The 57,430-nt window shown below is 72.6% G+C and carries 46 protein-coding genes and 2 pseudogenes (2 of these 48 only partly in view); 33 read left to right on the forward strand and 15 right to left on the reverse strand.

What is annotated here, in order from left to right:
* The 5 genes from ACFYY6_RS09150 to ACFYY6_RS09170 all read right to left on the reverse strand — a co-directional run.
* Window positions 1-3,113 carry the 5' portion of an efflux RND transporter permease subunit gene (locus ACFYY6_RS09150; RefSeq protein ID WP_389192340.1) on the reverse strand. 31 nt of this gene lie to the left of the window's left edge, so the window shows 3,113 of its 3,144 coding nt (coding positions 1-3,113); it begins with the start codon at window positions 3,111-3,113; its stop codon lies off the left edge, out of view.
* Between the two features lie 250 nt (window positions 3,114-3,363).
* Window positions 3,364-4,062, reverse strand: coding sequence for a response regulator transcription factor (locus ACFYY6_RS09155; protein WP_351523807.1), 699 nt, complete (start codon window positions 4,060-4,062; stop codon window positions 3,364-3,366).
* Window positions 4,059-5,408 carry a sensor histidine kinase gene (locus tag ACFYY6_RS09160; protein WP_351523809.1) on the reverse strand — a complete coding sequence of 450 codons (1,350 nt, stop codon included), beginning with the start codon at window positions 5,406-5,408 and terminating at the stop codon, window positions 4,059-4,061. Before ACFYY6_RS09160 ends, ACFYY6_RS09155 begins: the two co-directional genes overlap by 4 nt.
* 250 nt (window positions 5,409-5,658) lie before the next feature.
* Window positions 5,659-5,937: a hypothetical protein gene (locus ACFYY6_RS09165; RefSeq protein ID WP_351523811.1), complete on the reverse strand. Its 279-nt coding sequence runs from the start codon at window positions 5,935-5,937 to the stop codon at window positions 5,659-5,661.
* Window positions 5,938-5,946: 9 nt separating this feature from the next.
* On the reverse strand, window positions 5,947-6,729 hold the full coding sequence (locus ACFYY6_RS09170; protein WP_073782216.1) for a PspA/IM30 family protein: 783 nt from the start codon (window positions 6,727-6,729) through the stop codon (window positions 5,947-5,949).
* 317 nt (window positions 6,730-7,046) lie between these two features.
* Here ACFYY6_RS09170 and ACFYY6_RS09175 point away from each other — a divergent pair, with 317 nt between their 5' ends.
* From ACFYY6_RS09175 to ACFYY6_RS09185, 3 genes are all read left to right on the forward strand, one after another.
* Window positions 7,047-7,646 (forward strand): DUF3043 domain-containing protein, encoded by a 600-nt coding sequence (locus ACFYY6_RS09175; protein WP_351523813.1) that lies wholly within the window; start codon window positions 7,047-7,049, stop codon window positions 7,644-7,646.
* A 113-nt stretch (window positions 7,647-7,759) separates the two neighbouring features.
* Window positions 7,760-8,494, forward strand: a complete 735-nt coding sequence (locus ACFYY6_RS09180) for a methyltransferase domain-containing protein (protein WP_351523831.1) — start codon at window positions 7,760-7,762, stop codon at window positions 8,492-8,494.
* Window positions 8,495-8,785: 291 nt separating this feature from the next.
* On the forward strand, window positions 8,786-9,886 hold the full coding sequence (locus ACFYY6_RS09185) for a trypsin-like peptidase domain-containing protein (protein WP_351523814.1): 1,101 nt from the start codon (window positions 8,786-8,788) through the stop codon (window positions 9,884-9,886).
* 573 nt (window positions 9,887-10,459) lie between these two features.
* Here ACFYY6_RS09185 and ACFYY6_RS09190 read toward each other — a convergent pair.
* Window positions 10,460-10,678 (reverse strand): hypothetical protein, encoded by a 219-nt coding sequence (locus ACFYY6_RS09190; protein WP_351523816.1) that lies wholly within the window; start codon window positions 10,676-10,678, stop codon window positions 10,460-10,462.
* Window positions 10,679-11,054: 376 nt separating this feature from the next.
* Here ACFYY6_RS09190 and ACFYY6_RS09195 point away from each other — a divergent pair, with 376 nt between their 5' ends.
* The 5 genes from ACFYY6_RS09195 to ACFYY6_RS09215 all read left to right on the forward strand — a co-directional run bounded on the left by ACFYY6_RS09195 (window position 11,055) and on the right by ACFYY6_RS09215 (window position 17,233).
* Window positions 11,055-12,257 (forward strand): bifunctional adenosylcobinamide kinase/adenosylcobinamide-phosphate guanylyltransferase, encoded by a 1,203-nt coding sequence (locus tag ACFYY6_RS09195; protein WP_386608717.1) that lies wholly within the window; start codon window positions 11,055-11,057, stop codon window positions 12,255-12,257.
* Window positions 12,258-12,392: 135 nt separating this feature from the next.
* On the forward strand, window positions 12,393-13,247 hold the full coding sequence (locus ACFYY6_RS09200) for a class I SAM-dependent methyltransferase (RefSeq protein WP_351523819.1): 855 nt from the start codon (window positions 12,393-12,395) through the stop codon (window positions 13,245-13,247).
* Window positions 13,248-13,412: 165 nt separating this feature from the next.
* Entirely contained in the window at window positions 13,413-14,576 is a 1,164-nt protein-coding gene (gene cobT / locus ACFYY6_RS09205; protein WP_389192344.1) for a nicotinate-nucleotide--dimethylbenzimidazole phosphoribosyltransferase, read from the forward strand.
* A gap of 114 nt (window positions 14,577-14,690) precedes the next feature.
* Complete coding sequence (locus ACFYY6_RS09210) at window positions 14,691-16,493, forward strand: phosphatidylglycerol lysyltransferase domain-containing protein (RefSeq protein WP_351523821.1); 1,803 nt, start codon at window positions 14,691-14,693, stop codon at window positions 16,491-16,493.
* Entirely contained in the window at window positions 16,490-17,233 is a 744-nt protein-coding gene (locus ACFYY6_RS09215; RefSeq protein WP_389192347.1) for a hypothetical protein, read from the forward strand. The genes ACFYY6_RS09210 and ACFYY6_RS09215 overlap by 4 nt, the downstream gene beginning before the upstream one ends.
* On the opposite strand, the pseudogene ACFYY6_RS09220 reads toward ACFYY6_RS09215, so the two are convergent.
* Window positions 17,173-17,522 (reverse strand): annotated as a pseudogene (locus ACFYY6_RS09220) (hypothetical protein). The gene ACFYY6_RS09215 and the pseudogene ACFYY6_RS09220 sit on opposite strands and share 61 nt — an antisense overlap.
* A 221-nt stretch (window positions 17,523-17,743) precedes the next feature.
* On the opposite strand from ACFYY6_RS09220, the gene ACFYY6_RS09225 reads away from it, so the two are divergent.
* Complete coding sequence (locus tag ACFYY6_RS09225; RefSeq protein WP_389192559.1) at window positions 17,744-18,526, forward strand: adenosylcobinamide-GDP ribazoletransferase; 783 nt, start codon at window positions 17,744-17,746, stop codon at window positions 18,524-18,526.
* A 95-nt stretch (window positions 18,527-18,621) separates the two neighbouring features.
* Here ACFYY6_RS09225 and ACFYY6_RS09230 read toward each other — a convergent pair whose 3' ends face one another.
* Window positions 18,622-19,512 carry an endo alpha-1,4 polygalactosaminidase gene (locus ACFYY6_RS09230; protein ID WP_351523824.1) on the reverse strand — a complete coding sequence of 297 codons (891 nt, stop codon included), beginning with the start codon at window positions 19,510-19,512 and terminating at the stop codon, window positions 18,622-18,624.
* A 296-nt stretch (window positions 19,513-19,808) separates the two neighbouring features.
* Between ACFYY6_RS09230 and ACFYY6_RS09235 the strand changes: the two genes are divergently transcribed.
* The 7 genes from ACFYY6_RS09235 to ACFYY6_RS09265 all read left to right on the forward strand — a co-directional run bounded on the left by ACFYY6_RS09235 (window position 19,809) and on the right by ACFYY6_RS09265 (window position 30,725).
* Window positions 19,809-21,365 carry a leucyl aminopeptidase gene (locus tag ACFYY6_RS09235; RefSeq protein WP_389192350.1) on the forward strand — a complete coding sequence of 519 codons (1,557 nt, stop codon included), beginning with the start codon at window positions 19,809-19,811 and terminating at the stop codon, window positions 21,363-21,365.
* A 338-nt stretch (window positions 21,366-21,703) separates the two neighbouring features.
* Window positions 21,704-23,092 carry a dihydrolipoyl dehydrogenase gene (lpdA, locus tag ACFYY6_RS09240; protein WP_351523827.1) on the forward strand — a complete coding sequence of 463 codons (1,389 nt, stop codon included), beginning with the start codon at window positions 21,704-21,706 and terminating at the stop codon, window positions 23,090-23,092.
* A gap of 61 nt (window positions 23,093-23,153) precedes the next feature.
* Window positions 23,154-24,971 (forward strand): 2-oxoglutarate dehydrogenase, E2 component, dihydrolipoamide succinyltransferase, encoded by a 1,818-nt coding sequence (gene sucB / locus ACFYY6_RS09245; RefSeq protein WP_389192353.1) that lies wholly within the window; start codon window positions 23,154-23,156, stop codon window positions 24,969-24,971.
* Window positions 24,972-25,282: 311 nt separating this feature from the next.
* On the forward strand, window positions 25,283-25,906 hold the full coding sequence (locus ACFYY6_RS09250) for a GntR family transcriptional regulator (protein ID WP_073782202.1): 624 nt from the start codon (window positions 25,283-25,285) through the stop codon (window positions 25,904-25,906).
* 374 nt (window positions 25,907-26,280) lie between these two features.
* A complete protein-coding gene (gene aceE, locus ACFYY6_RS09255; protein WP_351525998.1) occupies window positions 26,281-28,947 on the forward strand; it encodes a pyruvate dehydrogenase (acetyl-transferring), homodimeric type in 2,667 nt (888 codons plus the stop codon).
* Between the two features lie 223 nt (window positions 28,948-29,170).
* A complete protein-coding gene (locus tag ACFYY6_RS09260; RefSeq protein WP_351525324.1) occupies window positions 29,171-30,142 on the forward strand; it encodes a WYL domain-containing protein in 972 nt (323 codons plus the stop codon).
* 61 nt (window positions 30,143-30,203) lie between these two features.
* Window positions 30,204-30,725, forward strand: a complete 522-nt coding sequence (locus ACFYY6_RS09265) for a DUF4240 domain-containing protein (RefSeq protein ID WP_351525325.1) — start codon at window positions 30,204-30,206, stop codon at window positions 30,723-30,725.
* Window positions 30,726-31,077: 352 nt separating this feature from the next.
* Here the strand turns inward: ACFYY6_RS09265 and ACFYY6_RS09270 are convergent, their stop codons facing one another.
* A complete protein-coding gene (locus ACFYY6_RS09270) occupies window positions 31,078-31,605 on the reverse strand; it encodes a GNAT family N-acetyltransferase (RefSeq protein ID WP_351525316.1) in 528 nt (175 codons plus the stop codon).
* 213 nt (window positions 31,606-31,818) lie between these two features.
* Here ACFYY6_RS09270 and ACFYY6_RS09275 point away from each other — a divergent pair, with 213 nt between their 5' ends.
* Complete coding sequence (locus ACFYY6_RS09275; RefSeq protein WP_351525317.1) at window positions 31,819-32,718, forward strand: TIGR01777 family oxidoreductase; 900 nt, start codon at window positions 31,819-31,821, stop codon at window positions 32,716-32,718.
* Between the two features lie 407 nt (window positions 32,719-33,125).
* Window positions 33,126-34,448 (forward strand): NAD(P)/FAD-dependent oxidoreductase, encoded by a 1,323-nt coding sequence (locus tag ACFYY6_RS09280; RefSeq protein ID WP_351623677.1) that lies wholly within the window; start codon window positions 33,126-33,128, stop codon window positions 34,446-34,448.
* Window positions 34,449-34,565: 117 nt separating this feature from the next.
* On the opposite strand, the gene ACFYY6_RS09285 is transcribed toward ACFYY6_RS09280, so the two are convergent.
* Window positions 34,566-36,206 (reverse strand): regulator, encoded by a 1,641-nt coding sequence (locus tag ACFYY6_RS09285; RefSeq protein WP_351525319.1) that lies wholly within the window; start codon window positions 36,204-36,206, stop codon window positions 34,566-34,568.
* A gap of 272 nt (window positions 36,207-36,478) precedes the next feature.
* On the opposite strand from ACFYY6_RS09285, the gene lipB reads away from it, so the two are divergent.
* From lipB to ACFYY6_RS09305, 4 genes are all read left to right on the forward strand, one after another.
* The gene (gene lipB / locus ACFYY6_RS09290) at window positions 36,479-37,291 is read left to right on the forward strand and encodes a lipoyl(octanoyl) transferase LipB (protein WP_351525320.1); all 813 of its coding nucleotides are present in this window, start codon (window positions 36,479-36,481) and stop codon (window positions 37,289-37,291) included.
* A 247-nt stretch (window positions 37,292-37,538) separates the two neighbouring features.
* Window positions 37,539-38,504: a lipoyl synthase gene (gene lipA / locus ACFYY6_RS09295; RefSeq protein WP_389192356.1), complete on the forward strand. Its 966-nt coding sequence runs from the start codon at window positions 37,539-37,541 to the stop codon at window positions 38,502-38,504.
* 430 nt (window positions 38,505-38,934) lie between these two features.
* Window positions 38,935-39,150, forward strand: a complete 216-nt coding sequence (locus ACFYY6_RS09300) for a hypothetical protein (RefSeq protein ID WP_351525322.1) — start codon at window positions 38,935-38,937, stop codon at window positions 39,148-39,150.
* A gap of 19 nt (window positions 39,151-39,169) precedes the next feature.
* Window positions 39,170-39,880 (forward strand): DUF4191 domain-containing protein, encoded by a 711-nt coding sequence (locus ACFYY6_RS09305; protein WP_351525323.1) that lies wholly within the window; start codon window positions 39,170-39,172, stop codon window positions 39,878-39,880.
* A gap of 137 nt (window positions 39,881-40,017) precedes the next feature.
* Here ACFYY6_RS09305 and ACFYY6_RS09310 read toward each other — a convergent pair whose 3' ends face one another.
* On the reverse strand, window positions 40,018-40,485 hold the full coding sequence (locus ACFYY6_RS09310; RefSeq protein WP_389192360.1) for an RDD family protein: 468 nt from the start codon (window positions 40,483-40,485) through the stop codon (window positions 40,018-40,020).
* Between the two features lie 258 nt (window positions 40,486-40,743).
* On the opposite strand from ACFYY6_RS09310, the gene glnA reads away from it, so the two are divergent.
* From glnA to ACFYY6_RS09325, 3 genes and pseudogenes are all read left to right on the forward strand, one after another.
* Complete coding sequence (gene glnA / locus ACFYY6_RS09315; RefSeq protein ID WP_351526129.1) at window positions 40,744-42,153, forward strand: type I glutamate--ammonia ligase; 1,410 nt, start codon at window positions 40,744-40,746, stop codon at window positions 42,151-42,153.
* 470 nt (window positions 42,154-42,623) lie between these two features.
* Window positions 42,624-43,283, forward strand: a pseudogene (locus ACFYY6_RS09320) (Tn3 family transposase); the annotation flags it as partial.
* Between the two features lie 264 nt (window positions 43,284-43,547).
* Window positions 43,548-44,114 (forward strand): dihydrofolate reductase family protein, encoded by a 567-nt coding sequence (locus tag ACFYY6_RS09325; protein WP_351628548.1) that lies wholly within the window; start codon window positions 43,548-43,550, stop codon window positions 44,112-44,114.
* Between the two features lie 330 nt (window positions 44,115-44,444).
* Here ACFYY6_RS09325 and ACFYY6_RS09330 read toward each other — a convergent pair whose 3' ends face one another.
* A complete protein-coding gene (locus ACFYY6_RS09330) occupies window positions 44,445-44,714 on the reverse strand; it encodes a hypothetical protein (protein WP_351524374.1) in 270 nt (89 codons plus the stop codon).
* A gap of 119 nt (window positions 44,715-44,833) precedes the next feature.
* On the opposite strand from ACFYY6_RS09330, the gene ACFYY6_RS09335 reads away from it, so the two are divergent.
* On the forward strand, window positions 44,834-45,193 hold the full coding sequence (locus ACFYY6_RS09335; protein ID WP_351524373.1) for an arsenate reductase family protein: 360 nt from the start codon (window positions 44,834-44,836) through the stop codon (window positions 45,191-45,193).
* Between the two features lie 193 nt (window positions 45,194-45,386).
* On the opposite strand, the gene ACFYY6_RS09340 is transcribed toward ACFYY6_RS09335, so the two are convergent.
* Entirely contained in the window at window positions 45,387-46,301 is a 915-nt protein-coding gene (locus tag ACFYY6_RS09340; protein WP_351628553.1) for a Gfo/Idh/MocA family oxidoreductase, read from the reverse strand.
* Window positions 46,302-46,548: 247 nt separating this feature from the next.
* Here ACFYY6_RS09340 and ACFYY6_RS09345 point away from each other — a divergent pair, with 247 nt between their 5' ends.
* The 7 genes from ACFYY6_RS09345 (at window position 46,549) to ACFYY6_RS09375 (ending at window position 54,632) form a co-directional block, all read left to right on the forward strand.
* Window positions 46,549-48,225 (forward strand): hypothetical protein, encoded by a 1,677-nt coding sequence (locus tag ACFYY6_RS09345; RefSeq protein ID WP_389192364.1) that lies wholly within the window; start codon window positions 46,549-46,551, stop codon window positions 48,223-48,225.
* A complete protein-coding gene (locus ACFYY6_RS09350; RefSeq protein ID WP_351524370.1) occupies window positions 48,222-49,379 on the forward strand; it encodes a hypothetical protein in 1,158 nt (385 codons plus the stop codon). Before ACFYY6_RS09345 ends, ACFYY6_RS09350 begins: the two co-directional genes overlap by 4 nt.
* A 248-nt stretch (window positions 49,380-49,627) precedes the next feature.
* A complete protein-coding gene (gene glnII / locus ACFYY6_RS09355; RefSeq protein ID WP_351524369.1) occupies window positions 49,628-50,662 on the forward strand; it encodes a glutamine synthetase in 1,035 nt (344 codons plus the stop codon).
* A 220-nt stretch (window positions 50,663-50,882) separates the two neighbouring features.
* The gene (locus tag ACFYY6_RS09360; protein WP_351524368.1) at window positions 50,883-51,794 is read left to right on the forward strand and encodes a DUF6891 domain-containing protein; all 912 of its coding nucleotides are present in this window, start codon (window positions 50,883-50,885) and stop codon (window positions 51,792-51,794) included.
* A 345-nt stretch (window positions 51,795-52,139) separates the two neighbouring features.
* The gene (locus ACFYY6_RS09365; protein ID WP_351524367.1) at window positions 52,140-52,748 is read left to right on the forward strand and encodes a winged helix-turn-helix domain-containing protein; all 609 of its coding nucleotides are present in this window, start codon (window positions 52,140-52,142) and stop codon (window positions 52,746-52,748) included.
* 134 nt (window positions 52,749-52,882) lie between these two features.
* The gene (locus ACFYY6_RS09370) at window positions 52,883-53,701 is read left to right on the forward strand and encodes a hypothetical protein (protein WP_389192367.1); all 819 of its coding nucleotides are present in this window, start codon (window positions 52,883-52,885) and stop codon (window positions 53,699-53,701) included.
* Between the two features lie 166 nt (window positions 53,702-53,867).
* Window positions 53,868-54,632 (forward strand): TetR/AcrR family transcriptional regulator, encoded by a 765-nt coding sequence (locus tag ACFYY6_RS09375; RefSeq protein ID WP_386608705.1) that lies wholly within the window; start codon window positions 53,868-53,870, stop codon window positions 54,630-54,632.
* 108 nt (window positions 54,633-54,740) lie between these two features.
* Here ACFYY6_RS09375 and ACFYY6_RS09380 read toward each other — a convergent pair whose 3' ends face one another.
* Both ACFYY6_RS09380 and pulA read right to left on the reverse strand, forming a co-directional pair.
* A complete protein-coding gene (locus ACFYY6_RS09380; RefSeq protein WP_351524364.1) occupies window positions 54,741-56,777 on the reverse strand; it encodes a regulator in 2,037 nt (678 codons plus the stop codon).
* A gap of 189 nt (window positions 56,778-56,966) precedes the next feature.
* Window positions 56,967-57,430, reverse strand: the end of a protein-coding gene (gene pulA / locus ACFYY6_RS09385; RefSeq protein ID WP_389192370.1) for a pullulanase-type alpha-1,6-glucosidase. 4,849 nt of this gene lie beyond the right edge of the window; 464 of the gene's 5,313 nt are visible here — the last part of the coding sequence; the start codon falls outside the window, past its right edge — the gene reads right to left on this strand; it ends in the stop codon at window positions 56,967-56,969.

Consider the following 57,430-nt stretch of genomic DNA (forward strand, 5'->3'; position numbering starts at 1 on the left):
TCCTCGGACGGGACCGGGGTGCCTGCCTTCCCGGCGCGCCTGTCCGCCTTCTTCTTCGCGCGGCGCTCCTTGCGGAGTTCGACCATCGCGTAGAGCGTCGGCACCAGGAGCAGCGTCAGCAGCGTCGAGGTGACCAGACCGCCGATCACCACCACCGCGAGCGGCTGCGAGATGAAGCCGCCCTCGCCGGTGACGCCGAGCGCCATCGGGAGCAGGGCGAAGATCGTCGCGAGTGCCGTCATCAGGATCGGGCGGAGGCGGTGGCGACCGCCCTCGACGATCGCCTCGACAATGCCCAGGCCCTGGGCGCGGTACTGGTTGATCAGGTCGATCAGGACGATCGCGTTGGTGACCACGATGCCGATGAGCATCAGCATGCCGATCATCGCCGGGACGCCCATCGGGGTGCCGGTGAGGACGAGCAGGCCGAGCGCGCCGGTGGCCGCGAACGGGATGGAGACCAGGAGGATCAGCGGCTGGACGAGGGACCGGAAGGTCGCCACGAGCAGCATGAACACGATCGCGATCGCGGCCAGCATGGCGAGGCCGAGCTTCAGGAACGCGTCGCTCTGGTCCTCGGAGAGACCGCCGATGGTGGCCGTGGCGCCGTCCGGGAGCTTCAGGGCGTTGATCTTGCTCTGGAGCTCGGTGCCGATCGCGCCGGTGTTGTCACCGACCGGGCGGGCCGTGATGGTCGCCGCGCGCTGGCCGTCGATACGGGTCTTCGAGACCGGTCCGGGGACCAGTTCGACGTCCGCGATCCGGCCGAGCGTGACCGGGCCGAGGGGGAGCTTCTTCAGCTCGGCCATCGTGGTGGCCGGGTGGGCGGAGGTGACGACGACGTCGCGCTCGGTGTCGCCCATGATGGCCTTGCCGGCCGGTGTGCCGCTCACCGCTCCGGCGACGACCGCGCCCAGCGTGGTCTGGTCGAAGCCGGCGTCCGCCGCCTCGGCGTTGGCCTTGACGGAGATCCTGGGGACGCTCTGGGCGAGGTCGCTCTGGACGTCGGTGACGTCCTTCAGCTCGGCGACCTCGGCCCGTACCTGCTCGGCCGCCTTCTTCAGGACGTCCGCGTCGGCGGCCTTGACCACCACGGCGAGATCCTGGCTGCCGAAGCCGTTGCCCGCCGACATGGTGGTGTCGCCGATGCCGTCGAGCTTGCCGAACTCGGTCTCCAGGCGCTTGCGTACGGCCTCGGCGTCGTCCGCGTCCTTCAGGGTGATCTGGTAGGACGCCTGGTTGGCGCCCGTGCCGCCGCCGAAGGCCGCCATGAAGCCGGAGGAACCGACGGTGACCTGGTAGTCCTTGACGCCCTTCTCGTCCTGGAGGACCTTCTCGACCTTCCTGGCCGCCGCGTCCGTGGCCGCCAGGCTGGTGCCGGGGGCCAGCTTCTGCGTGACGGACAGGACCTCCTGCTCGCCCGGGTCGAAGAAGTTGGTCTTGAGCAGCGGCGCCATGCCGAAGGTGCCGAACAGCACCGCGAACGCGATGACGATGCTGGTGATCCGGCGCCGGGTGGCGAACCGCAGGACCGGGACGTACAGCCGCTGGAGCCGGCTGCGGGCTTCCTGCTCCTCGGCCTGGCGGCGCGCCTCGTCCGGGTCCTGGGAGGTGCCCTTGGGGGCGCGCAGGAACCAGTACGAGAGGACGGGGACGACGGTAAGCGAGACCAGCAGGGACGCCAGCAGGGCCGCGGTGACGGTCAGCGAGAACGAGCCGAAGAGTTCGCCGACCATGCCGCCGACGAGACCGATCGGCAGGAACACGGCGACCGTGGTGAGGGTCGAGGAGGTGACCGCGCCCGCCACTTCCTTGACCGCGGTGATGATCGCCGTCCGGCGTTCCTCGCCGTAGCCGAGGTGGCGCTTGATGTTCTCCAGCACCACGATCGAGTCGTCGACGACGCGGCCGATCGCGATGGTCAGCGCGCCGAGGGTGAGCATGTTGAGCGACAGGTCGCGGGTCCAGAGCACGAGCAGCGCGAGGACCACGGACAGCGGGATGGAGACCGCCGTAACCAGCGTGGAGCGCAGCGAGGCGAGGAAGAACAGGATCACCACGACAGCGAAGACCAGGCCGAGCGCGCCCTCGGTGGTGAGGCCGGATATGGCCTTGGAGACGGCGGGGCCCTGGTCGGAGACGATGGTCAGCTCGGCACCGGAACCGAGATCCCCCCGCAGGTCGGGAAGCTTGTCCTTGACCGCGTCCGAGATGGCGACGGCGCTGCCGTCCTTGTCCATCGTGGCCATCACGGCGAGGCTCGGCTTGCCGTTGGTGCGGGTGAGGGAGACCGCGGTGGCCGGCTCCTGCTTCACGGTGGCGACGTCACCGACCCGGACGGCCTTGCCGGACTTGCCCGTGGCCGGGTCCATCGCGGTGACCCGCAGGTCCTCGATCTGCTTCAGCGACGTGAACTGCCCGCCCACCTGGACGGTGCGGCTCTTGCCCGACTCGGAGAAGGAACCGGCCGGGATCGTCGCCCCGCCCGCCTTGAGCGCCTGGGAGAGCGTCATGGCGTTCAGACCGGACGCCGCGAGCTTCTGGTCGTCGGGGGTGATGGAGACCTGGAGGTCCCGCACACCGCTCACGGAGACCTGGCCGACGCCCTCGATGTCCTCCAGCGCGGGAACGACCGTGCGGTCGAGCTGGTCGGCGAGCGCCTGCTGGTCCTTGTCGGAGGTGACGGCGAGGACGACGGTCGGCATGTCGTCCGTCGAACCGGCCACGACCTGCGGGTCCACGGTGTCGGGCAGCTGGGCCCGGGCTCGGTTCACCGCCTGCTGGATGTCGGCGACGAGTTGCTTGGTGCCCTCGCTGCCGAAGTCGAAGGACGCCATGACGACGGCGTTGCCCTCGCTCGCGGTCGAGGTGATGCCGGTGACGCCGTCGACCGCCTTGATGGAGTTCTCCAGCGGCTCGACGACCTGCTTCTCGACCACGTCGGGCGACGCGCCCTGGTAGGGGGCGAGCACCGACACCATCGGAAGGTCGATGGTGGGCAGCAGCTGCTGCTTGAGCTGCGGTATCGCGATCGCGCCGAAGACGAGGGCGACGATCGATATCAGTCCGATCAGGGCCCGTTGCGCGAGGCTGAATCTGGACAGCCAGGACATGGGTGGTGGTCTCTCTTCTGTGGCTTGCGCGGCAGGTGGGCGGCGGGTGGCGGAAGGACGGACCCGGCCCACGTACACGATCCCTCATGGCCGGACCCGGAGCCTCGGCCCCTGGGTCGCTTTCTTATGCTCCGCATACCGCAGCTGGAGTACGTCCTTTCTCCACCCCTCGCTGCACCTCGGGCGGGCTACCGCTCCACCCCTGGGAGCACCCGCCCCCGCGACCGCCCGCTCCACCCGGGCCGCGTCCTCATTCCGCGCGGGGCCGCACCAGTCCCGATTCGTACGCGATGACCACCAGCTGCGCCCGGTCCCGTGCGCCGAGCTTCGCCATCGCCCGGTTCACATGGGTCTTGACGGTGAGTGGGCTGACGGCGAGCCGTTCGGCGATCTCGTCGTTGGAATGCCCGCCCGCGACGAGGACGAGGACCTCGCGTTCCCGGCCGGTGAGCGCGGAGAGCCGCTCGGAGTACCGGGTGGCGCCCGCCCCCTCGCCGCGGCCCGAACCGCCGCCCTGCGCGAGGAAGGTGGCGATCAGGCCCTTGGTCGCGGCCGGTGAGAGGAGAGCCTCGCCCGCGGCCGCGATACGGATGGCGGCGAGGAGTTCGTCCGGCTCCGCGCCCTTCCCGAGGAAACCGGACGCCCCGGCCCGCAGCGACTGCACCACGTACTCGTCCACCTCGAAGGTGGTGAGCATGACGACCCGCACGCCCGTGAGTTCCGGGTCGGCGCTGATCATGCGGGTCGCGGCGAGGCCGTCCGTGCCGGGCATCCGAATGTCCATCAGCACCACGTCGGCGCGGGTCGAGCGGGCGAGTTCCACGGCCTGGGCCCCGTCCGCCGCCTCCCCGACCACCTCCATGTCGGTCTCCGAGTCGACCAGCACCCGGAACGCGCTGCGCAGCAGTGCCTGGTCGTCCGCGAGCAGCACCCTGATGGGCGGTGTCATGCGTTCTCGTCCTCCCCCGTCCGGCCGGTCCGGCCCGCGGCGCCCGCCGCACCCGCCGTGCCCGGTGCGCCCCGTTCGTCCGGCTCCGCCGTACGCGCCTCGACGGGCAGGATCGCATGGACGCGGAATCCGCCGCCGTAGCGGGGCCCGGCGGTGAGGGTGCCGCCGAGCGCGGTGACGCGTTCCCGCATGCCGAGCAGGCCATGGCCGCCGCCACCGCCCCCACGCGAGTCGGGTCCATCGCCCGAGTCGTGTCCACCGCCGCGCGCATCGTGGCCGCCGTCGCCCGGTCCGTTGTCGATCACGGTGATCTCCACGACGGCTCCGACGCGTACGACGCTGATCTCGGCCTTCGCGCCCGGACCCGCGTGCTTGCGGACGTTGGTCAGGGCCTCCTGGATCACCCGGTACGCGGCCAGGTCGACGGCCGCGGGCAGCGTGGGCCGCCCGTCCGCGCAGGCCACCTCCACCGCGAGGCCGGCCCGCCGCACGGTGTCCACCAGTTCGTCGAGGACCGCGAGCCCGGGGGCCGGTTCGGTCGGCGCGGCCGGGTCCCCGGACTGCCGCAACAGGCCGACGGTGGCCCGGAGTTCGTCGAGCGCGGACCGGCTGGCCTCCCGGACGTGGGCCAGCGCCTCCTTGGCCTGGTCGGGACGCCGGTCCATGACATGGGCGGCCACCCCCGCCTGCACGTTGACGAGCGCGATGTGGTGGGCGACCACGTCGTGCAGATCGCGGGCGATCCGCAGCCGTTCCTCCGCCACCCGGCGCCGGGCCTCCTCGTCCCGGGTCCGCTCGGCTCGTTCGGCGCGCTCCCTGATCGCGTCGACGAAGGCGCGCCGGGAGCGGACGGCGTCCCCCGCGGCGCAGGCCATGCCGATCCAGGCGAAGACCCCGAAGTTCTCCTGCCCGTACCAGGGTCCGGCGCCGAAGCACATGGCCGTGACGGTCAGCGCGACCGCCATGAGCGCACCGACCCGCCAGGTGGTGGGCCGGTCGGTGCGCGCGGCGACGGTGTACAGCGCGATGGCGTTGGTCATCACCACGGGCGAGGGCGGATCGGAGACCATCAGCTCGACGACGGACGGCACGGTGGTGACGACCAGCACCGCCATCGGCCATCGCCGCCGCCAGACCAGCGCCGCGGCACCGATCGCCATCAGCAGCACATCGCCGGTGTCCGGGCTGCGGGTGGCCATGCCCGAGCCGTCGGGCACGCCGGGATGGACGAACGACACGGTGAGCATGGTCAGGAGGGCGGCCAGCGCGAGCGCCGCGTCCATGGCCAGGGGATGGTCGCGCAGCCAGTTCCGGGCACGCGGAACGCCGGTTCCGAGGGGGGTCACGTCGGGCTACGTTACGGCGTGTCGCGCATGGTCCGGCCCGGTCGCCGGAAGGTTCCGGACACGACCGTGCCCCGGGTCCCCGGCGGACCGGCGCCCCGGGGCACGAGCCGACGCGCGGTCCGACGGGCGGCGCCGTACGGACACGGGCCCGGACGGCATGGATGCGCGCGGGCACGGATGCGTGCGGCACGACCCCGTGCCCGTGCGGGTACGGGGTCGTGCCGGTGCTGGAGGGCGAGGGGCGCGCGTGTCAGCCGGGAATCAGGCCTTCGTCACGGAGCATGGCGCGCACCTCTTCGAGAGTCGCGTCGGGCGACGGCAGGATCAGATCGGACGGTTCCAGGGCGTCGTCCGGCAACGGCGTACCGAGTTCGCGCACCTTGTCCAGGAGCGCGTGGAGGGTGGAGCGGAAGGCCGGGCCGTCGCCGCTCTCCATCTCGGTCAGCAGTTCGTCGTCGAGTTCGTCGAGCTCGGCGAGGTGACTGTTGGCCAGGGCGACCTGGCCCTCCCCCATGATCCGTACGATCATGACGCTGCCTCAGCTCTTGTCGAACTTGTGCGGGGACTGGGACGCCTGCCGCTGTGCCGCGTCCTGCGGGCCGCCCTCGATCGCCTGCTGCGGGGCGGAACCGCCGGCCAGCTCGGCCTTCATGCGCTGGAGCTCCAGCTCCACGTCCGTGCCACCGGAGATCCGGTCCAGCTCGGCCGCGATGTCGTCCTTGGCCGTGCCGGTCGGGTCGTCCAGGGCGCCGGACGCGAGGAGTTCGTCGATCGCGCCGGCCCGGGCCTGGAGCTGCTGGGTCTTGTCCTCGGCCCGCTGGATCGCCAGACCGACGTCGCCCATCTCCTCCGAGATGCCGGAGAACGCCTCGCCGATCCGGGTCTGCGCCTGGGCGGCGGTGTAGGTGGCCTTGATGGTCTCCTTCTTGGTGCGGAAGGCGTCGACCTTGGCCTGGAGCCGCTGGGCGGCGAGGGTCAGCTTCTCCTCCTCGCCCTGCAGCGTGGAATGCTGCGTCTCCAGGTCGGTGACCTGCTGCTGGAGCGCGGCACGCCGGGACAGCGCCTCTCGGGCCAGGTCCTCCCGACCGAGCGCGAGCGCCTTGCGGCCCTGGTCCTCCAGCTTGGCGGACTGCCCCTGCAGCTGGTTCAGCTGCAGTTCCAGCCGCTTGCGCGAGGTGGCCACGTCGGCGACACCGCGACGCACCTTCTGCAGCAGCTCCAGCTGCTTCTGATACGAGTAATCGAGGGTCTCGCGCGGATCCTCGGCCCGGTCAAGGGCCTTGTTCGCCTTCGCGCGGAAGATCATCCCCATACGCTTCATGACACCGCTCATGGGCTTCGCGCGCCCCCTTCTGACGGACTGAGCTCCAGCACTCCATACAGAACCCACAGTACGGGCCCTACCTCTATTACCGCACTGTTCGAGCACCGATGTGCTCCTCCCCAAGGACGACTGCGCCCGGTCACCGGTCCGGCCCAGGGAGTAGGGCGGGTCCGGGGGCCGCCGCGACATCCGGGACACCACTGCTGTATCCGGGCGGGGAAACCCCCGGTGACGCCGGTGAGGACGCGGTCCGTTGCCGGATCGTTCCCGACCGGCCTGGGGTCGCGGCGAGCGACCCCGTACCCTTGGGCCTTGTGTTCCGTAGCCGTTCGAAGGAAGAGAAGGCGCCCACCGGCAAGGTGACGGCGGACCTCTCCAAGCAGCCCCGCGACCCGCAGGCCCCCAAGGGTCGCCCCACCCCCAAGCGCAGCGAGGCCCAGTCGCAGCGCCGTCGTGCCTCCAGCGGCGCGCCGCTGGACCGCAAGGAGGCCGTGCGGCGGCAGCGCGAGGCGCGCCGTGCGGACCTGGCACGGCAGCGCGAGGCGCTGGCCAACGGCGACGAGCGCTATCTGCCGGTTCGCGACAAGGGGCCGGTGCGCCGCTTCGTGCGCGACTTCGTGGACTCGCGTTTCTGCGTCGCGGAGTTCTTCCTGCCGATGGCCGTGATCATTCTGATCCTCAGCGTGATCCAGGTGCAGAACATCCAGACCATCTCGCTGCTGCTCTGGCTCTTCGTGATCGTGCTGATCGTCGTCGACTCGATCGGCCTGGCGTTCCGTCTGCGGAAGCAGCTGAACGCCCGCTTCCCCGACACCCCCAAGCGCGGCGCGGTCGCGTACGGGCTGATGCGCACCCTCCAGATGCGTCGGCTCCGGCTGCCGAAGCCGCAGGTCAAGCGCGGAGAACGACCCTGAGCAGAGACACCTTCGGACCGGTCGGCGGTCCACCCGCCGGCCCGCCGGGCGACATCACCCCCGTCACCGGGTTCTCGGGAGCGTCCTCGACATGGCTGAAAGGGCTCGGGGGGCTGCGCAACACGGTCCGCCAGGAGCTCGTCGCCCGCCAGATCGACGAGCAGATCGCGGCCCGCTTCCCGGTCGGCCAGCGGCTGCGCGTCCTCGACGTCGGCATGGGGCAGGGCACCCAGGCGCTGCGCCTGGCCAGGGCCGGCCACACCGTGACGGGCCTGGAGTCGGACGCCGAGATGCTGCGGGTGGCGCGCGAGGCGCTCGGCGGCGAGCCCGCGGGCATCCGTGAACGGGTCCGGCTGATCGAGGGCGACGGCCTGGAGACCGGGGTGCACTTCCTGCCCGGCAGTTTCGACGTGGTGCTCTGCCATGGCGTGCTGATGTACGTCCGGGAGCCGGACGCGATGCTGGCCGGTCTGGCCCGGATGCTGGCCCCCGGCGGACTGCTCTCGCTGCTCGTACGGAACGCCGACGCGCTCGCGATGCGCCCCGGCAACGCCGGGGACTGGGACGCGGCGCTGGACGCCTTCGAGACGGACACGTACACCAACCGGCTCGGCCTCACGGTCCGCGCCGACCGGCTGGACGCCCTGACCGCCACGCTCGCCGGGATCGCGGCGCCCCTGCACGCCTGGTACGGGGTACGCGTCTTCACGGACAACGTGAGCAACGACGTGGAGCTGCCGGCCGCCACCGAACTGGAGCGGCTGCTGGCCGTGGAGGACCGGGCCGGGCGGACGGATCCCTACCGCCGGGTGGCCGCGCTGCTGCATCTGTGCGGAGTGCGTGGCTGAGAACGGCCGCGCGCGGTGCGCGACCGCGGATCCGCCGTGCGCGACCGCGGATCCGCCGTGCGCGGCCGGGTCCCGCCGTGCGCGGCCGTTTCCGCCGGGCACGATGCGCGACCGGGTCCGCTGTGCGCGGTGCGGGACCGGGACCGGAACCGGCGATGCACGGCCGGAGCCGGCGTCCTGTGCGTCGTTCCTGGTGAGCGGCCGGATCGGTCGCTCCGCTCGTCCCTGGCGGGGCACCCGGTCGGCGGAACCCGGCGGGCCGTCGGCGGGTGGCGAGGCGATGATCCGGACATGGACGCATTCCACTCCCGCCACCGCTCGCGTCGACTGCTGCTCCCCCTGACCACGGGTCTCTGCGCGATCGCCCTGGTGAGCGGCTGTTCGGGCGAGGTCTCCGGTTCGCCCGAGCCTGGCGTCACGACGACGGCCTCGTCGCGGCAGGGCCCCGTGTCCCAGCCGTCCGGCGACGGCGACGATCTCCAGGCCCAGTACGAGGCCGTGATCAAGAACGTGCTGCCGTCGGTCGTGCAGATCCAGGCGTCCAACAGCCTGGGCTCCGGCGTCGTCTACGACTCCAAGGGCCATATCGTCACCAACGCCCACGTGGTCGGCACGGAGCGCCGGTTCCAGGTCACGGTCGCCACCGGCGAGAAGCCCCAGGGCGCCTCGTTGGTGGCCGCGTACCCCCAACAGGATCTGGCCGTCATCAAGCTCGACACCGTGCCGAAGGGGCTGAGGGCCGCCACGTTCGGTGAATCGGAGAAGGTCGAGGTGGGGCAGATCGTGCTGGCGATGGGCTCGCCGCTCGGTCTGTCGTCGAGCGTCACCCAGGGCATCGTCTCCGCGGTCGGCCGGACCGTCAGCGAGGGCAGCTCGGGCGGCGGGACCGGCGCGACGATCGCGAACATGGTGCAGACCTCGGCCGCGATCAACCCGGGGAACAGCGGGGGCGCGCTGGTCAACCTGAACAGCGAGGTGATCGGCATCCCGACACTGGCGGCGACGGACCCCGATCTGGGTGGCGGCGCGGCGCCGGGGATCGGGTTCGCGATCCCGGCGTCGATGGTGAAGACGATCGCCGACCAGATCATCAAGTACGGCCGGGTCATCGACTCCGGCCGGGCCGCCCTGAACATCACCGGGCGCACGGTCGTCAATCAGAACTACCAGCCGGCCGGGGTGGCACTGGTGGAGGTCAGGAGGGGCGGAGCCGCGGAGAAGGCGGGGCTCCGGGCCGGCGACGTCATCACCCGGATCAACGACACACCGATCACGACGATCACATCCCTGTCGGAGGCGCTGGCCTCGGACAAGCCCGGCCAGAAGGTCACGGTGACGTACCAGCGCAACGGGCGGGAGGCGACGGCCCGGGTCACGCTGGGCGAGATCTAGGGCGTGTACGCCCCGGGCCCCGCCCTTCGGGCGAACGACGCCACTTTCGAAACGCGCCGTGTAGTGCTGTGGCCGGAAAGGTTTGCCGGGAAGCCCGCGGTGTCCGGTGCGGTGCATCGCAAGGCGGAGGATCGCCCTCGTACGGGACGTGCTCGGGTGATGCGACAACGCGGCGAGGTGCCGGGCCGGGCGCCGCGAGCCGGTGAACCCTTCCGGTCGTAGCACTGGTCTGTGCCGTCGAACTGCCGCCGTCCTTCGGCCGGGCGACGGCGCTCCGACGACACGGCCCGGGGCCCGACCGGCGCCGGGCGGGCCCCGCCGCGAGGCAAGGGCCCGGCCGGCCGGCCGCCGGACGTGATCGCGTGCCGGGCCCGGCGACGCGGCGACCGTACGAGCCCGAAGCGGACCGTACGGTCGTGGCGTGCCGGACCGGACCGGCGGACGATCTCCTGGTGCGGACCACGCGACCGGCGCACCTCGGACCGGGCGCACTTCGGCCGGGCCGGGCTTCGGTGGTGCGGCCGCCCCCGTCGTCGTGCCGGGGCCGGACCACCCGTCCGCCGGGGAAGGCGGTCAGCCCTGTTCCACCCGGTCGGCGTCGAGGCTCATGGGTCCGTAGACCTCGGTGGCGTCCTCGAAGAGCGTCACCTGCTCCGTCCCGCCGTCGAGGAGCTCCTTCCAGTTCTCACCGATCCAGGACTCCGCGTCGCCCTGCGTGGTGAATTCCTCCGGCCGCAGGGCCGGCTCCGTCTCCGTGCCGTCGGACTTCTCGAACCGCCATGCCCACGCCATGCCCGCCTCCTGGATCTCTCTGCTGCCCGCAGCCTAGGCCCTGCCGTCGAACTGCCGCCTGCCACGCACGCTCGCGGCCTTGCCGGAGTCGTCCTCGTACGCCCGGTACGAGGACGATCCTCAGCCGCGCGCTCGCACGCACCGGACACCTCACGGCCCGGCCTCCGGCCGGACGACGGCAGTTCGGAGGCAGGCCCTGGTCCGCCTCCCGGCGAAGTCTGCCCCGTCGCGCGGCCCGGCACGCACCCCCGCGGCGGCGGCCCTGGCGGGAGCGGTCGCGCCGCAAGGGTCCGCGTCCGGCACGGGGCGGGGCGTGCGTCTGCCCGGTGAACGCCCAGGCCGCGCATCGGCCGCGCGGACGCGGGAGGATCGGAACGTGGAACTGACTCTGCTCGGCACCGGCGCCCCCGACGGGCTGCCGAGGCCCGAATGCCCTTGTGCCGCCTGTGCGACCGCCCGTGGAACGCGTTCGCGGGCGGCGACCGCGCTGCTGGTCGACGACGCGCTGCTGCTCGACCTCACACCCGGTGCCGTGTTCGCCGCCGCCCGCGCGGGCCACTCGCTCACCGGGGTACGGCAGGTGCTGCTCACCCATCCGCACGACGGGCCCGCCGTGGAGCTGCCCGCCGGGCTGCCTCCCGCGGGGCGGGTGCCGGACGGGCGGGAGCTGACGTTGATCAGCGGACACCGGGTGCGGGCGGTGGCGATGGACGCTCCGGGGACGGGTTACGAGGTGACCGGGCCGGAGGGCGTCCGGCTGCTCTACCTGCCGCCGGGCGCGGCGCCGTCCGGTCTCACGGACCGGGTGGCGCAGCCGTACGACGCCGTGGTCGGGGACGTGGTCGGGCGGCCGGACGCGGTGGCGCGGCTGCGGGCCGTCGAGGCGATCGGCCCGCACACCGAGATCATCGCCGTCCACGTGGACCACGACGCACCGCCCGGCGCCGAGCTGGACCGGCGGCTCGCGACCGGCGGGGCACGGGCCGTGCCGGACGGGACGACGCTGGTGGTGGGCGAGTACCGGACGCTGCCCCGAACGCCCCGGCGCACCCTGGTGACGGGCGGTGCCAGGTCCGGGAAGTCGGTGGAGGCCGAGCGACGCCTGGAGACGTACCCCGAGGTGGTGTACGTGGCGACCGGGGGCACCCGGGAGGGGGACGCGGAGTGGGCGGTCCGGATCGGGCTGCACCGGGAGCGCAGACCCGCCGCCTGGCGCACCGAGGAGACCTGTGAGCTGGTGGAACTGCTGGAGTCGGACGGTCCCCCGCTGCTGATCGACTGTCTGTCGCTGTGGCTGACGGACGCGATGGACCGGGTGGACGCCTGGGACGACGCGGCGTGGGCGGGCGGCGGGCGGGGCGCGCTGCGCGAGCGGACCGCCGAACTGGTCGCCGCGGTGCGCGGGACGCGCCGCACGGTCGTCGCCGTGACCAACGAGACCGGCTCGGGCGTGGTGCCCGCGACGGCCGCCGGGCGGCGGTTCCGGGACGAACTGGGCCGGTTGAACGCGGCGTTCGCCGACGAGTGCGAACAGGTACTGCTGGTGGTGGCCGGTCAGGTGCTGACGCTGCGCGGCTGACGGCGACGACAGCGGCCGGAGCGCCGCGGCGACGGACGTACGCGACGAGGGGACGAGGGAACGCGGGAACGAGGAGACGAGGGGACGAGGGAACGAGGGGACGAGGAGAACGACCAAGGACGAGGAGGAGCGGTCATGGCGCGGATACGGCCGATGCTGAGCGGGGTCCCCGAGACCCTGCTGTGGACCCTCTACAACCGGGCTTACGAGGCGGGACGGCGCTATCCGGTGCTGGACGATCCGATGGCGCTCCGGCTGATGGAGGCGCTTGACTACCCCTTCGAGGAGCGGTTCGGCCGCCCGAACGCGTTCTACTCGCAGCTCCAGGGGCTGCGTTCGCGCTGCTTCGACCTGGCCGTGCAGGCGTACCTCGCGGAACGCCCCCGCGCCACCGTGGTCGCGCTCGGGGACGGCCTGGAGACCGGATTCTGGCGGGTCGACAACGGTCTGCTGAACTGGCTGAGCGTGGACCTCCCGGAGGTCGCCGAACTGCGCCGGGAACTGCTTCCGGCCACGGACCGGTCGCGCGTCCTGGCCCGCTCGGCGACCGATCCGGCCTGGCTCGACGAGATCGAGGACCCGCGGGGCCGCGGCGTCGTCGTCACGGCGCAGGGGCTGCTGATGTATCTGCGTCCGGCGGAGGTGCGGGGGATCCTCGTCGCCTGTGCCGAGCGGCTGGCCGGCGGTGCCCTCGTCCTGGACTCGATGGGCCGCCGTCCGGCCGCGTACACGCGGACGGGGCGGTGGCGGGTCGGCGGGATGACCATTCCGCCGATGCGCTGGGCGATGGACCCCGGCGAGCGGCCCAAGCTGCGCGGCGCCCATCCGGGGATCACCGAGGTGCGGGCGCTGCGACTGCCGCGCGGGCGGGGCGCGATGGGCGAACTGATCCGGCTCCAGTCGCTGCTGCCGGGGGTGCGGGCCCTGACGCCCGCGATCACGCGGCTGCGGTTCGGGGACTTCGGGGACCCGGGCCCGGCCCCTCGATGACGCGAGCGCCGCACGGATGCCGGGCACCGCTCCGGACGCGGAGCCTCGTGGCGGCCGGGGACCGGAAACGCTCCGGGTACTGTTCCGCAGTGGGCCCGCCGCCGGGCTCGCGGACCCATCACGTATCACCGACGTACCGACGTATCGACCCGCGAGGCAGATCCCGTGAATCTGGACGACTTCTCCGACCTGATCGAACGCCCCGACGGCGGCGTACGGCGCGATGCCGAGGAACGCCGGGAGCGCCTGGTCGTCCCGCCGGGCGCGCTCGGCCGCCTGGACGAACTGGGCGAGTGGCTCTCGGCCGCCCAGCAGTCCGTGCCGGTCAAGGCCATCGAGCGGCCGCGCGTGGTGCTCTTCGCCGGTGATCACGGGGTGGCCGAGCTGGGGGTCTCGGGGCGTGCGGCCGGCAGCGCGCACGAACTGGTGCGGGCCACGCTGGAGGGCGCCACCCCGCTCGCCGTGCTGGCCCGGCAGTTCTCCGTACCGGTGCGGATCGTGGACGCCGGTCTGGACTGCGATCCGGAGCTGCTGCCCGAGTCCGTGGTCCGCCACCGGGTGCGGCGGGGCAGCGGCCGGATCGATGTCGAGGACGCGCTGACGGCCGAGGAGGCCGAGCGGGCGGTACGGCTCGGCATGGCGATCGCCGACGAGGAGGCCGACTCGGGCACGGACCTGGTGGTGCTGGGCGATCTGAGCGTGGGCGGTACGACGGCGGCGGGCACGCTGATCGCGGCGCTGTGCGGCACGGACGCCTCGGTGGTCACCGGGCGCGGCGGGGCGGGCATCGACGACCTGGCGTGGATGCGCAAGTGCGCGGCGATCCGGGACGCGCTGCGGCGGGCCCGGCCGGTCCTCGGCGACCAGCTGGAGCTGCTGGCCGCGGTGGGCGGGGCGGACCTGGCGGCGATGACCGGGTTCCTGCTCCAGTGCGCGGTGCGCAGGCTGCCGGTGATCCTGGACGGTGTGGTCTCGGCGGCCTGTGCGCTGGTGGGCCAGCGGGCGGCCTTCCGGGCCCCGGACTGGTGGCTGGCGGGCCAGGCGAGCGGTGAGCCGGCGCAGGCCAAGGCCCTGGACCGGATGGCACTCAACCCGCTGCTGAATCACGGCGTCATCGTGGGCGAGGGAAGCGGGGCCCTGCTCGCGCTCCCGCTGGTCCGGGCCGCGGCCGCGCTGGCGGCGGAACTCCCCGAGCGCGCGTCCGACGCCGAGGAGGGCGACACCGGCGAAGAGTCCGGCGAGGACACCGGAAGCGGCGAGGGCGAGGGCGCCGGGACCGAGGGAAGGAACGGCGTCGGCGGGAGGACCGGCGGGACGGCCGTCGGCTGACCGGTCCGGCGGGGCCCTGATCGGCGGCCGGCGGATCCGGCGGGCCGTGGTCGACGGACGTCGGCCGCGGCCCCGCTCTCTCACACGACGCGATGCACCATATGATCGCTTTTCATGGGAGAGGTCCGATTGTCCACCGTGGAATCCGGGCGGGACGGCACCCGGGCACCGAGCACCGTCCGGTCACGCCGCTGCGCCGCGTACACCATCTGGTACCTCCGGGTCGTCTCGTTCATCAATTTCCTGAGCGCGGTCTGGGTCACCCTCGGCAACGACCTGCGTCGCCACAACACCGCGAACCTCTTCACCCCCTACCTGCTCACCGCGGGCTTCTCCTCCGGGGTGGTCGCGCTCTTCCTGGCGATCACCATGCGCCGTCGCAAGCGGGCCGCGTGGATCGTGAACATAGTGGTGAGCAGCCTGCTGTTGCTGCTCTTCGCGCTGGTGATCCCGTTCCCGGAGGTGCGGCGGTACCCGCAGAACTGGGTGTCGCTGGCGCTGACCGCCGTGTTCGTCCTGGCGCTGCTCCTCGGACGGCGCGAGTTCTACGCGAAGGGCGACCGGTCCAACCCGAAGCTGGCCGCCGCCGTCGCGGGAGGCGGACTGCTGGTCACCTCGCTGATCGCCGCGGGCCTGGTCACCCTGACCAACACCGCCCAGGACGAGTACCGTTCGACGTTCCTGGACCGCTGGCGCTACGGCACGCTGCGCCTGGTGTCGATCGCCGAGAACGACGTGCACTACGACGGGATCACCACGCCCGGCTGGGTCGACGTCACCATCAACATCCTCTCCACGCTGCTGCTGATCGCCGTCGTGTACGCGGCGTTCCGGTCCCGTCGGGCGGTCGACCCGATCACTCCGGAGGACGAGGCCCGGCTGCGGGCACTGCTCGACAGGCACGGGGAACGGGACTCGCTGGGCTACTTCGCGCTGCGCCGGGAGAAGAGCGTCGTCTGGTCGCCGACCGGCAAGGCTGCGATCGCCTACCGGGTGGTCGGCGGGGTCTCGCTGGCCTCGGGCGATCCCCTCGGCGACCCGGAGGCGTGGCCGGGGGCGATCGATCCGTGGCTGGCCGAGGCCCGCGAGCACGGCTGGATCCCGGCGGTGATGGGGGCGAGCGAGGAGGGCGGCACGATCTATGCGCGCCACGGCCTCGACGCGCTGGAGCTGGGCGACGAGGCGATCGTGGAGACCGCCGAGTTCACCCTGGAGGGCCGGGCGATGCGGACCGTGCGCCAGGCGTACAACCGGGTCCGGCGGGCCGGGTACACGGTGACCGTGCGGCGGCACGAGGACATCCCGGCGGACGAGATGGCCGAGCTGGTGCGCCGCGCCGACGACTGGCGGGACGGGGAGACCGAGCGCGGCTTCTCGATGGCGCTGGGCCGGCTCGGCGATCCGGACGACGGCCGGTGCGTGATGCTCGAATGCCGTGACGCCCCCGGGGAGGAGGGCGGCCCCGGCAGGTTGCGGGCGCTGCTGAGCTTCGTCCCGTGGGGGCCGCACGGTCTCTCGCTGGACCTGATGCGCCGTGACCGGGACTCCGAGAACGGGCTGGTCGAGTTCATGGTCATCGAACTCCTGCGACGCGCAGAGGAGATCGGGATCACTCAGGTCTCGCTCAACTTCGCGATGTTCCGGTCCGTCTTCGAGAGGGGTTCACGGCTCGGCGCCGGACCGGTGCTGCGGCTGTGGCGTTCCATGCTCGGCTTCTTCTCGCGCTGGTGGCAGATCGAGTCGCTGTACCGTGCCAACGCCAAGTACCGGCCGATCTGGGAGCCGCGCTTCATGCTCTTCGAGAAGAGTGCCGACCTGCCCCGCATCGGCCTGGCCGCGGGCCGCGCCGAAGGGTTCCTGGAGGCGCCGGGGCTGCCGAAGTGGCTGCACCGCTCGCAGCTCGGGGCGGGGGGATGAGACCCGGGCGCGGACTGCGCGGGGCGGCCCGACGCGAGTGGGAGCCACTGGCCCGGACCGTGCGCGCGGGGCTCGTGGCCGCCCGGCTGCGGGCCGTCCCCCTGACCCTCGCCGCGGTCTTCCTGACGGCGCTGCTGCACGCGGTGCAGAGCCGGCCCTGGGGAGTCGGGGCGGTGCGGGCGCTGGGGGCGGTGCGGGCCGAGGACCCGCTCTGGGCGGCCCTGCTGCGTACCCCGTTGTCGCTGTTCGTCCCGGCACTCGACCTGCCGGTGTGGGGGGCGCTGGCGCAGATCCTGGTGGTGTTCGGGATCGCCGAGATCTGTCTGGGCCGGTGGCGCATGCTCGCTGTCGCGTACGTCGCCACCCTGGCCGGGACGTTGTACGCGCGGATCGGCATCGCCCTGGGCCCGGAGGGCCCGTTCGGGCTGCCCGCGTCCGACGCCCGGGTCGTCGACACCGGTCCGTCGGCCGCGGTGGTCGGTCTCGCCGTGTACGTGTGCTGCGTCTACCGGGCGTGGTTCACCGGCGTGCTGGTGATCGTGGCGATGGTGGTCGAGGTGTTCCTCAAGAACAACCTGGCCGGGAAGGAGCATCTGGCGGCGATCGCCGCGGTGCTCGTGCTGTGCGTCGTCACGGTCGCCCGGCACCGGCGTCGGGGGCGTGACGCGGACCGCCGCACTCAGGAGTCGCGCCGTCCGCGGGCCGGGACCCCGTCCGGCGCGCCGCCGATGAGGTCCTGAAGTCTGCGGCGCGGCCCCGCCCAGCGCACGTCGTGGTGGTAGGCGCGCAGCAGCACCGCCCGGGCGCGGGCCCGGTGCCGCCCGCGCCCACGATGCTCAGCACCACGCCGGGCACCCCGTGATGGACGTGCAGCCCGCCGGGCGTGATGTTGCGGAACGGGGCCTTCCCCGCCCTGATCATCCGGGTGACGACCCGGGTGACGGCGAAGGTGAGCACGAAGGCGGCCGGCGCGAGGAGCAGCGGAAGCTTCCCCGGCTCGACGATGTTCCGGTCGAACCAGTGACCCATGCCACCCGCCCCCGACAAGCCGCTTTTGTCATGGTTCGTCCTGGTTGACCGTGTTTCATCCGGCCTCCGTCCGATCTATCGGCCGGTCGCAGCGATTACGACCTGGCCCGCGATTGGCAGCGGGAGAAGGAGCGGTGTCTGGGGCCTTCGAATCCAAGGCGGAGGTCCTGGACGCTGCGACGCCGCTGACAATCGTGGGCGAGGTCGTTAGCCTGCGCGCCGTGACCTTCCTGAACAGCCACGGCCCGCGCTTCGCCTTCGGCACCCTGACCGTGATCCCCGTCCGCGTCACCCGGTGGGACCGGGACACCGCCCGCGCCGGGATGCTGTGCGCCCCGCTCGCCGGTCTCGTGGTGGGAGTGCTCGCGGCGGCGGCCGGTGCTGCGCCGCTGCTGCTCGGCTCCGGGCCGCTGCTCGCCGCGGTGGCGTCCGCCGCCGTGCCCGCGGTGCTGACCCGGGGGCTGCATCTGGACGGTCTCGCGGACACCGCCGACGGTCTGGGCAGCGGCAAGCCGACCGACGAGGCGCTGCGCGTGATGAAGCGGTCGGACATCGGCCCATTCGGCGTGATCACGCTGCTGTTCGTGCTGCTGGCCCAGGTGGCGGTGCTCCAGCAGTCGTACGGGCGGGGCTGGGCGCACGGCGCGGTGGCGGCGGTCGTCGCCGCGGTGGCGGCCCGGCTGGCGCTCACCCTCGCCTCCCGCCGGGGCGTGCCCGCGGCGCGTCCGGAGGGTCTGGGCGCGGCGGTGGCCGGGACCGTCCCGGTGGCGGGGGCGGTGGCGACGGGCGTCGCGGTGGTCGCGGCGTGCGCGGGGGCGGGTGCGACGCTGGGCGGGTACGGGGCGGCGGCGCACCACGCGCTCGCCGTACTGGCCGCCCTCGCCGCCGCCGACCTGCTGCTGCGGCACTGCGTCCGGCGCTTCGGCGGGGTGACCGGGGACGTCTTCGGGGCGCTGGCCGAGACGGCGGCGACGACGGCGCTGGTGGTGCTCGCGCTCGGGTAGGCCCCCCGTGCGACGGGCGGGGCCATGACCGTCCCCCGGTCCGGCGCGAGGGGCGGACCACGGACGGGTCCCGGCCCATGCGCGACGGGCGGGGGCTACGGACGGGCCCGCGGGCACTCCTGACGCCAGACGCCCAGGTCGTACTTCTTCCGCAGCGAACTGAGGCCCAGCCGCTTCGAGTCGGCGCAGAACCGGGCGACGGGCAGTTCGTACTCGACGTGGAAGACGGCCTTGCCCGCCTTCACGAACGGGGTCAGCGCCTCGCACTCCTCGTACTGAGCGCACTGCTCGTTGACCGCGAAGTCGAAGTCCGGTTCCAGTTCCGGGATCTGGCCGAGGTCGTTCTTCAACCCGACGGCGAGTCCGTGACGGTGGGCGATCCGGGCGATGAGCCGGTTGTAACGCAGCTGGTCCGCGGCGGTGAGCGGGAAGCCCGTACGGTTGCGATAGCCGTCCATGTTGTCGGGCTCCACCGCGTCGAAGCCCTTCTCCGCGCACATCTCGATCCGCTTCTCCATCAGCGGTTCCAGGATGTCGGTGCGGCGGATGTCGAGCCACCACTCCCCCTCCCAGCCGTTGCTCTCGCCCCGCACCGACTTCGGGAACCTCCCGGCGTCGGGGCGGAAGTCCTCCCAGGCCCCGGTGGACAGGTAGCAGATCACCTTGCGGCCCCTGCGGTGCAGATCGGCGACGGCCGGCGCCCCATGGTCGAAGCCGTCGATGTCGTACACGGGGACGTCCACCGTGGGGTCGAGCCCGCCGGAGAGCTGCCACTGCCAGCCGGTGCCGGGCTCGGGCCGCCAACGCGCCTCCTGCCCACCAGGCTTCTCCCCGGTCTTCTCGCCGGACTTCCCGGAACTCGGGGCGGACGTTCCGCCGGGTTCCGGGGCGGCGGTGCAACCGGCCAGCAGGGCCAGCAGGGCCAGGACCACGGTCGGCAGTACCGGGCCCGGACGTGTCGGGCGGGCGGCTCCTCGGGCGCGCATGGTTCTCCCTCTCGGGTGCGGCATTCCGAACGACCCTACTTCCCCCGCGTGTTCACCCCGTACGACCCCCGCCGCATGTCCGTGCGACCCGCGGGCCCGGACCTCCGCCGGCGGCCGTCCACGAGCGCGCCCCGGGCCCCCGCGCCGTTCTTTCGACGGCCCGCCGCCGTGATCCCGCAGCAAAGGCGCGCGTAGGCTCATTCCCGGCACATCGCGACGGCGTCTACGATGCGCCGGGCATGGTCGGCCCACCCCTCGACCGACAACGAACTCAACGGAAGCGAGATTTCACCACCGTGACTGCTCTCACTCTCAGCACTGCCGGTGCGGCGACGCTGCGCGCCGACGCACTCGTCGTCGGCGTCGGCAAGGGCGCCGGATCCAAGTCTGGGGGCCTGGTCCTCGCACCGGGCGCCGAGGCCGTGGACAAGGCGTTCGGCGGGAAGCTCGCCACCGTCCTGGAGTCCCTGGGCGCCACCGGTGCCGAGGGCGAGGTGACCAAGCTCCCCGCGCCCGACGGCCTCAAGGCCCCGGTCGTCCTGGCGGTCGGACTCGGTTCCGCCCCGGACAAGGACGAGGCGTACGAAGCCGAGGCGCTGCGCCGGGCCGCGGGCTCGGCCGCCCGCGCGCTGGCCGGTTCGAAGAAGGCCGGTTTCGCGCTGCCCGTGGAGTCCGCCGAGGACGCCGGGGCGATCGCCGAGGGCGCGCTGCTCGGCGCGTACGCGTTCACCGCGTACCAGGGCGGCGAGGACAAGGTCGCGCCCAAGGGCAAGAAGAACGGCAACGGCCCCAGGCTGCCGCTGGGCGAGGTCGCCCTGCTCGGCGCCAAGCCGCGCGACAAGGCGTTCAAGGCGGCCGCCGAGCGTGCCGTCGCGCTGGTCGAGGAGATCAACCGCGCCCGCGACCTGATCAACACCCCGCCGAACGACCTGTACCCCGAGTCCTTCGCCGCCGTGGCCACCGCCGCGGGCAAGGAGCACGGCATCAAGGTGCAGGTCCTCGACGAGAAGGCGCTCGTCAAGGGCGGCTTCGGCGGCCTGCTCGGCGTCGGCAGCGGCTCGGTCAACGGCCCGCGCCTGGTGAAGCTCGCCTACACGCATCCGAAGGCGGAGAAGACCCTGGCCCTGGTCGGCAAGGGCATCACCTACGACTCGGGCGGCATCTCCCTGAAGCCGGCCGGCCACAACGAGACGATGAAGTGCGACATGAGCGGCGCCGCCGCCGTGTTCGCGGCCGTCGTCGCGTCCGCCCGTCTGGGACTCCGGGTCAACGTCACCGGCTGGCTGGCGCTCGCCGAGAACATGCCGTCGGGCAGCGCCACCCGCCCCGGCGACGTGCTGCGCATGTACAGCGGCAAGACCGTCGAGGTCCTCAACACGGACGCCGAGGGCCGCCTGGTCCTGGCCGACGCGCTGACCCGCGCCTCGGAGGAGAGCCCGGACGCGATCGTCGACGTGGCGACGCTGACCGGCGCGATGATGCTGGCGCTGGGCAACCGCACCTTCGGCATCATGGCGAACGACGACGCCTTCCGCGCCTCCGTCCACGAGATCGCCGAGGAGGTCGGCGAGGCGTCCTGGCCGATGCCGCTCCCCGCGGACCTGCGCAAGAGCATGGAGTCCGCGACGGCCGACATCGCCAACATGGGCGAGCGGATGGGCGGCGGCCTGGTGGCCGGCCTGTTCCTCCAGGAGTTCGTGGGCGAGGGCATCGCCTGGGCGCACCTGGACATCGCGGGCCCGGCCTTCCACGAGGGCGCGCCGTACGGCTACACGCCGAAGGGCGGCACCGGTTCCGCGGTCCGCACGCTGGTGAGGCTGGCCGAGCGCACGGCCGCCGGCGACCTCGGCTGAGGGCGCGTCACGCGGACGACCATCGGCCCCGGGCATACGCCCGGGGCCGTTCGCGTTCCCCCCGTGGCACCACGACGCGGAGGAGGGTTTCGCTCTCGACGAAACTTGACGGGCACAGCACCTCACTACGCAGCGGTAACCGTCCGGGACGGATGATCGTCCTTCCCAGACCCGGGCCCCGCGTCCCGCCACCCGTCGACAAGTGCGAAGATGGGTTCTCGGCAGGACAGGGCCCCCACCACAGGGCCGAACGACAAGCGGCCGCACACCAGCCGACCGGCCGGTCATCCCCCAGCGACGGGGCCCGGCGTACGGCGCACATGCATGGAGGACGTGACGTGGCGAACGACGCCAGCACCGTTTTCGACCTAGTGATCCTCGGCGGCGGTAGCGGCGGTTACGCCGCGGCCCTGCGCGGGGCGCAGCTGGGCCTGGACGTCGCCCTGATCGAGAAGGGCAAGGTCGGCGGCACCTGCCTGCACAACGGCTGCATTCCCACGAAGGCCCTGCTGCACGCCGGCGAGATCGCCGACCAGGCGCGCGAGGCCGACCAGTTCGGCGTCAAGGCCACCTTCGAGGGCATCGACATCGACGCCGTCCACAAGTACAAGGACGACGTCGTCTCGGGCCTGTACAAGGGCCTGCAGGGGCTCATCGCCTCGCGCAAGGTGACGTACATCGAGGGCGAGGGCCGGCTCTCCTCCCCCACCTCGGTGGACGTGAACGGTCAGCGGGTCCAGGGCCGCCACGTGCTGCTGGCGACCGGTTCCGTGCCGAAGTCGCTGCCGGGCCTGGAGATCGACGGCAACCGCATCATCTCCTCGGACCACGCGCTGAAGCTGGACCGCGTCCCGAAGTCGGCGATCGTGCTGGGCGGCGGCGTCATCGGCGTCGAGTTCGCCTCGGCGTGGACGTCCTTCGGCACCGACGTCACGATCATCGAGGGCCTGAAGCACCTCGTCCCGGTCGAGGACGAGAACAGCTCGAAGCTCCTGGAGCGCGCCTTCCGCAAGCGCGGCATCAAGTTCAACCTCGGCACGTTCTTCCAGAGCGCCGAGTACACCCAGGACGGCGTCAAGGTCACCCTGGCCGACGGCAAGACCTTCGAGGCCGAGGTGCTGCTGGTCGCCATCGGCCGCGGCCCGGTCTCGCAGGGCCTGGGCTACGAGGAGGCCGGCGTCGCGACGGACCGCGGCTACGTCCTCGTCGACGAGTACATGCAGACCAACGTGCCCACCATCTCGGCCGTGGGCGACCTGGTCCCGACGCTCCAGCTCGCGCACGTCGGCTTCGCCGAGGGCATCCTGGTCGCGGAGCGCCTGGCCGGTCTGAAGACCGTCCCGATCGACTACGACGGCGTCCCGCGGGTGACGTACTGCCACCCCGAGGTCGCCTCCGTGGGCATCACCGAGGCCAAGGCCAAGGAGCTCTACGGCGCGGACAAGGTCGTCGCCCTGAAGTACAACCTCGCGGGCAACGGCAAGAGCAAGATCCTGAAGACCGCGGGCGAGATCAAGCTCGTCCAGGTCAAGGACGGTGCGGTGGTCGGCGTCCACATGGTCGGTGACCGCATGGGCGAGCAGGTCGGCGAAGCCCAGCTGATCTACAACTGGGAGGCACTGCCGGCCGAGGTCGCGCAGCTGATCCACGCCCACCCGACCCAGAACGAGGCGATGGGCGAGGCCCACCTGGCTCTGGCCGGCAAGCCCCTCCACTCCCACGACTGATCCAGTCGACCGGACGCGACGACCGACCACTTCCGCACTTTCGTAAGGAGCAACCGAAACCATGTCGGTTTCCGTAACCCTTCCGGCGCTCGGTGAGAGCGTCACCGAGGGCACTGTCACCCGCTGGCTGAAGGCCGAGGGCGAGCGCGTCGAGGCCGACGAGCCGTTGCTCGAGGTCTCGACCGACAAGGTCGACACCGAGATCCCCGCCCCGGCGTCCGGCGTCCTCACCGCCATCAAGGTCGCCGAGGACGAGACCGTCGAGGTCGGCGCCGAGCTGGCCGTCATCGACGACGGCACGGGTGCGCCCGCCGCCGCTGCCGCCCCGGCCGCCGCCGAGCCCGAGGCCGTCCCGGCCCCGGCTCCCGAGGCCCCCGCCGCCCCGGCCCCGGCCCCGGTCGCCGAGGCTCCCGCCGCCGCTCCGGCCGGTGGCGCGGCCGGCACCGACGTCACCCTCCCCGCGCTCGGCGAGAGCGTCACCGAGGGCACCGTCACCCGCTGGCTGAAGGAGGTCGGCGAGGAGGTCACGGAGGACGAGCCCCTCCTGGAGGTCTCCACGGACAAGGTCGACACCGAGATCCCGGCGCCGGTCTCCGGCGTGCTGCTGGAGATCGTGGTCGCCGAGGACGAGACCGCCGAGGTCGGCGCCAAGCTCGCCGTGATCGGTGCCCCGGGTGCCGCTCCGGCGGCTGCCCCGGCCGCTCCGGCCGCCGCCCCCGCGCCCGCCGCCGCACCGGCCGCTCCGGCAGCCCCCGCTCCGGCGGCCCCCGCCCCGGCGCCGGTCGCGCCCCCGGCTCCCGCCCCGGTCGCGCCCCCCGCTCCGGCCCCGGCTCCGGCGGCCCCGGCCCCGGCTCCGGCGGCCCCGGCGCCGGCTCCCGCCCCGGTCGCGCCCGCCGCCCCCGCCCCGGCTCCCGTCGTCGCCGCCCCGGCCGCGACCGCCGGTGACGAAGGCGCGTACGTCACGCCGCTGGTCCGCAAGCTCGCCACCGAGACCGGTGTCGACCTGGGCGCGGTCAAGGGCACTGGCGTCGGTGGCCGTATCCGCAAGCAGGACGTCGTCGCCGCCGCGGAGGCCGCCAGGGCCGCCGTCGCCGCGCCGACTCCGGTCGCCGCCGCTGCCGCCGCCCCGAAGGCGCCGAAGCTGGAGGCGTCCCCGCTGCGCGGCCAGACGGTCAAGATGACCCGCATGCGCAAGGTCATCGGCGACAACATGATGAAGGCGCTGCACTCGCAGGCCCAGCTGACGTCGGTCGTCGAGGTCGACGTCACGAAGCTGATGAAGCTGCGCGGCCTGGCGAAGAACGCGTTCGCGGCCCGTGAGGGCGTCAAGCTGTCCCCGATGCCGTTCTACGTCAAGGCGGCGGCCCAGGCGCTGAAGGCCCACCCGGTCGTCAACGCCCGGATCAACGAGGACGAGGGCACCATCACGTACTTCGACTCGGAGAACATCGGCATCGCCGTGGACGCCGAGAAGGGTCTGATGACCCCGGTCATCAAGGGTGCGGGCGACCTGAACATCGCCGGGATCGCGAAGAAGACCGCGGAGCTGGCGGGCAAGGCCCGCGGTGGCGGCCTGACGCCGGACGACATGTCCGGGGCCACCTTCACCATCAGCAACACCGGCTCGCGCGGTGCGCTGTTCGACACCGTCATCGTGCCCCCGAACCAGGTCGCCATCCTGGGCATCGGTGCCACGGTCCGCCGTCCGGTGGTCATCGACCACCCGGACCTCGGCGAGACGATCGCGGTGCGCGACATGACGTACCTCTCGCTCTCCTACGACCACCGTCTGGTGGACGGCGCGGACGCCGCCCGTTACCTGACCACGGTCAAGGCGATCCTGGAGGCCGGTGAGTTCGAGGTCGAGCTCGGCCTCTGAACGTCGCGGCTGTAACCAGCCTCACGAGCGGTGCCCCCGTCCGGACCACGTCCGGGCGGGGGCGCCGCCGTATTGTCTAGTGCCGTGACCGGCAAGGTTTGCCCGGAAGGAGCGTCGTCCGGTGCGTGCGATCGCAAGGCGGCCGGGAGCCCTCGTAGCGGGGCTACGTGGGCTTTTGGCCAACGCTGCGAACGTGCGTGCCGGACGACGCGACGGGGCAAGCGTTGCCGGGAGCGGCACCAGTCATTGACCGGTCGCCCCGGCCGCCGTGATGGCGCAGACGGCACCGGTCCACCTCGAAGGAGCTCCACATGACCCCGCCCGTCGTCCACTCGCTGCGCGAACAGATCCGCGAGCACATCGTGGACGGGATCGTCAGCGGGCGCTGGAAGCCGGGCGAACGGATCGTGGAGCGCCGCATCGCCACCGAGCTGGAGGTCAGCCAGACGCCCGTGCGCGAGGCCCTGCGGGAGCTGGAGACGCTCCGGCTGATCGAGTCCGCCCCCAACAAGGGCGTGCGGGTCCGCAACCTCACCGCGGCCGATCTGGAGGAGAGCTATCCGGTCCGGGCCGGTCTGGAGCAGATCGCCGCGGAGCTGGCGGCCCCGGCCCTGGGCGAGGACTGCTCGCGCCTGGCCCCGCACGTGGCGGCGCTCTACGAGGCGGACCGGCTGGCCGACGGCGAGGCCCAGGTGCGGCACACCGTGGCGTTCCACCGGGAGATGGTGCGGGCCGCCGGGAACGCCGTGCTGCTGCACACCTGGGAGGGACTGGGCATCGAGGTGTTCACCGCCCTGTCGATCCGCTGGCTGGGCACGGTGCAGAAGTCGTACGCGGAGGAGCACGAGGCGCTCATCGAGGCGTTCCTGCGCAAGGACCCGGACATCGGGGCGCTGGTCAAGGCGCACGTCCTGGGCTGCGCGCCGCGCGCCTGAGCGGCACGGCGGCGACCGGCTCCCGGCGCTCGCCCGGCATTCCGGCGACCGGCCCGGCGCTCGTCCGGCACATGCGAGGCCGCCCGGGACTCGTCCGGCGCCGCACGGGCCGTCCGGTACGCGTGACGCATCTGTGGCGAGGGGTGCTCAACTGCGCGCTCACGTGCCCCTTTTGTGTACTAAATCCCGTCACTCCGTGCCCCACTTCGCGGCACCGAATGCCAATTTCTTCATATCGAGAAGTTTTGCCGTTCACCCTTTGATCGATCATCGATCGACGATCTAGAGTTCAGTCGCGGGCTCACCGGCCCCATCGCCCTGTCCTGCCAGCCAGGGACTTCTCCACCCTCCTCCCACTCCGGAAGGCGGCGATCATGACCGACCCCGTAAAGCTTCCGAGCGAGCTCGATCAGCTCCCGGACCGCGACCCCGAGGAGACCGCCGAATGGGCGGCCTCCCTCGACGCCGTCACCAGGGCCGCCGGCCCGCACCGCGCCGCGTACCTGATGCGCCGCTCGCTCCAGCACGCCGAGGGCGCCGGTCTCGCGCTGCCCAAGCTGCTGGAGACCGACTACGTCAACTCCATCCCGACCGCCGCCGAGCCCGCGTTCGGCGGCGACCTGGAGATGGAGAGCCGGATCACCGCCTGGAACCGCTGGAACGCGGCCGCGATGGTCACCCGCGGCGCCCGGTTCGGGGTCGGCGGTCACATCGCCACCTTCGCCTCGGCCGCCTGGCTGTACGAGACCGGCTTCAACCACTTCTTCCACGGCAAGGAGGGGGACGGCTCGGGCGACCAGATCTACGTCCAGGGCCACGCCTCCCCCGGCATCTACGCCCGTGCCTTCCTCGACGGCCGGCTCAGCGAGCGGCAGCTCGACAACTTCCGCCAGGAGGCGGGCGGCGACGGCCTGCCGTCCTACCCGCACCCGCGGCGGCTGCCCTGGCTGTGGGAGTTCCCCACCGTGTCGATGGGCCTCGGCCCGCTCTCCGCGATCTACCAGGCGCGCTTCAACCGCTACCTGACCAACCGCGGCATCAAGGACACCTCGAACTCGCACGTCTGGGCCTTCCTCGGCGACGGCGAGATGGACGAGCCCGAGTCGACCGCCGCCCTCGCCCTCGCGGCCCGCGAGCGGCTGGACAACCTGACCTTCGTCATCAACTGCAACCTGCAGCGCCTCGACGGCCCGGTGCGCGCCAACTTCCGCGTGGTCCAGGAGCTGGAGGGCGCGTTCCGCGGGGCCGGCTGGAACGTCGTCAAGTCGCTCTGGGGCAACGCCTGGGACGAGCTGTTCCAGCTGGACACGACGGGCGCGCTGGTCCGCCGGCTCCGCGAGGTCCCGGACGCGCAGTTCCAGACGTACGCCACCCGCGACGTCGCGTACATCCGTGAGCACTTCTTCGGCGCCGAGCCCGCGCTCGTCGAGATGGCGAAGCTGCTCACCGACGCGAAGATCGGCGAGTGCTTCTACACCTCGCGCGGCGGTCACGAGCCCCGCAAGGTCTACGCGGCGTACAAGGCGGCCCTGGAGCACAAGGGCGGCCCGACCGTGATCCTCGCCCAGACGGTGAAGGGCTTCACGCTCGGCAGGGGCTTCGAGTCCAAGAACGCCAACCACCAGATGAAGAAGCTGTCCGCCGACGAGTTCAAGGACATGCGCGACCTGCTGGGGCTGCCGATCCCGGACAGCGCCTTCGTGGACGGCCTGGTGCCCTACGGCCACCCCGGCGCCGACTCCCCCGAGGTGCGCTACCTCCAGGAGCGCCGCGCCGCCCTCGGTGGTCCGGCCCCGGCCCGCCGGGTGCACGCCGTGGCACTGCCCGAGCCCGAGGAGCGCGCGTTCGCCGCGCTGAAGAAGGGGTCCGGCAAGCAGGAGATGGCCACCACCATGGCCTTCGTCCGCCTCGTCAAGGACCTGATGCGGGACAAGCGGACGGGCAGGCGCTGGGTACCGGTCGTCCCGGACGAGGCGCGTACCTTCGGCATGGAGTCGCTGTTCCCGTCGGCCGGCATCTACTCGCCGCTGGGCCAGACGTACGAGCCGGTCGACCGCGACCAGCTGATGTACTACAAGGAGGCCAAGGACGGCCAGATCCTCAACGAGGGGATCACCGAGGCCGGTGCCATGGCGGACTTCATCGCCGCGTCCACGTCGTACGCGACGCACGGCGAGCCGATGATCCCCTTCTACATCTTCTACTCGATGTTCGGCTGGCAGCGCACCGGAGACCAGTTCTGGCAGCTCGGCGACCAGCTCGGCCGCGGCTTCGTGGTCGGCGCCACGGCGGGCCGCACGACGCTGACGGGCGAGGGTCTCCAGCACGCGGACGGTCACTCGCACCTGATCGCGTCCACGAACCCGGCCTCGCTCAACTACGACCCGGCGTTCGCGTACGAGATCGCGGTGATCGTCAAGGACGGTCTGCGCCGGATGTACGGCCCCGACGCCGAGGACGTCTTCTACTACCTGACGGTCTACAACGAGCCGAAGCCGCAGCCCGCGATGCCGGAGGGTGTCGAGGAGGGCATCCTCAAGGGTCTCTACCGCTTCAAGGAGGGCACGCCCGCGAAGGCGGACGCGCCGCGCGTCCAGCTACTGGCCTCCGGTACGGCGATCCACTGGGCCCTGCAGGCGCAGGAGCTGCTGTCGGCGGACTGGGGCATCACGGCCGACGTGTGGTCCGCGACCTCGTGGGGCGAGCTGCGCAGGGAGGCCCTGGAGTGCGACGAGGCGCTGCTGCGGGGCGAGCAGCGGGTGCCGTACGTGACCCGCGCCCTGGAGGGCGCGCCGGGTCCGGTCCTGGCGGTCAGCGACTGGATGCGGCAGGTCCCGGACCAGATCAGCCAGTGGGTGGAGCAGGACTGGTCCTCGCTCGGCACGGACGGCTTCGGTCTGTCCGACACCCGTGACGCGGCCCGCCGCCACTTCGGTGTGGACGCGCAGTCGATCACGGTCGCGGCGCTGGCCCAGCTGGCCCGCCGCGGCGAGGTGAGCGCGGCCGCGGTCAAGGAGGCCCGGGAGCGGTACGGACTGTGACTCTGGAGTGACACCGGGAACGGTGGAAGGCGGCAGCCGGGTACGCCCGGCTGCCGCCGCATCGTTTCCACCGCCGCACCGTTTCCGCGGCCGGGTGGCACGGGCCGGGTGGCTCCGGAGCGGGGCGGCGCAGGCCGGGACAGCGGGCGCGGGCCGTGGACAGCGGGCGCGGGCCGTGGACAGCGGGCGCGGGCCGTGGACGGCCCGCAGCCACAATGGGGCCATGCGTGCTGCCCGCCTCATCAAGATGGTGCTGCTCCTGCAGTCCCGCCCCGCCATGACCGCCGCCGAGCTCGCCCGGGAGCTGGAGGTGTCCGAGCGGACCGTCACCCGGGACGCGCAGGCCCTCTCCGAGGCGGGTGTTCCGGTGTACGCCGACCGGGGCAGAGCCGGGGGCTACCGCCTGGTCGGCGGGTACCGCACCCGCCTCACCGGTCTCGCCCGCGACGAGGCCGAGGCGCTCTTCCTCTCCGGACTGCCCTCCGCCCTGCGCGAGATGGGTCTGGAGGAAGCCGCGTCGGCCGCCCGGCTCAAGGTGTCGGCGGCCCTGCTCCCCTCGCTGCGGGACGCCTCCGAGAACACCGCCCGGCGCTTCCACCTGGACGCGCCCGGCTGGTTCCGGGAGCCGGAGACCCCCGAACCGCTGTCCGCCGTCGCGCAGGCCGTGTGGGACGACCGGATCGTGCGTGCCCGTTACCGCCGCAACGGGCGGGACGAGGACGTGGAACGGGAGCTGGCCCCGTACGGGCTCGTCCTGAAGGCCGGTGTCTGGTACCTCTGCGCCCGGGTGGCGGAGGACTTCCGGGTGTACCGGATCGACCGGTTCTCGGCGGTCACGGTGTCGGACGATCGGTTCGCGCGCGACGAGGACTTCGACCTGCCGGGATTCTGGGCGCGGCGGTCCGCGCAGTTCGCGCGCTCACTGCTCCGGGAGGAGGTGACGGTGCGGGTGTCGGAGGAGGGCGTACGCCGACTGCCGCACGTGATGGACCGTTCGGCGGTCCGGGAGGCCCTGGAGGCGGCGGGCCCGCCCGACGCACGGGGGTGGCGCACGCTCACTCTGCCGGTCGAGTCCCTGGAGGTGGCGTATGCCCAACTGCTGGGGCTGGGGCCCGAGTCGGAGGTGCTCGAACCGGCCGGTCTGCGGACCCGTCTCGCCGCAGCGGCGCGGCGCCTGCACGACATGTACCGCTGAGCGCGTCCTCCGGTCGCGTCCGCGTGCGCGGTCCGTCGGCACGGCCGATGCTTGATCCGTGATGGACGAGACGGAGTTCTGGGAGATCATCGACAGCACCCGCGAGGACGCCGAGGGCGACCCCGAGGATCAGGCCGACCTGCTCGTCGAACGGCTGGTGCGGCTCGATCCGGAAGCCGTGCTGGATTTCGCCCGGCACTTCGAGGCCCGTTACAACCGCGCGTACCGCTGGGACCTGCGGGGCGCCGCCGCAGTGCTGCTCGGCGGGGCGGGCGACGACGCCTTCGACTTCTTCCGCTGCTGGCTGATCGGGCAGGGGCGGGAGGTCTTCGAGGGCGCGCTGCACGATCCGGACGCCCTCGCCGATCTCCTCGACGACTTCGACGAGGAGATCGACGGGGACGGCGAGGACCTCGGCTACGCCGCCGACGAGGCGTACGAACAGCTCACCGGCGTGGTCGACCCGGATCTCGGGCTGCCGCCCCAGCCCGCGGAGCCGGAAGGCGTCCCGCTCGCGATCGAGGACGAGGCGACCCTCGCGGAGCACTTCCCCGCACTCTGGGCACGGTTCAGGGGCGACTGAGCGCGACCGGGCGCGGCTGAAACGCCGGATGGAAGGGGCCTTCTCCGCGCCGAGCGAAAAGAACCTCTCCGCGCTGGGAACGGGCCCCTCCGCGTCGGGGGGAGCGGACCGACCCCTCCCCCACGCCGGGCGCGGGCCTCACCACGCCGGCAGCGGGCGCCTCCCCTATCCGGAGACGGTTCTTCCGCGCCGGGCACAGGCGTCTCCGGCCGGAGACGCTGCTTCCAAGGGCGCTGACGGACGCACCGACGAGCGGGCCCGGCTCACCCGCCGATCTCGCGGTGCGCTGCCTGCACGAGCTCATCGGCGGCATGCGACTGTTCGGCGACCGAGCCGGGGACGCGAGGGCGGATCAGGGGGCGAGCGAACGCCCCATCAGGACGTCGTCGACATAACGGCCGTCGAGGAAGAACTCGCCGCGCAGCACGCCCTCGACGACGAACCCCTCCGACTCGTACAGGGCACGCGCGGGCGCGTTGTGCCCGAGCACCCGCAGCGTCATCCGGTTGGCGCCCCCGTCCCGCGCCGCCGCGCACGCGGCCCGCAGCAGGGTCCTGGCGACGCCCCGGCCGCGTGCCCAGTCGGCCACGGCCAGGCCCTGTATCTGGCGGACGTGGGAGTTGCAGGGCAGCGGGGTCGGCAGAACGACCCTGACGTACCCGGCGATCCCCGTCTCCCCCTCCTCGTTCTCCGCCTCGGCCACGAGAAAGTCCTCGGGCCGGTGGCGGTCGTCGAAGAAGGGCGAGTAGGGCGGCTGCGGCCTCGGCATCACCGCGTGCAGGGTCGACCAGGTGGCGCGGTCGAGCTCTCCGAGGGCGTCGTCGTCGGAGCGGTTCGCGGGGCGGACGGAACAGGCCGGAGGTGTGTGGATCTCTTGCATGCGCGCCACTGTGCCACGCCGTCCACCTGTCGGCAGCCCCTTTTGTTCGCAGGCGGACCGGCTCCGCCTCGACCGTCGACTGGATCGGCCCCGCCTGCCGGCTGACGGCTCTCGTCGGCGGGTGGCGGCCCCCTGCCACCCGGTGGGACCGTTCTGCCTCCCGGTCGGCCCGGCCGGCGGGGCATTCGGGGACCCTTGCGGCAGGATGGGGCCATGCTGCACTCCCGTATCGCCGTCAGCGGAGCGTCCGGACTCATCGGAGCGGCGCTCGTGCGCTCGCTGCGGGCCGACGGGCACGAGGTCGTCCGCCTGGTACGGCACCCGGCGCGGGCCGGCGACGAGGTGGAGTGGAGCCCCGAGCGCCGGTACGTCGACGTGGCGGGCCTGGTCGGCTGCGACGCCGTCGTCCACCTCGCCGGGGCCGGGGTCGGCGACCACCGCTGGACACCGGCGTACAAGCGGGAGATCCGGGAAAGCCGGGTGCGCGGGACGACGGCGGTGGCCGAGGCCCTCGCCTCGCTGGACGTGCCGCCGAAGGTGCTGGTGTCCGGGTCGGCCATCGGCTACTACGGCGACACCGGGGACCGGGCGGTCGACGAGAGCGCCCCGGCCGGCACCGGGTTCCTGCCGTCCGTCTGCGTGGAGTGGGAGGCGGCGACGGCGGCCGCGCAGGAGGCGGGCGTACGGACCGTCCACGCCCGCACCGGTCTGGTCGTGGGCCGGGCCGGCGGGGCCTGGGGCCGTCTCTTCCCGCTGTTCCGGGCGGGGCTCGGCGGACGGCTGGGCGACGGGCGCCAGTACTGGAGCTTCATCGCCCTGCACGACGAGGTCGCCGCGCTGCGGCACATCCTGGACACGGAATCGCTGTCCGGCCCGGTGAACCTCACCGGCCCCGACCCGGTCACCAACGCCGAGGTGACCGCCGCCATGGGCCGGGTACTGCGCCGCCCCACGCTGCTGACCGCCCCGGCACCGGCCCTGCGCCTGGTCCTCGGCGACTTCGCCGAGGACGTGCTGGCCAGCCAGCGGGTACTTCCCGGCCGGCTGCTGGACTCGGGCTTCGCGTTCGCCTTCCCCGGCATCGACGCGGCGATCCGCGCGGCGCTGCGCTGAACGGCCCGCGCCGCTCCGTACGACACCGCGCCGAACGCGGCGCGGAACACCGGTCCGAGCCATGCCGGACGCGGCGCGCAACACCAGCCCGAACCGGGCGCGCACCACCCCCACCGAGACCGAACGCTCCGTACGCCACCACCCCGCACCACGCCGAACGCGCCTTGTGGCGCCGCGCCCAGCGCACCGTGAAGGGCACCGGCGCACACCGGTCGCGCCTCTCGGACGCGCGGCCGTCCGCGCCCGCCACCGAATCGGACGGACATGCGACCCCGTGCAACGGTGCCCCGGGCGCGCGCGTCTGCGACTGTCCCGGCCGCCCTCCTAGCCTCCTTGCGAACTCCGGTGTTCCGGGGGCCTGTCGGGGGCACGAGCCCCCACCGGTTGCGACGACTCGGGGAGGGCACGTGCTCAGCTCGGCACATCACGCGGACGTCGTCATCATCGGGGCAGGCATCGCCGGCCTGTCGGCCGCCCACCGCCTGACCAGCGCGGGAGTGAGCGTCAACGTCCTGGAGGCGAGCGACCGGGTCGGCGGCCGGATGACCACGACCGAGTCGGACGGCTTCCTGCTCGACCACCTCGGACCGCTGCTCAGCACCGCGTACCCGGAGCTCCGCCTCACGCCCGCCCTCGAAGGGCTCGCCCTGCGCCCCTTCGCACCGGGGCTGCTCGTCCACAGCGAGGGCCGCCAGTACCGGACCGGCGACGCACGGGGCGCGCGGGGCGCGTTCAAGGCGGCGCGCGCCCTGGCGAGCTCTCCCCGGCCGCCGATGGGCGGGCCGATCGACCAGGCACGGCTGGGTGCCGCCCTGAACCGGCTCGCCGCCACCCCGGCGTCCCGCATCCTGGCCCGGCCCGAGCAGACCGCGCTCGCCGCCCTGTCCCACCGGGGCCTGCCCTCCCGAACGGTCAACGGCTTCCTGCGCCCGCTTCTCTCCGCGCTCCTGAGCGACCCGGAACTCACCACGTCCAGCCGCTGTGCCGACCTCGTCCTGCGCGACTACGCGCGCGGCAGGCTGTGCGTACCGGCGGGCGGTGCGGGCAGGCTGCCCGAGCTGCTCGCGGCCTCGCTGCCGCCCGGCACGATACGGACGGGGGTCCATGTCACGGCCGCCGACATCACCTCGGTCCGCACCAGGGACCACGGTGAACTCGGCTGTCGTTCCCTGCTGTTGGCGACCGGCGCCGGTGCCGCCGCCGCATTGCTGCCCGGTCTGCGGGTGCCCACCTTCCACCCGGTGACGGTGCTTCACCACACCGCGCCGGTTCCCCCGCAGACCGGTGCCTCACTTCTGCTCGACTCCGACCGTTCGGGTCCGGTCGCGCACACGGCGGTGATGAGCGCGGTCGACCCCGCGCGCGCCCCGCGCGGCCGGACGCTGATCAGCTCGACGGTGCTCGGCACCCCACCGCCGGACCTGGACCGCGCGGTCCGTTCCCATCTCGCCGTCCTGTACGGCACGCCCACCGACGACTGGGAGCTGCTGGCCGCCCATCACGACCCCGAAGCCGTCCCCGCGATGGCCGCGCCCCACGATCTGCGCCGCCCGGTCCGGCTGCTCGCCGGGCTGTACGTGTGTGGCGACCACCGCGACACCAGCACGGTCCAGGGCGCCCTGTTCTCGGGGCGTCGCGCGGCCGAGGCGATCCTCACGGACCTGGGCGTGCGCCCGGGGCGCGGAGGAAAGGGCGACGGAGGCGGTGAGGCACTCCCCGAAGCGGCGTGACGCCCCGGCCCGGACCGCCGGAGCGGCGTGACAGCCGGTCGGAGTGGCCCGCCGGCCGGGCGCGGAACCGCTCGCCGTCACCTCGGCGAGGCGTGGCCCTCCCCGGCGCGACTCGCCTCAGCCCAGCGCGGCGACCCGTTCGCGGTATCCGCGCACCGCGGCCGCGTCCCGGTACGGCTCCAGGCGGCGCTCGAAGTCCCGTACGTACTCCGTCGCCCGTGCCGACCGCATCTCCATCGCCTGCTGGGCGGCCTCGGCGCCCAGCAGGCACGCCTGGTCGAGCTCACCGAGCCCGAGCCGGGCGCAGGCCAGCACCACCCGGCAGAACAACCGGCTGCGGGCGTACACCGGCGCGCGCAGTTCGAGGGAGCGCTCCGCGTGCTGCGCCGCGGCGCGGTGCTGCTGGAGGTCGCGGTGGCAGTGCCCGAACTCGTCGGCGAGCTGTGCCTCGTCGAAGTGCCGCGCCCAGTGCGGGACCTCGTCCCCGGGGCGGGCGATCTCCAGCGCGCGTTCCGCCCGCGCCAGCGAGGCGGTGCAGGACCTGGCGTCGCCGAGCACCCCGTGCCCACGCGCCTCGACGGCGTGCAGCAGGGACTGGACGACCGGCGGCGCCGACGAACCGATGCCCTGCTGCGCCACCCGGGCCAGCTGCACGGCTTCCCTGCCGTGCCCGAGATAGACCGCCTGCCGGCTCATGGTGATCAGGACGTAGCTGCCGTACGCGCGGTCCCCGGCGGCCTGGGCCAGCCGCAGCGCCTGGACGAAGTACCGCTGGGCCAGGCCGTGGGCCGCGATGTCGTACGAGGTCCAGCCCGCCAGCCGGGTCAGATCGGCGGCGGCGGAGAACAGCCGGCGCCCGGTGGCCTCGCCGTACGTGCCCCGCAGCATCGGCTCCGTCTCGTGCTCCAGGTAGCGGACGAGCGCCTGGCGGGCGTGGCCGCCGCCGTAGGTGTGGTCGAGGGTGCGGAAGAGTTCGCCGACTGATCGGAGGGCGGCGACATCACCGCCGCCGACGCGCTGGCCGGGACTCCGCTCGGTCTGCCGCTGCCGGGGCACGGCGGGGCCGCCGGGCGGACCGACGGGGGGCCCGGGCGGCGCGGACGGTCCGGCGGGCCGGGACGGGCCCGGCCCTCGCGTCCCGCCGTGGCCGCCGTGCACCCCGCCGGGCCAGTGCGCCCCATGCGACCCGTGTGCCCCGTGCGACCCGCGCGCCCCCTGTGCTCCGGCCCCCTCGGTCGTCCGGACCCCGCCGGGCGTACGGCTCCCGGTCGCGGCGCCCGGCACCGGCGCGGCGGACTCGCTCCCCCGCGCCACCCACTCGTCGGCCCGGCCGATCAGCCAGTCCCGACTGGGCACGACGAGCCCGGCCGGAGTGAAGGCGATCTTGCGCAGCTCGGCGTGGCTGCCCGAGTCCTTCCGCCACAGTCCGCTGACGATGTCGACGGCCTCGGCGGGCGTGGCGGCGAACTCCAGGCCCGCGTAGACCGGAGCGCACGCGTCGAGGCCCAGGTCCTGCGCGGAGAGCCGACGGCCGAGTCTCCGGGTGAAGACCTCGGCGATCAGTGCCGGCGTGGTGCCGCGCGGCTGCTGACCGCGCAGCCAGCGGGTCACGGAGGTCTTGTCGTACCGCAGGTCGAGCCCGTGCTCCAGACCCAGTTGGTCCACCCTGCGGGCCAGACCGGCGTGCGAGAAGCCGGCCTCGGTGATGAGGGAGGCGAGTCGGCGGTTGGGTGTGCGCTGCGGAGGTCGTTCCGACATCAGCTGTACGGTCTCCTGCCTTCGGGGCCGGGCGGGCAGCCCTAATGGAACGGCGTGAATTTAGCGGCCTTCGCCCAGGCCAAAGCCGCCTTCGCTTCGCTTTCATCCGATCGTGTGAGGATTGAGGACGGCGCTGACGAGGGCCGACGGAATCCACCTGCCGGTCCGTCTCCCCGGCACCGGACGTACAGTGGCTCGGGGCTGATTCAGTGCTGGTGACGCGGCTCCGGGCATGCCCGGCTCCCGCCACCACGAGTAGGAAGGCATCTGTCGTGACCGAGCTCCGGTTCGTCCGGCTGGGATTCGGCGAGGAAGCCGTCGACTACCAGGTGGCCTGGCAGAAGCAGCGCGAGGTGCACGCGGCCAGGTTCGAGGACGCCGTCCCCGACACCTGCCTGATGCTGGAACACCCGCCCGTCTACACGGCGGGGCGGCGCACGACCGACAGCGAGCGCCCACTGGACGGCACCCCGGTCATCGACGTGGACCGGGGCGGCAAGATCACCTGGCACGGCCCGGGCCAGCTCATCGGCTACCCGATCCAGAAGCTGCCCCGCCCCGTGGACGTGGTGGCGCACGTCCGCCGGCTGGAGGAGGCACTGATCCGTTCCGCCGCCGAGTTCGGTCTGGAGACCACCCGGGTCGAGGGCCGCAGCGGGGTCTGGGTGCTGGGCGACCCGGTCGAGGACCGCCCGGCGTTCGGCGGCCTCTCCCTCGACTTCGACCCGCGGCTGACGGACGAGGAGTTCGACGCGCGGCTGCACGGGCCCGAGTACGCCCCGTCCAACGCGGGCCAGCGCCGCGAGGACCGCAAGCTGGCCGCGATCGGCATCCGGGTCGCCAAGGGCGTGACCATGCACGGCTTCTCGTTCAACGTGAACCCCGACACCACCTGGTTCGACCGCATCGTGCCGTGCGGCATCCGGGACGCGGGCGTCACCTCGCTCGCGTACGAGCTGGGCCGCGACATCACGATCGCCGAGGTGCTGCCGGTCGTCGAGAAGCACCTCAAGGACGTCCTGGAGAACGCGGAGCTCGCCCCGCGCGCCGTCGAACGCCCGACGGACGCCGTGGCCACGGCCTGACGGGCCGGGGCGACCCGGTGGCGGTCGAGGCGGTCCCGTGACGGCCGGGCCCGATGACCGGCCGGAGGCGGTCCGGTGACGGCCGTCGGCGGCGCGGGACGTGCCCGCCGGGAATAGGGCCTGCCGGCCACAGGTTGGCCAGTCGTAAAGCCGTGTGAACCACGGGCGTACCCTGGTGTCCGCCGAAGAATCCAATGCTGAAGCAAGCGAAACAACCAGTGCAGTGAAAGCAAAGGGGAGTGCCGGAGTGTCCGCTGTCGCACCCGACGGGCGCAAGATGCTGCGCCTGGAGGTCCGGAACAGCCAGACCCCCATCGAGCGCAAGCCCGAGTGGATCAAGACCCGGGCGAAGATGGGCCCCGAGTACAACCAGTTGCAGAAGCTCGTGAAGAGCGAGGGTCTGCACACGGTGTGCCAGGAGGCCGGCTGTCCCAACATCTTCGAGTGCTGGGAGGACCGCGAGGCCACGTTCCTCATCGGTGGCGACCAGTGCACCCGGCGCTGCGACTTCTGCCAGATCGACACGGGCAAGCCGCAGGCGCTGGACCGGGACGAGCCGCGCAGGGTCGGTGAGTCCGTCGTCGCGATGGACCTGAACTACGCCACCATCACGGGCGTCGCACGCGACGACCTCGAGGACGGCGGTGCCTGGCTGTACGCGGAGACCGTGCGCCGGATCCACGCGATGACCGCGGAGCGGGAGGCCGGCCGCACCAAGGTCGAACTGCTGATCCCCGACTTCAACGCGGTGCCCGAGCAGCTCGCCGAGGTCTTCTCCGCGCGCCCCGAGGTGCTCGCGCACAACGTCGAGACCGTGCCGCGGATCTTCAAGCGGATCCGCCCCGGTTTCCGTTACGAGCGTTCCCTGGAGGTCATCACGCGGGCCCGTGAGGCCGGACTGGTGACCAAGTCCAACCTGATCCTCGGCATGGGCGAGACCCGCGAGGAGGTCAGCGAGGCGCTGCACGACCTGTACGAGGCGGGGTGCGAGCTCATCACGATCACGCAGTACCTGCGCCCGTCCGTGCGCCACCACCCGGTCGAGCGCTGGGTGAAGCCGCAGGAGTTCGTGGAGCTGAAGGACGAGGCCGACGCGATCGGCTACTCCGGCGTGATGTCCGGGCCGCTGGTCCGTTCCTCGTACCGCGCGGGACGGCTCTTCCAGCAGGCGATGGAACGGCGCGGCGCCGCCACCACGGCTCCCACCGTGTGAATCCGCCCACAGGCGAATACCCTCCGGTCATCACCGGTCCGAAGCGGCCCCGTGCGCTCCTCGCAGGTCAAAGGCGCATATGGGCCGCTTCGGCGTGCGCCGCGTCCGAATCAAGGTTTCATTGGTGTGTGACCGACCGGTCATACGCTGTTCGCACCGGGCAGTGACGCTGGGTGCTCACGACTGGTCACACCGGGTGGTCGCAGCACGGTGACGCCGGGCGCTCACGCCCCGGCGGCACCCCGCGCCGCTGCCGCCGCCACCGTCCCGTTCCCCGCACCCACGCCGCCGCCCACCCACTCGCTTCCCCCTCACTTCGCGCAACACGGCCCGGAGCAGTCCGCCCCGGGCCGTCCGTTCCGGGCAGCCGGGTACGCGCGGCTCGTCCGCACGACCCGGTCCGCACATCCGCTCCGAGGAGATCTCCACGATGCAGGCCGTGCCGGTGCGCGCCACCGCCCTCCCTTCCGTCACCCATGCCCTTCGCGCCGTCGAGTCGCTGCTGCTGAGCGGCGGCCAGCGCACCGCCCGCCGCAACGCCTGGACCGCCGTCCTGGAGGACCGCCGCCGGGCCGAGGACCGTGTGGAGACCGAGCATGTACTGGCCGGGCACGTACCGGAGGCCGCGGCCGACCGCCGTTCCTGAGCCACGTAAACTTCTGTGCATGGCGAGGAAGGCAAACACTGAAGGCGCGGAGAGCGCCGAGAACGCGGGGCGGCTCAAGCAGATCGCCCTGACCTACAAGATGACCCGGCGGACCGATCCCAAGGTCGGTCTTGTCGTCGCGGGCGTGGGAATCGTCACCTTCGGTGTCCTCCTCGGGGTCGGCTTCCTGATCGACCACCCGGTCTACCTGGGCATTCTGGGCTTCGTACTGGCTCTCCTCGCGATGGCGATCGTCTTCGGGCGGCGTGCCGAGCGCGCGGCCTTCGGGCAGATGGAGGGGCAGCCGGGTGCTGCGGCGGCGGTGCTCGAACGAGTGGGCCGCGGCTGGACCACGACCCCCGCGGTCGCGATGAACCGCAGCCAGGACGTCATCCACCGTGCCGTCGGCAAGGCGGGCATCGTGCTGGTCGGCGAGGGCAACCCGAACCGGGTGAAGCAGCTGCTCGCGGCCGAGAAGAAGAAGATGGCGCGCATCCTGATCGACGTGCCGGTGCACGACATCATCGTCGGCAACGACGAGGGCCAGGTGCCGCTGAAGAAGGTGCGCACCAAGATGCTGAAGCTGCCGCGGGTGCTCACCGGCCCGCAGGTGACCACCGCCAACGACCGGCTGCGCGCGATGGGCGATCTGATGAGCAACATGCCGCTGCCGAAGGGTCCGATGCCGAAGGGCATGCGGATGCCTCGGGGCGGCGGGAAGATGCGCTGACGCCCGACGCGGCGGACGACGGAAACGAGGGTGGGGCGGACCGAATCGGTCCGCCCCACCCTCGTTTCCGTCGTCCTGTGCCCTCGTCCCCTTGCCGGTCGTCCCATGCCGCCGGACAACCCGGACGACGGCCGGACTCAGATACGGACCTGGACCGCGCGGGACAGGCGGTCGTGCAGACCACGCCCGTCGCGGTCCCAGACCAGGGCGGGGACTGCCAGGCACAGCAGCAGGCTGCGGACGACGACGCGCCCGAAGCCGAGCCGGCCGCCGTTCTCGGCGACGACCCTGATGCCCAGGACGCGCTTGCCGGGCGTGCTGCCGATGGTCCCCACGGTGAGCACGCTCAGCACGAAGAAGACGCCGAGGGCCCAGTTCCCGACCGCCTGCTGGTCACCGCGGGCGAACAGCCCGTACGCGATCAGCATGCACAGGGCCCAGTCGATGAGGAGGGCGCCGAAGCGGCGGCCGAGCGGCGCCACGGACCCCGGCCCGTCCTCCGGCAGTCCGAGCCGCTTGCCCCGGTAGCCGAAGTCGACCCCCATCTCCTCGGCGGCCGCGCGCGGTCCGGAGAGCCACGATCCGATTACTTGCCTCTTGTCCACCCGACCACGGTACTGCGCCCGCCCGCGGCCCCGGCCGGGCGGGTCCGGGCACCGCAGAACAGGCGAGAGGCACCGCCCGCACACGGCAGAACAGACGAGAGGCACCGCCCCCACACGGCCCGGTTAACTTCTGCGAAACAAATGGGTCATGATTGAGAAATCCGGTCTGCCTATGGTCGGGACCAGCGCGTGCCACCGCACTGGCCGCACGATGGGCTACAACCCCGTCCCTCCCGGGCCGGGAGTAGGAGGAGTTGGATGTTCCAGAACGCCGACGACGCGAAGAAGTACATCGCGGACAATGACGTCAAGTTCATCGACGTCCGGTTCTGCGACCTGCCCGGAGTGATGCAGCACGTCACGGTCCCGGCGGCGACCTTCGACCCGGCCGACGACCTCGCCTTCGACGGCTCGTCGATCCGCGGCTTCCAGGCCATCCACGAGTCCGACATGGCGCTGCGCGCGGACCTGTCGACCGCCCGTGTCGACCCGTTCCGCCGCGACAAGACCGTCAACATCAACTTCTTCATCCACGACCCGATCACGGGCGAGCAGTACAGCCGCGACCCCCGGAACGTGGCCAAGAAGGCCGAGGCGTACCTGGCCTCCACCGGCATCGCCGACACCGCGTTCTTCGGCCCCGAGGCCGAGTTCTACGTCTTCGACAGCGTCCGCTTCCAGACGTCGTCGAACGAGAGCTTCTACCACATCGACTCGGAGGCCGGCGCCTGGAACACCGGCGCGCTGGAGAACAACCGGGGGTACAAGGTCCGCTACAAGGGCGGCTACTTCCCCGTCCCGCCGGTCGACCACTTCGCCGACCTGCGTGCGGAGATGTCCCTGGAGCTGGAGAAGAGCGGTCTGGAGATCGAGCGCCAGCACCACGAGGTCGGCACCGCCGGCCAGGCCGAGATCAACTACAAGTTCAACACGCTGCTCGCCGCCGCCGACGACCTGATGCTCTTCAAGTACATCGTGAAGAACGTCGCCTGGCGCAACAACAAGACCGCGACCTTCATGCCGAAGCCGATCTTCGGCGACAACGGCTCCGGCATGCACGTCCACCAGTCCCTGTGGGCCGGTGGCCAGCCGCTCTTCTACGACGAGCAGGGCTACGCGGGCCTCTCGGACATGGCCCGCTACTACATCGGCGGCATCCTGACGCACGCCCCGTCGCTGCTCGCCTTCACCAACCCGACGGTGAACTCCTACCACCGCCTGGTTCCCGGCTTCGAGGCCCCGGTCAACCTGGTGTACTCGCAGCGCAACCGCTCCGCCGCGATGCGTATCCCGATCACCGGCGCCAACCCGAAGGCCAAGCGCGTCGAGTTCCGCGCTCCGGACCCGTCGTCGAACCCGTACCTCGCCTTCTCCGCGCTGCTGATGGCCGGCCTCGACGGCATCAAGAACAAGATCGAGCCCGCCGAGCCGATCGACAAGGACCTCTACGAGCTGGCACCCGAGGAGCACGCGAACGTCCAGCAGGTCCCGACCTCCCTCCCGGCCGTCCTGGACGCGCTGGAGGCGGACAACGAGTACCTCCAGGCCGGCGGCGTCTTCACGGCCGACCTGATCGAGACCTGGATCGACTACAAGCGCACCAACGAGATCGCCCCGATCCAGCTGCGCCCGCACCCGCACGAGTTCGAGCTGTACTTCGACCTCTAGTGCCGCTCCCGGCACTGGACCGCAAGGTCGGGTGACCCGGGTCGAGGTCCTAGAACAGGCAGTGAACTGCGGAAAATCTTCACAGCAGTTCTTATTGTCACCGGTCGGTTCTCGTGCCCTCGTGCACAGAGTGCGCACCGCGCGGTTGCGTCACTGACGCACTGTCAGCGGCATGAGCGAGGGCCGCTACCCCATGGCCGGGGTAGCGGCCCTCGCCGTCTCTTCCAGCCTCTGTACCGCGGCAGCCCTCTTGGTCGCACAGTAACGACCTCGTCCACGATTGGCAGTGGAGGAAGGAGCGGCGTCTGGAGCCTTCGAATCCAAGGCGGAGGAGGGAGTCGGATGGGGTCTCCCCTGCTCGAACGCAGCTGAGAGCTTGGGGAAGGAGCGTCGGGGACTGACGACAACGCCGGAGGCGGAGGTCCCAGACGCCGCGACGCCGCTGACAATCGTGGACGAGGTCGTAAGGGGCGCTGGACGCGGCGAGCACGGGCAGGCGGGTCTTGGCCGGGGTGCGCGGGCTTCCGGCACTGGCCCGGCGGAAGGTCGGCGTCGAGCCGCTGCTGCCACGCGAGGTCGACGACAAGCTCGTGCCGCCGGCGTGGCGCAGGGCGGTCCACGCCAACCCCTCTCTGCCGCAGGGCGCGGTGGACCGGGACGCGTACGTGGTGTGCGTGCAGGAGCAGCCGCACCGAGCCCCGAACAACCGCGACGTGTCCGCCGCCCCGTCGCACCGCTGGTCCAACCCGCGGGCCCGCCTGCTGGACGTGCAGGAATCTCGCCACAAGCCGGCACGCGACGTGTGCCACGGCAGGTGCGGCACCAGCCACCAGGCGGACCGCGACGGGATGGAGGACCAGCTCGGCGCGCTCGGCCTGGTCCTCAACGCCATCGTGCTCTGGACGACGAAGTACATCGACGCCGCCGTCGCCCAGCTCCGCGCCGAGGGCCACGCGATCCGCGACGAGGACATCGCCCGCCTGTCCCCGCTGAAGCACCGCAGCCCGAACCCCCTCGGCCGCTACAGCTTCACCGCCTCGGCCCCGGCCGCCGGCGCCCTGCGCCCGCTACGTGCCCCGGACGCGCCCGAGCTGGACGAGGACGAAGACGAGACAACCGCTGACTTGTAGGGTCTCGCCGCTCGTGACATGTCGATCTTGCGTGACCTGGGCGTTCCTGGCTGTCTCACGGCCTTGTCACCCATGATCAGTATCGAATCCGTGGCATTTCCTCGCGAGGGCGAGGGCGAGATCAGGCGGCTTGCCCGTGTCGGCCCAGTACTCCACGCTGAGCCCCGAGCACGAGGACTACCGGCGAGCCCGGATCGCGCACCGATGAGTTTCCCGCGCCGCGCTGGTCTATACGCCGGACACCCACGGACGGAAGGCTGGCCCATGCGGAAACTGATCTACGGCATGAACCTGACCCTGGACGGCTACATCGCCGCGGTCGGCGACGACATCGGCTGGAGCGGACCGCCGAGCGACGAGCTGTTCCAGTGGTGGCTCGACCACGAGCAGGAGAGTGGCCTGTCGCTGTATGGGCGCAAGCTGTGGGAAACGATGAGTTCCTACTGGCCGACCGGCGACCAGCAGCCCAACGCCACCCCGGCGGAGATCGAGTTCGCGCGGAACTGGCGGGACACGCCGAAGGTGGTGTTCTCCTCGACGATCGACAAGGTCGACTGGAACACCCGCCTGGTCACCGGCGACGCGATCGCCGAGATCACCCGGCTCAAGGCCGAGGACGGCGGCCCAATGAACATCGGCGGCGCAACGCTCGCCGGGGCGGCCATGCGCGCCGGGCTGATCGACGAGTACGCGATCGCCGCCCATCCGGTCCTGGTGGGCGGCGGCACGCCGTTCTTCACCGCGCTGGACAGTTGGGTGAACCTGAACCTGGTGGAGACGCGGACGTTTCCCGGCGGCGTGGTCCTGACCAGGTACGAGACGAGGCGCTGAGCATCAGCACCCACACGCTGGTGCCGCTCCCGGCACTAGGGACTGTCTCGAAGTGATTTGCGTACGACCGGCCCCGGCCCGAGTGCCGGGCGGACCGCATCCCTGTCGTCAAACGATCGTTTGACGACAGGGAGCCGACGCGTCGTTCATGGTGTAGACCCTCGCCGCCGTCGGCGAACTCCAGCGCGAGCTGACCTACGACGGACTGCGCGCCGCCGAGGCCAAGGGCAGCAAGGGCGGACGGGTGACGGTGCGGACCGGAGCCCGCGCCCCGGGATACGGGGTGCGGGCTCCGGGTGATGGGCGGACGGGCGGGTCGGCGGACGGCCGTCAGCGGCCGTGGCGGATCAGGGAGCGGACCATGCGGCAGGTGGTGTCGGACGGCGGGTGGATGCCGATGCGCTCGGCGGTGGCGCGTATCCTGCGGTCGGTCGCGGTCGACGGATAGTAGACGCCCGTGTCGAGCAGGGCGATCGCCAGGCGCATCGCCTTCAGGCGGCGGTTGTGGGTGACGTACCACTCGCGGGGCCGTCCTGCGGGGAGCGGCTTCTTCCGCAAGGGCTTGTGGTACTGCTCGGTCGTGACTGCGGCAACGGCCATGGGCATCCTCCTGGCACGGTCGTGGAACCCTCACGAACTCCCTCCATTTTACGGTCCACCACTGACAATCGGCCCTGGCCAGCGGCACTTTGAAGGGTTTCTCCCGTACCGTTGGCACCATGGAGATCTGGATCAATCCCGCCTGTTCGAAGTGCCGCAGCGCGGTGAATCTGCTCGACGCCGAGGGTGCCGAGTACACCGTCCGCCGCTACCTGGAGGATGTGCCGTCGCCGGACGAGATCCGGGACGTGCTGGACCGGCTCGGGCTGGAGCCGTGGGACATCACTCGTACGCAGGAGGCGGAGGCGAAGGACCTCGGGCTCAAGGAGTGGCCGCGCGAGGCCGGTTCGCGGGAGCGGTGGATCTCGGCGCTCGCCGGGCATCCGAAGCTGATCCAGCGGCCGATCATCACGGCCGACGACGGGACCGCCGTCGTGGCCCGCACGGACGAGGCCGTACGGGACGCCCTGGGGCGCTGAGGAGAGGGGGCCACCAGGCATTGGCCGGGTGGCCGACCCTGACCGGGTGTCGGGCACCAGCGGGCCACCGGGCACCGGCCGGGGGCCGGGTGCGCCCGGCTTCCCCTGTCCCCTGTCCCTGCCGCGCCCGGCAGTCCGCGACCCCGCCGCCGCTTTGACGTCCCCCGCACCCGCCCGGTACCGCGCCCCTCCCCTATCGCTTCCCCGCCTGTTCCTCCGCCTCGGCCAGCAGTTCCGTCAGGCGCAGCCCGAACCGTACGTCGCACGGGTGCGGCTCCCCGGTGCGCGCCGAGTCGACGAGCGCGTCGACGGCCGCCCGGAACGAGCCGACCGCGTCGCTCCATCGCGGCAGGGTGACGACACCCTGTTCGCCGCGCAGCTCGATCTCGGTGCCCACCGCGCCCACCGGCGCGCCCAGGGCCAGGGTCACCGTGCTGGAGGCGCCGGTGGTGTGGCGGAGGATCAGGTGGGTGGTGTCGGCCCGGCCGCGGGCGGCGGTCAGCTGGGTCACGTCACCCAGCACCGGGATCAGGACCGACAGGACGTGCGGGCCGACATCCCACAGTCCGCCCTTCTCGCGGCGCCAGGGCGAGGCCGCGTACTCGTTGGCCGTGTCGGGGGCGTACAGCGCTCCGATCCACTGGGCGCGGGCGGTGAACCAGTCGTCCACGGCCGCCTGTTCGTCGATCCAGGCGGCGGTGGCGTGGGCGAACCGCAGGGTGCAGAAGACGACGGACGCGACCCCGGACTGCTCCACGGCCCGGGCGACCTCGCGGGCTCCCGCGACGCTGGTCGCGACCGGCTTGTCCAGCAGCAGGTGGCGTCCGGTCGCCGCGGCGCGGGCGGCGAGATGGGCCTGGACGTCCGGCGGCACGGCGAACGCGATGGCATCGCTGGCCCCGAAGAGCTCGTCGAGGCCCGTGTCGTCGCTGTACGCCGTGGTCCCATGGGCGGCGGCCAGCGCCTCCGCCGCCTCGGGGCGGCGGCCCCACACGCCGCTCAGGACCACGTCGGGGTGGGCGGCGAGGGCGGGTGCCTGTGTGTTCCTGGCCCAGGGGCCCGTGCCGACGAGGCCGACGCGCAGAGGAATCGGGGAATGTGTCGTCATGGGGCAAGTCTGCCCGGTCCCCCGTTCCGGACCCGTGCCGCGGCGCCCCGAGCGTGCCGCCCCGGAGCCGTATCGCGGTTGGCACGGGGTGAGGTCGCCGGTTACGTTTGCGGGGCCGGCCGCGGGACTCCGGCCGCGACTTCCGGGACTTGCCTCTGAAGCAGAGATTTCGCTGTTCGCGCCCCCATTCCCCGGCCGGCGCCTCGCCGCCCCCGCATACGGCGGCGTGCGACACCACGGGGGAACCATGACGGACACGTACACGAGCACGACCGCGTCCCCGGCCGCGGCCGGGGACTCCGGCACGGGCGCCGGTCTCGTCGCGGCGGAGGACGTGCTCCTCTTCGTGAACGCGGCGATCACCGCCACCGGCCGGCGCGAGTTCCGCTCGACGGCCGAGCAGCAGCGGCTCTCGCTGGACTTCCTCCACGCGTACGTACGGATCAACTACCGCCGGGTGTACGCCGCCGCGCTGGCCCTCGACATCAACGACCACAACGCCGTGCGCATCGTCCAGGGGCTGTTGGAGACCTCCGCCGAGGCGACGGCGCAGGAGAAGCGGGCCGAGGGGCGGCTGATCGCCGCCCGGCTGGCGAAGCTGCCGCCGCAGCGCGTCTACAAGCTGTTCCGGGCGCTGCGCACGGCCGGGGTGAACAACCGGCGCACCCGCGCGATCATGCGCGACTGGCTGGCCGCCCGGCCGGATCCGGCGCACGACGCGGTGAAGTACCGCACCGGTCTGAAGACGGCCGCCCGCCATGCACACTTCCGGTTCGGCTCCGGCTCCGGCTCCGGCTCCGGCTCCGGTGAGAACGACGAGGCCGGTGAGGTGGGGGACTTCCTGTTCCGGCCCGGCCGGCGGCCCCGCTACCGGCACCCGTTGCTCGACGCGTGGCGGCGCGCCCACTACGAACAGGGCGCCGTCGCGGAACTGCCGTTCACCGTCGCCGAGGGCTTCGCCGCCCGGCACGGGATGAAGCGCGAGGTGTTCCTGGAGCGGATGATCCCGCGGATGACCCGGCTGGAGCGGCTGCGGAGCGTGGAACGGCTGCGGGCCTCGGGGCGGCGCGGCCCCTCGGCGCAGGCCCCGCTGCCCGCGGACGTCGATCTGACGGTGATGCCGCTGACCCGGCTCGCGCTGTACGTGCTCTCGCTCGACTTCGACGTACGGTCGGCTCACCGCGCGGAGCTGACGCGTGCGCTGCGCGCCGCCGCCCGGCGTGCGGCGGGCCCGCAGGCCGGGAGCTGGGGGAAGGTGGCGGGCGTGCTGGACGACAGTTACTCGTCCTCCGGGTCGAGCGAGACGCGGCGCCGCCCGCTCGCCGTGGCGCTGGGCTGCCACTTCCTGCTGGAGGCGCTGTCCGCGCCGGGCGCGTACACCGGGCTGTGGACCTCGGGCGGCACCGATCCGCTGCTGGCCAGGCCCTGGGGGCCGACGCCGCTGGGCAGCCGTGTGCTGGACGCGCTGGAGCACGGACCGGACCGGCTGGTCATCGTGTCGGACGGCTGGGACAACGCGCCGCCCGGTCTCGCGGGCGAGGTGCTGCGGGTGTGGCGGACCCGGCTCGATCCGGACCGGCGCACGGCGGTGGTGCATGTGAACCCCGTGTACGACGCGGACGGTTTTGATGTACGGCGGCTCGCCGGGGAGGTGCCCACGGCCGGCATCCGGGACGCGGAGGACCTGCCGGCGCTGGTGGAGATCGCCCGGTTCGCCGAGGGGCGCAGCGGGGCGGACGCCCTGTACGCCTATCTGGACCGCCGGGTCGAACGATTCGCCGGAGGACATCCCGTGACCGTCCCTGTTCCCGTTCCCGCCCCGGTCCCCGTTCCTGCCGCTGTCCCTGGCCCCGTCCCCGTCGCCGGTTCCGCCGCCGACGCCCGTGGGACGAACGACGCCCCGCGTACGGGGGACGTGTCGTGAACCGGCTCGAACCGACCGGGCTCGTCACCCGGCCCGCCCAGGTGTGGGGCGGCATCCGGCTGGTGCCGCTCGTCCGCGAGGAGCCCGTCGAGGGGCTCCGGCTGCACCGCGAGGTCTACGCGGGCTCCGCGACCGGCGTCGTCGACGTCGGCCCGCGCACGCACTACATCTCCTACATCCCGCACGGCTTCGTCGCCGACTGGTCCGGCGAGGGGGCGCAGACCGCCGCGTACGGGACGCAGCTCGGTCCCGGGGCGGGCGAGGTGTCGCGGGACCGGCCGCCCCGGACCGTACGGCTCCAGCGCGGCCGTCACCACCGGATGGCCAAGCGGCAGCCCGGCGACCGGCTGCGGTTCCTGCCGCTGCACCTCGCCCTGGAGGGGTATCTCGCCCTGCACTTCGGGGGCCCCTCCGTCGCCTGGGAGGAGTGGTCGCGCCAGGCGCTGCGCGACGGGCTCTCGCCGCGCGCCGAGAGCGCGTACATGGGGTGGTCGGTGCACGGGCTCGGTGACGCGCTGCGGACCTTCGAGATCCATCCCGGCCAGTGCGGGGTGATGGTGTACGCGGCCGACGCGCTCGCCGCAGCGTTCGTGGTGCCGCATCCGGACGACTACCGGCTGCTGCACGGCTCGCTGGTCCAGGACATGTACGGGGAACTGGTCCACCACTACGCGCTGTACGGCGGACCGGTGGCGGAGTTCGCCGCGCGGATCGACGACGGTCCGCATCTGCGGACGCTCGCCGGTCTGCGGGCGGCGGCACGGGACCAGGAGCGGGCCTGGGCCGAGGCGCACGACACGGTGTTCGCCCGTGAGCTGCTGGACGCGTCGTACGCCTTCGACCGGGTGTACCGGATGGGGTCGTTCACGCTGTGGCGGTTCCTGCCGCCGTTCCGGCTCGACGGGGACGGCCGGCACATCGGGGAGACGATCACCGATCACAAGGGGCGGGTGGCGTACCTGAAGACGTTCCGGCTGTCGGACGCGCAGATCAGGCGCGGCCATCTGCTGCACCGGCTCGCCGCCGCGGACTGGCGGCTCGCGGGCGCGGCGGCGGCCCTGGGCACCAGTGAGCAGGAGCTGCTGCGCCGGATCCGGTCCGCCGGTTTCGAGTCGCTGCTCAGGCACCGGGCGGCGGGCGGAATCCCTCGGTAGCACCGGGTCCGCCCTCGCGGTCCCCCGGTGACACGGGTTCACGCGGGTTCGCGCCCGTTCTCCTGGTGACACCCGGCCGCCTCAACCATGCGGATTGCCCCGGTAACAACCGATTGTTACCGCGGCATCAGGCCCTTTCGGTAACACCGGGTTCACATAAGGGCAACGGACGGGAAATCGCGGCTTGCGACTCTGAGGACGGCAGAAACCCGACCGCACCACCGCAGGACCCGCAAAGGATGGCTTCCGTGACGTTCAAGGCCGAGTACATCTGGATCGACGGCACCGAGCCGACCGCCAAGCTCCGTTCCAAGACGAAGATCATGGCCGCGGGCGCCTCGCGGGAGGTGGCGGAGCTGCCGCTCTGGGGCTTCGACGGCTCCAGCACCCACCAGGCCGAGGGACGCTCCTCCGACCTGGTGCTCAAGCCGGTGTTCTCGTGTCCGGACCCGATCCGGGGCGGCGACGACATCCTCGTCCTGTGCGAGGTCCTCGACATCGACCTGACGCCGCACACCTCGAACACCCGCGCCTCGCTGCGCGAGGTGGCCGAGCGGTTCGCCGGTCAGGAGCCGATCTTCGGTATCGAGCAGGAGTACACCTTCTTCGACGGCCACCGTCCGCTCGGCTTCCCCGAAGGCGGCTTCCCCGCCGCGCAGGGCGGCTACTACTGCGGCGTCGGCGCCGACGAGATCTTCGGCCGCGACATCGTCGAGAAGCACCTCGACAACTGCCTGCGGGCGGGGCTCGGCATCTCCGGCATCAACGCCGAGGTGATGCCCGGCCAGTGGGAGTTCCAGGTCGGTCCGCTGTCTCCGCTGGAGGTCTCCGACCAGCTGTGGGTCGCCCGCTGGCTGCTGTACCGCACCGCCGAGGACTTCGACGTGTCCGCGACCCTGGACCCGAAGCCGGTCAAGGGCGACTGGAACGGCGCGGGCGCGCACACCAACTTCTCCACGAGGGCGATGCGCGAGGGCTACGAGGCGATCATCACCGCGTGCGAGTCGATGGGCGAGGGCTCGAAGCCGATGGACCACGTGAAGAACTACGGCGCGGGCATCGACGACCGTCTGACCGGTCTGCACGAGACCGCCCCGTGGAACGAGTACAGCTACGGCGTCTCGGACCGCGGCGCCTCGGTCCGCATCCCGTGGCAGGTCGAGCGGGACCGCAAGGGCTACATCGAGGACCGTCGGCCGAACGCCAACGTCGACCCGTACGTCGTCACGCGGCTGATCGTCGACACCTGCTGCACCGCGCTGGAAAAGGCCGGCCAGGTCTGATCCGGGCACGGCCCGCCGGGCTCCCCCAGCCCGGCGGGCCGTCGTCGGCCGCACCCTTCCGCCGCCCGGTCCGTTCGATCCCCGCGCCGCCCCGGTCTTCGAGCGCGCTCGCCCGCCCTCGCCCCTGCTCGTTCCCGGTGCCGGCCGCCCCGGTCGTTCCCGGTGCTCGCCCTCCGACCGTTCCCGGCTCGCTGTCAGTGGCGTGTGTCAGGGTGAGCGCATGCTCGACATCAAGGTGGAGACCGAGAACTGGCAGAACCACACCCGCGTTTCGGAACGGGCACTGAGCGATCTCGTGCACCGGATCGGCGGCGAGGACGACCACTTCCTGGTGGTGCAGCGCATACCGGACATCCCTGGCACCTACGTGCAGGTGTGGCACGAGCACGGCGGCGGCTACCAGCTGGAGCACCGCTCCGGCGGCCCCGCCACGCACTGCCGGACGGTGATCGACTCGCCGGAGCGGGTCGCCGGGCTGATGACCCGCTGGGCGCGCCAGGAGCGGGACTGGGACGCGGGCGTGGAGTGGGAGAGCGCCGGGATGCCGGAGCCGGAGCCCGTGCCGGAGATCCCGGCGGAGATCCGGGAGCAGTTGGAGGAGCGGGTGCGGGTGCTGCTCCGCTGCGGCTACGACACGGTGGACGAGCTCACCGAGGCGGCGGAGGAGTACCTCGTGAAGGACGGGGTGCGTCCGGTGACCGGGGCGCAGGCACGGCGGTTGGTGGAGCGGCTGTGGCTGGAGCGGGTCGAAGAGCAGCGGGGGTGGTCGGACGTGACCGACGCGGACCGGCTGGAACGGGCGTTCGCCGCACTGGACGAGCGCGGGATCACGGCGCGGGAGCACTTCTCCTGCTGCCGTGCGTGCGGGCTCGGCGAGATATACGACGCCGGGCGCGAGGACGCGCGCGGCTTCGTCTTCTTCCATCTCCAGTGCACCGAGAGCGCGGCGGCGGGGCAGGGACTCTCGCTGTACTACGGCGGGTTCGACGAGTCGGAGGAGACGACCACCGCGGTCGGCCGTGAGGTGGCGGCGGCGCTGGAGGGGGCGGGGCTGACGGTGAAGTGGGACGGTTCGCCGGACCAGGCGATCCAGCTGTTCCCACTGGACTGGCGCAAGCGCCTCGTGGGGTGACGCGGGGTATACGGGGAGGCCGGGGCCGCCGGGCCGACGCCGGAGTGTCGGATCCGTGCCCGGAGTGAGGAAGCCAACACCGGGGCCGTTACGGACGGGTGGCGGACGCCTGCTGCGTCGTCGCGTTCTCTGGTTGAATGGGGCCATGGCCGGTATCCAGTACACCTCGACGGGTCGCAGCGACCTCGAACCGTTCTGGCCTTCCCGTCAGCACCACGACTTCGACAGGGTGTGTTGCCGCGCGTCGAACGCGCAGGCCCTCTAAAACCGCTCACCGCGGCCTTCGGTCCGCGCGCAAGCAAAGTCCGTCCATCGACGACTCCTTCGCGCGAAAGAGCTGACCTCATGAAGAACAGCCGTCCCCTGTCCGCCGCCACCGCGGCACCGTCGGCGGCCAATGCCGCCGCCTCCTCCGCCCGTTCCCTCTCCTCCAACCGCCATCGGCTGCGCGCCGTCGATCCCGACGAGGTCGTGCAGCTGGCCGATGTGGCGGAGTTCCTGCCGCCGGACGCCACCTGGCTGCCGGCCCCCCAGCACACCGTCCCGGCGCTGCCGGGCCGGCCGCCGATGGTCGGTTACCTGGTGCTCGTACCCGCCGATCAGCAGTCGGCGGTCGCCGCCGCGACCGCCGCGGCCCGGTACGTGGTGCCGTCGCCGGTGGACGAACCGGCCGCGGGTCCGGTACGCGTCGATCTCGCGCAGCGCACCGCGACGGTGGACGGGATGTCGCTCGACCTCACCTTCCTGGAGTTCGAACTGCTCGCCCATCTCGTCGCGCATCCGCACCGGGTACACACCCGCGACCAGTTGGTGACCACGGTCTGGGGCTACGGGCACGTGGGCGACGGGCGCACCGTGGACGTCCACATCGCCCGGCTGCGCCGCAAGCTGGGGGCCGAGCACCGGCGTTCGATCCAGACGGTGCGGCGCGTCGGGTACAAGTACGCCCCCTGAGACCGGGAGCGGGACCGCGTACGGGGCCGTCCCGGTCCGGGTGTCCACCGGACCGGGACGGCCCGGATCGATGGCCCCGGGCCGGGAACGGTCGAGCGGAGTGACCATCGCACGATCCGTTCGTTCTGCTGAGCGTGCGCCCACTGCCCGAGATACCTTCCACGGACGCCCGGGCCGACGCGGGGCGGGCCGGGGCCGCGCTCGCCGAGCACTACCCTCGGCTGACCCGGCTGGGATATCTGGTGCTGCCGCGGTCGCTCGGCCGTCATCGGCGGGTGCTGACGGCGCACGCCCTCACCCAGCGCGCCCTGCTGTCGGCGCACCGGACGGCGGACGCGGACCGCTCCGGGATCCCGTCGCCGCACCTGCCCGGCGATCCGATGGCGTCGGAGGATCCGCTCCACACGTGCGCCCGGGGGCTGGTGGTGCGCGCGGCGCTGGAGGCGGAACGCCCGTGGCACCGCCTCCGGACGGCGGCGTCGTTGCCGCAGGTGTGGGGTCTGCGGCTGGTGCCGCACTCGGGCGGATCGGACGAACTCGCCCTGGAGCACGCCCTGTCGGAGCTCTCCGGCGCGGGGCGCGCCGCCTGCGTCCTGCGCGGCCTGGAACGGCTGCCCGACGCCCGGGTGCGACGGGTGCTCACCACCGCCGGGGTGGCGGACCCGCACGCGGCGCTCGCCGAGGCGGACGGTGTGCCGACGCCTCACCGGTTGCTCGACTCCCCGGAGTTCGACCCCTGTGCGCTCCACGTCCGCCCCCCGGACCTGCCGCGCCGCCACCAGTACACGAAGGCGGCGATGGCGGCCGTGGCGGCGCTGCTGGTGTGCGGGGCGCTGCTGGGTCCGCCGGGCCACGACCAGGAGCGCGACATCACCCCCGCACGCCCGCGCGTCCCCACGGACGAACGGGCCGTGGATCCGGATGCGTCGCTTCGCACGAGGAGCGGCCGGTGAACTCCCGACCTGGACCTGTGACGGCAGCGGGCCGGCCGTCGCCCCGGGGATCGGTGGCGGACCGGCCCGCCACCTCCCACCGGCCCCCGTCCGGTGCCGGGATCGGCGGCGTCGGCCGCGACGGGGGCGGACGCCGCCGGTCACGGCACTGAGTACGCTGTCCACCATGACGACCGGGGTACGGCGCAGGATGGGCGTCGAGGAGCGCAGGCGGCAACTGATCGATGTGGCATTGGAGTTGTTCAGCCACCGCGCCCCGGACGAGGTGTCGATCGACGAGATCGCGGCCGCGGCCGGGATCTCGCGCCCCCTGGTCTACCACTACTTCCCCGGGAAGCAGAGCCTGTACGAGGCGGCGCTGCGGCGGGCGGCGGACGAGCTGGCGGCGCGGTTCGTCGAACCGCGTGAAGGACCGCTCGGGCAGCGGCTGTTGAAGGTGATGAAGCGGTTCTTCGACTTCGTCGACGAGCACGGCCCCGGATTCTCGGCCCTGATGCGGGGCGGGCCCGCGGCGGGCTCGTCGACGGCGAACGCGGTGATCGACGGGGTGCGGCAGGCCGCGTACGAGCAGATCCTGGCCCATCTCGGCGTCGAGGTCCCCCCGGCACGGCTGGAGTTGGTCGTGCGGTCGTGGGTTTCGCTGGCCGAGTCGACGGCGCTGATCTGGCTGGACGGGCGGCGTGTCCCGCGCGAGGAGCTGGAGACGCAGCTGGTGCACGACTTCGCGGCGCTGGCCGCGGTGAGCGCCGCGTACGACACCGAGACGGCGGGCATCGTGCTGCGGGTGCTCGCGCAGGAGCCGGCGGACGGGCCGTTCGGCGAGCTGCTGGAACGGCTCTCCGCGCTGGCACCCGCCGTGCCGGTCGCACCGGCCGTCACCGCGCAACACGCGACGCCCACCACGACGGACCCACGGACCGGCGCCCCGTGACGAGGTCGCGGCCCGGTACGCCGTGACGGCCCGGCGCCCCGGCCCGGCACGTCGTGACGGGCTCGCGGCCCGGCGTTCCGCGGCACGCAGGCATCCGGCGCCCGCGCGCTACATCAGCAGTTCGCCCTGGAGCGCCGCCGCCAGACCGACCTCCGCGTTGTCCGCCCGGCCCCGCTCGAAGGCGCGCTGGAAGGCGGCGTCGCCGACGGCCTCACGGGCCCGGCGTTCGCACGCCTCGCGCAGCGGGCCCAGCTCGGGGGTGCCGCGCTGCGGGTGGCCGACCATGCGCCAGTAGACCTGGCCCGTGCCGTACACCCGGGCGGCGCGGGCGCCGGCGCCCTGGGCGGCGATCGCCGCGGCCAGGATGTCCAGCCCGAGCGCGATGCCGAAGCGGTCGCGCAGGCGGTGCTTGCCCGCGAGCATCGCGCGGGCGTGGGCGGCGGACGCCTCGGCGTCGCCCCGCAGCAGGGCGATCAGGGCGAGCTGGTAGTCGACGTAGCTGCGGGTCCAGCGCTCGTCCTGGGCCTCGCAGACGGCGCGCAGGTCGCGGGCCGCCTCGGCCGCCTCGTCCAGTCGGCCGAGGCTGGTCAGGGCGAAGACAGTGATGAGGCGGCAGCGCAGCCGGTAGACGGCTTCGAGCCGGGTCCCGGCGTCGGCGACGCGCAGGACCTGGTCGATCCGGCGCAGGCTCGCCTCGGGGCGGCCGGTCATCAGATGGGTGAGGCCGCACAGGTAGGCGGCGGCCAGGATGCCCTCGTGGGTGCCGTCCCGGGACGCGGACCGGGTGCACTCCCGGCCCAGGCGGCGGGCGGCCGGGTAGTCGCCCTGGAGCATGACGGTCATGCCTAGCACCCACAGGGCACGGGTGCGGTGCGGGCCCTGTTCCGGGCCGACGTCCAGGGCGCGCCGCGCGTAGTCGCGGGTCTGCGGCAGATGGCCGCAGCAGCACCAGAAGAAGCCGATCCGGCCCGCCATCTCCTGGGCGGCCGCGGTGTCGTGGACCAGCAGATGGTCGAGGGCCGCGCACAGGTCGGCGTGCGTCTCGGCGATGCGGTGGTACCAGATGATCTGGTCGTCACCGGTCCAGCCCGCGTGGGCCCGGCGGGCCAGACCGAGGAAGCAGGCGGCGTGCCGGTCGGCGGCGGCCCGCTCCTCGCCCAGTTCGGCGAGCCACATCCGCCCGTACTCGCGGATGGTGTCGAGCATCCGGTGGCGTGCGCCGTCCCGTCGGACGACGGACTTGGCGACCAGGCCGTTCAGCGCCCCGGTGACCCCGTCCGCGGTGAGCGGTCCGTCGGCGCAGACCTCGCGGGCGGTGGCCTCGTCGAAGTCGCCGCGCAGGACGGTCAGCCGCGCCCAGAGCAGCCGCTCCAGAGGGGTGCACAGTTCATGGCTCCAGCCGATGGCGGTGCGCAGGGTGCGGTGGCGCGGCGGCAGGACCGTGTCGTCGGCCGGCACGTCGAAGCGGGTGCGGATCCGGGCGGCGACCTGCTCGACGCTCTCCCCGCCGAGGGCCCCGGCCGCGAGTTCGATGGCGAGCGGAATGCCTTCGAGACGGCGGCAGATCTCGGCGGCGGCCGCGGTGTCGGCCGGTGCGTGGAGGGTGAGTCCGGGGGCCGCGGTCACGGCCCGGTCCCGGAACAGGGTCAGTGCGTCGCCCGCGCCCTCGACCGGCAGCGGCTCGACCTCGACGAGCCGTTCGCCCCGCAGACCGAGCGGCTGCCTGCTGGTGGCCAGCACGGTGAGGCCGGGCGAGGTGGTGAGGACCTCGCCGAGCAGGTGCGCGCTGGCCGGTAGCAGGTGTTCGCAGGAGTCGAGGACCAGCAGCAGTTCCTTGTCGGCGAGCCATTCGCACAGCGCGTCGATGGGCATGCGCAGGGTGTGGTCGGAGAGCCCGACCGCGTCGGAGACGGTCGCGATGAGCAGGCTGTCGTCGTGCAGCGGGGACAGGTCCGCCCAGCGGGCCCCGTCGCGGTACGCGGAGGCCGCCTGTCGTGCGGTGCGGGCGGCGAGCCTGGTCTTGCCGACGCCTCCGCTTCCGGTGAGGGTGGTCAGCCGGTGAGCGGCGACGGTGCGTTCGAGCCCGGCCAGTTCCGCTTTCCGTCCGACAAAGCTGGTCGTCTCCTCGGGGATGTCGCTCGCCATGGTCACCGTCACTGAAACAGGTGGACCGACCGGCCCCGGCCCTGGTCCGTACGCCCCAGGCATGGGAGGGACCTGGGGTACCGGAGAAGGGGCCGGGACCGGCCGGGGGTGGGAAGGGCGTACCGGGGGGGGTGCTCAGGTGCGCACTCCCCGGCGGCTGCCTGGTGCCCAACCTAGTACTGTCGCGGCTCAGTTCTGGGCGAACACCGCCACCGTGCGTCCCGGAACGGTGAAACTTCCTGAACTTTGCTCACACGTCGACTTCTTGACGGTAGGATCAGCGCCTTTCGCCTGGACAGGGTGCAGGGCGAACCGTTTCCCCGCCAGAGCCGTGACCGTCTGCGTCCTGGTGCCGGGGGTGGCGTTGAAGACGACGAGCAGCCTGCCGAGGCGCATGGTGATCACGCCCGGCGTCTCGTCCTTCCCGGAGAGCGGGAAGGACAGGGCGGACTGCACCCGGTCGGTGGTGGCGAGGCCGAAGTCCCGTTCCGTGGCGCGGATGGTCAGCAGGTCGCGGTAGGCGGCCGAGGCGCCCTCGATCTGCGCGCACCCCGGCCGGAGGGCGGCGTCGGCGAGCAGCGGCCGGGCGTAGGACCACTTGGACGCGTTGTCGGCGGCCGGGGGCAGTCCGCGGCCGAAGCCGTTGCCGTCGC

Origin of the sequence: Streptomyces sp. NPDC001750, assembly GCF_042892615.1 — a bacterium.
GTDB lineage: Bacteria > Actinomycetota > Actinomycetes > Streptomycetales > Streptomycetaceae > Streptomyces.

Coding starts and splice junctions, on each gene's coding strand:
- ACFYY6_RS09155 (WP_351523807.1), bottom strand. CDS start 4,062: ATGACACCGCCCATCAGGGTGCTGCTCGCGGACGACCAGGCACTGCTG.
- ACFYY6_RS09165 (WP_351523811.1), bottom strand. CDS start 5,937: ATGATCGTACGGATCATGGGGGAGGGCCAGGTCGCCCTGGCCAACAGT.
- ACFYY6_RS09170 (WP_073782216.1), bottom strand. CDS start 6,729: ATGAAGCGTATGGGGATGATCTTCCGCGCGAAGGCGAACAAGGCCCTT.
- ACFYY6_RS09185 (WP_351523814.1), top strand. CDS start 8,786: ATGGACGCATTCCACTCCCGCCACCGCTCGCGTCGACTGCTGCTCCCC.
- ACFYY6_RS09190 (WP_351523816.1), bottom strand. CDS start 10,678: ATGGCGTGGGCATGGCGGTTCGAGAAGTCCGACGGCACGGAGACGGAG.
- ACFYY6_RS09200 (WP_351523819.1), top strand. CDS start 12,393: ATGGCGCGGATACGGCCGATGCTGAGCGGGGTCCCCGAGACCCTGCTG.
- ACFYY6_RS09210 (WP_351523821.1), top strand. CDS start 14,691: ATGGGAGAGGTCCGATTGTCCACCGTGGAATCCGGGCGGGACGGCACC.
- ACFYY6_RS09215 (WP_389192347.1), top strand. CDS start 16,490: ATGAGACCCGGGCGCGGACTGCGCGGGGCGGCCCGACGCGAGTGGGAG.
- ACFYY6_RS09230 (WP_351523824.1), bottom strand. CDS start 19,512: ATGCGCGCCCGAGGAGCCGCCCGCCCGACACGTCCGGGCCCGGTACTG.
- sucB (WP_389192353.1), top strand. CDS start 23,154: ATGTCGGTTTCCGTAACCCTTCCGGCGCTCGGTGAGAGCGTCACCGAG.
- ACFYY6_RS09250 (WP_073782202.1), top strand. CDS start 25,283: ATGACCCCGCCCGTCGTCCACTCGCTGCGCGAACAGATCCGCGAGCAC.
- aceE (WP_351525998.1), top strand. CDS start 26,281: ATGACCGACCCCGTAAAGCTTCCGAGCGAGCTCGATCAGCTCCCGGAC.
- ACFYY6_RS09260 (WP_351525324.1), top strand. CDS start 29,171: ATGCGTGCTGCCCGCCTCATCAAGATGGTGCTGCTCCTGCAGTCCCGC.
- ACFYY6_RS09265 (WP_351525325.1), top strand. CDS start 30,204: ATGGACGAGACGGAGTTCTGGGAGATCATCGACAGCACCCGCGAGGAC.
- ACFYY6_RS09270 (WP_351525316.1), bottom strand. CDS start 31,605: ATGCAAGAGATCCACACACCTCCGGCCTGTTCCGTCCGCCCCGCGAAC.
- ACFYY6_RS09275 (WP_351525317.1), top strand. CDS start 31,819: ATGCTGCACTCCCGTATCGCCGTCAGCGGAGCGTCCGGACTCATCGGA.
- ACFYY6_RS09285 (WP_351525319.1), bottom strand. CDS start 36,206: ATGTCGGAACGACCTCCGCAGCGCACACCCAACCGCCGACTCGCCTCC.
- ACFYY6_RS09300 (WP_351525322.1), top strand. CDS start 38,935: ATGCAGGCCGTGCCGGTGCGCGCCACCGCCCTCCCTTCCGTCACCCAT.
- ACFYY6_RS09305 (WP_351525323.1), top strand. CDS start 39,170: ATGGCGAGGAAGGCAAACACTGAAGGCGCGGAGAGCGCCGAGAACGCG.
- glnA (WP_351526129.1), top strand. CDS start 40,744: ATGTTCCAGAACGCCGACGACGCGAAGAAGTACATCGCGGACAATGAC.
- ACFYY6_RS09325 (WP_351628548.1), top strand. CDS start 43,548: ATGCGGAAACTGATCTACGGCATGAACCTGACCCTGGACGGCTACATC.
- ACFYY6_RS09330 (WP_351524374.1), bottom strand. CDS start 44,714: ATGGCCGTTGCCGCAGTCACGACCGAGCAGTACCACAAGCCCTTGCGG.
- ACFYY6_RS09335 (WP_351524373.1), top strand. CDS start 44,834: ATGGAGATCTGGATCAATCCCGCCTGTTCGAAGTGCCGCAGCGCGGTG.
- ACFYY6_RS09340 (WP_351628553.1), bottom strand. CDS start 46,301: ATGACGACACATTCCCCGATTCCTCTGCGCGTCGGCCTCGTCGGCACG.
- ACFYY6_RS09345 (WP_389192364.1), top strand. CDS start 46,549: ATGACGGACACGTACACGAGCACGACCGCGTCCCCGGCCGCGGCCGGG.
- ACFYY6_RS09360 (WP_351524368.1), top strand. CDS start 50,883: ATGCTCGACATCAAGGTGGAGACCGAGAACTGGCAGAACCACACCCGC.
- ACFYY6_RS09365 (WP_351524367.1), top strand. CDS start 52,140: ATGAAGAACAGCCGTCCCCTGTCCGCCGCCACCGCGGCACCGTCGGCG.
- ACFYY6_RS09375 (WP_386608705.1), top strand. CDS start 53,868: ATGACGACCGGGGTACGGCGCAGGATGGGCGTCGAGGAGCGCAGGCGG.
- ACFYY6_RS09380 (WP_351524364.1), bottom strand. CDS start 56,777: ATGGCGAGCGACATCCCCGAGGAGACGACCAGCTTTGTCGGACGGAAA.